Origin of the sequence: Nocardia caishijiensis NBRC 108228 (genome assembly GCF_001612825.1) — a bacterium.
GTDB classification, from domain to species: domain Bacteria; phylum Actinomycetota; class Actinomycetes; order Mycobacteriales; family Mycobacteriaceae; genus Nocardia; species Nocardia caishijiensis.
Genome location: NZ_BDBE01000001.1, coordinates 1 through 55,560, shown reverse-complemented (window position 1 = coordinate 55,560; position 55,560 = coordinate 1). Strand labels below are relative to the sequence as shown.

The 55,560-nt window shown below is 68.6% G+C and carries 59 protein-coding genes and 3 pseudogenes (1 of these 62 only partly in view); 42 read left to right on the top strand and 20 right to left on the bottom strand.

From position 1 onward, the window contains the following. Together NC7_RS00305 and NC7_RS00300 are read left to right on the top strand one after the other, a co-directional pair. Nucleotides 1-468: the end of an MDR family MFS transporter gene (locus tag NC7_RS00305; RefSeq protein ID WP_067977483.1), read on the top strand. The gene continues 1,263 nt to the left of window position 1, outside the view; 468 of the gene's 1,731 nt are visible here — the last part of the coding sequence; the start codon falls outside the window, past its left edge; its stop codon occupies nucleotides 466-468. Between the two features lie 90 nt (nucleotides 469-558). Then, on the top strand, nucleotides 559-789 hold the full coding sequence (locus NC7_RS00300; RefSeq protein ID WP_067977482.1) for a hypothetical protein: 231 nt from the start codon (nucleotides 559-561) through the stop codon (nucleotides 787-789). A gap of 69 nt (nucleotides 790-858) precedes the next feature. Here the strand turns inward: NC7_RS00300 and NC7_RS00295 are convergent, their stop codons facing one another. Next, nucleotides 859-1,347 (bottom strand): inorganic diphosphatase, encoded by a 489-nt coding sequence (locus tag NC7_RS00295; RefSeq protein WP_067977480.1) that lies wholly within the window; start codon nucleotides 1,345-1,347, stop codon nucleotides 859-861. Nucleotides 1,348-1,504: 157 nt separating this feature from the next. Here NC7_RS00295 and dacB point away from each other — a divergent pair, with 157 nt between their 5' ends. From dacB to hpt, 5 genes and pseudogenes are all read left to right on the top strand, one after another. Further along, nucleotides 1,505-2,962 (top strand): D-alanyl-D-alanine carboxypeptidase/D-alanyl-D-alanine endopeptidase, encoded by a 1,458-nt coding sequence (gene dacB, locus NC7_RS00290; RefSeq protein WP_067977477.1) that lies wholly within the window; start codon nucleotides 1,505-1,507, stop codon nucleotides 2,960-2,962. Between the two features lie 12 nt (nucleotides 2,963-2,974). Continuing rightward, a complete protein-coding gene (locus tag NC7_RS00285; RefSeq protein ID WP_067977475.1) occupies nucleotides 2,975-4,033 on the top strand; it encodes an Rv3626c family coenzyme F420 biosynthesis-associated protein in 1,059 nt (352 codons plus the stop codon). Between the two features lie 428 nt (nucleotides 4,034-4,461). After that, nucleotides 4,462-5,184, top strand: a pseudogene (gene tilS / locus NC7_RS29895) (tRNA lysidine(34) synthetase TilS); the annotation flags it as partial. A 126-nt stretch (nucleotides 5,185-5,310) separates the two neighbouring features. Beyond that, entirely contained in the window at nucleotides 5,311-5,685 is a 375-nt protein-coding gene (locus tag NC7_RS29890; protein WP_236573752.1) for a TilS substrate-binding domain-containing protein, read from the top strand. 47 nt (nucleotides 5,686-5,732) lie between these two features. Beyond that, entirely contained in the window at nucleotides 5,733-6,284 is a 552-nt protein-coding gene (gene hpt / locus NC7_RS00275; RefSeq protein ID WP_067495798.1) for a hypoxanthine phosphoribosyltransferase, read from the top strand. Here the strand turns inward: hpt and NC7_RS00270 are convergent. Both NC7_RS00270 and NC7_RS00265 read right to left on the bottom strand, forming a co-directional pair. After that, nucleotides 6,275-8,107 carry a serine/threonine-protein kinase gene (locus NC7_RS00270; protein ID WP_236573744.1) on the bottom strand — a complete coding sequence of 611 codons (1,833 nt, stop codon included), beginning with the start codon at nucleotides 8,105-8,107 and terminating at the stop codon, nucleotides 6,275-6,277. The two genes, hpt and NC7_RS00270, sit on opposite strands and share 10 nt — an antisense overlap. 32 nt (nucleotides 8,108-8,139) lie before the next feature. After that, nucleotides 8,140-10,530 carry a protein kinase domain-containing protein gene (locus NC7_RS00265; RefSeq protein ID WP_084457647.1) on the bottom strand — a complete coding sequence of 797 codons (2,391 nt, stop codon included), beginning with the start codon at nucleotides 10,528-10,530 and terminating at the stop codon, nucleotides 8,140-8,142. A 223-nt stretch (nucleotides 10,531-10,753) separates the two neighbouring features. On the opposite strand from NC7_RS00265, the gene NC7_RS00260 reads away from it, so the two are divergent. Beyond that, entirely contained in the window at nucleotides 10,754-12,103 is a 1,350-nt protein-coding gene (locus NC7_RS00260) for an amidase (RefSeq protein ID WP_067977537.1), read from the top strand. Here NC7_RS00260 and NC7_RS00255 read toward each other — a convergent pair. From NC7_RS00255 to NC7_RS00245, 3 genes are all read right to left on the bottom strand, one after another. Further along, nucleotides 12,100-12,996, bottom strand: a complete 897-nt coding sequence (locus NC7_RS00255) for a LysR family transcriptional regulator (protein ID WP_067977473.1) — start codon at nucleotides 12,994-12,996, stop codon at nucleotides 12,100-12,102. The genes NC7_RS00260 and NC7_RS00255 overlap by 4 nt on opposite strands. 323 nt (nucleotides 12,997-13,319) lie before the next feature. After that, entirely contained in the window at nucleotides 13,320-14,861 is a 1,542-nt protein-coding gene (locus tag NC7_RS00250) for an aldehyde dehydrogenase family protein (RefSeq protein ID WP_236573742.1), read from the bottom strand. Between the two features lie 113 nt (nucleotides 14,862-14,974). Next, complete coding sequence (locus tag NC7_RS00245; protein WP_067977469.1) at nucleotides 14,975-15,247, bottom strand: DUF2277 domain-containing protein; 273 nt, start codon at nucleotides 15,245-15,247, stop codon at nucleotides 14,975-14,977. A gap of 62 nt (nucleotides 15,248-15,309) precedes the next feature. Here NC7_RS00245 and NC7_RS00240 point away from each other — a divergent pair, with 62 nt between their 5' ends. Next, on the top strand, nucleotides 15,310-16,167 hold the full coding sequence (locus NC7_RS00240; RefSeq protein WP_067977468.1) for a DUF1266 domain-containing protein: 858 nt from the start codon (nucleotides 15,310-15,312) through the stop codon (nucleotides 16,165-16,167). A 1-nt stretch (nucleotide 16,168) separates the two neighbouring features. On the opposite strand, the gene NC7_RS00235 is transcribed toward NC7_RS00240, so the two are convergent. Further along, complete coding sequence (locus NC7_RS00235) at nucleotides 16,169-17,149, bottom strand: hypothetical protein (RefSeq protein WP_236573740.1); 981 nt, start codon at nucleotides 17,147-17,149, stop codon at nucleotides 16,169-16,171. A 226-nt stretch (nucleotides 17,150-17,375) separates the two neighbouring features. Here NC7_RS00235 and ftsH point away from each other — a divergent pair, with 226 nt between their 5' ends. The 19 genes from ftsH (at nucleotide 17,376) to NC7_RS00140 (ending at nucleotide 36,425) form a co-directional block, all read left to right on the top strand. Next, nucleotides 17,376-19,751 carry an ATP-dependent zinc metalloprotease FtsH gene (gene ftsH / locus NC7_RS00230; protein ID WP_067977466.1) on the top strand — a complete coding sequence of 792 codons (2,376 nt, stop codon included), beginning with the start codon at nucleotides 17,376-17,378 and terminating at the stop codon, nucleotides 19,749-19,751. 569 nt (nucleotides 19,752-20,320) lie between these two features. Continuing rightward, on the top strand, nucleotides 20,321-20,911 hold the full coding sequence (gene folE, locus NC7_RS00225) for a GTP cyclohydrolase I FolE (RefSeq protein WP_157101777.1): 591 nt from the start codon (nucleotides 20,321-20,323) through the stop codon (nucleotides 20,909-20,911). Then, complete coding sequence (gene folP, locus NC7_RS00220; RefSeq protein WP_067977464.1) at nucleotides 20,908-21,777, top strand: dihydropteroate synthase; 870 nt, start codon at nucleotides 20,908-20,910, stop codon at nucleotides 21,775-21,777. Before folE ends, folP begins: the two co-directional genes overlap by 4 nt. After that, the gene (gene folB / locus NC7_RS00215) at nucleotides 21,774-22,196 is read left to right on the top strand and encodes a dihydroneopterin aldolase (protein ID WP_067977463.1); all 423 of its coding nucleotides are present in this window, start codon (nucleotides 21,774-21,776) and stop codon (nucleotides 22,194-22,196) included. The genes folP and folB overlap by 4 nt, the downstream gene beginning before the upstream one ends. Continuing rightward, nucleotides 22,193-22,726: a 2-amino-4-hydroxy-6-hydroxymethyldihydropteridine diphosphokinase gene (gene folK, locus NC7_RS00210; RefSeq protein ID WP_067977461.1), complete on the top strand. Its 534-nt coding sequence runs from the start codon at nucleotides 22,193-22,195 to the stop codon at nucleotides 22,724-22,726. Before folB ends, folK begins: the two co-directional genes overlap by 4 nt. Beyond that, nucleotides 22,720-23,193, top strand: a complete 474-nt coding sequence (locus NC7_RS00205) for a DUF3180 domain-containing protein (protein WP_067977459.1) — start codon at nucleotides 22,720-22,722, stop codon at nucleotides 23,191-23,193. The genes folK and NC7_RS00205 overlap by 7 nt, the downstream gene beginning before the upstream one ends. A 68-nt stretch (nucleotides 23,194-23,261) precedes the next feature. After that, a complete protein-coding gene (locus tag NC7_RS00200) occupies nucleotides 23,262-24,392 on the top strand; it encodes a DUF6779 domain-containing protein (protein ID WP_067977438.1) in 1,131 nt (376 codons plus the stop codon). Nucleotides 24,393-24,576: 184 nt separating this feature from the next. Further along, the gene (locus NC7_RS00195; RefSeq protein WP_067977437.1) at nucleotides 24,577-25,530 is read left to right on the top strand and encodes a Rossmann-like and DUF2520 domain-containing protein; all 954 of its coding nucleotides are present in this window, start codon (nucleotides 24,577-24,579) and stop codon (nucleotides 25,528-25,530) included. Further along, nucleotides 25,530-26,486 (top strand): pantoate--beta-alanine ligase, encoded by a 957-nt coding sequence (gene panC, locus NC7_RS00190; protein ID WP_067977436.1) that lies wholly within the window; start codon nucleotides 25,530-25,532, stop codon nucleotides 26,484-26,486. The genes NC7_RS00195 and panC overlap by 1 nt, the downstream gene beginning before the upstream one ends. A gap of 14 nt (nucleotides 26,487-26,500) precedes the next feature. Next, nucleotides 26,501-26,920, top strand: a complete 420-nt coding sequence (gene panD / locus NC7_RS00185; RefSeq protein WP_067640553.1) for an aspartate 1-decarboxylase — start codon at nucleotides 26,501-26,503, stop codon at nucleotides 26,918-26,920. 19 nt (nucleotides 26,921-26,939) lie between these two features. Next, on the top strand, nucleotides 26,940-27,722 hold the full coding sequence (locus tag NC7_RS00180) for a type III pantothenate kinase (protein ID WP_067977435.1): 783 nt from the start codon (nucleotides 26,940-26,942) through the stop codon (nucleotides 27,720-27,722). Nucleotides 27,723-27,877: 155 nt separating this feature from the next. Then, nucleotides 27,878-28,474, top strand: a complete 597-nt coding sequence (locus tag NC7_RS00175) for a cysteine dioxygenase (protein ID WP_167352390.1) — start codon at nucleotides 27,878-27,880, stop codon at nucleotides 28,472-28,474. Further along, a complete protein-coding gene (locus NC7_RS00170) occupies nucleotides 28,474-28,905 on the top strand; it encodes a rhodanese-like domain-containing protein (RefSeq protein ID WP_067977434.1) in 432 nt (143 codons plus the stop codon). The genes NC7_RS00175 and NC7_RS00170 overlap by 1 nt, the downstream gene beginning before the upstream one ends. Nucleotides 28,906-29,023: 118 nt before the next feature. Further along, nucleotides 29,024-30,490 carry a lysine--tRNA ligase gene (lysS, locus tag NC7_RS00165; RefSeq protein ID WP_067977530.1) on the top strand — a complete coding sequence of 489 codons (1,467 nt, stop codon included), beginning with the start codon at nucleotides 29,024-29,026 and terminating at the stop codon, nucleotides 30,488-30,490. Nucleotides 30,491-30,605: 115 nt separating this feature from the next. After that, nucleotides 30,606-30,968, top strand: a complete 363-nt coding sequence (locus tag NC7_RS00160; RefSeq protein ID WP_067977433.1) for a histone-like nucleoid-structuring protein Lsr2 — start codon at nucleotides 30,606-30,608, stop codon at nucleotides 30,966-30,968. Nucleotides 30,969-31,290: 322 nt separating this feature from the next. Beyond that, on the top strand, nucleotides 31,291-31,902 hold the full coding sequence (locus NC7_RS00155; protein ID WP_067977429.1) for an FHA domain-containing protein: 612 nt from the start codon (nucleotides 31,291-31,293) through the stop codon (nucleotides 31,900-31,902). A 117-nt stretch (nucleotides 31,903-32,019) separates the two neighbouring features. Then, the gene (locus NC7_RS00150; RefSeq protein ID WP_067977424.1) at nucleotides 32,020-32,577 is read left to right on the top strand and encodes an anthrone oxygenase family protein; all 558 of its coding nucleotides are present in this window, start codon (nucleotides 32,020-32,022) and stop codon (nucleotides 32,575-32,577) included. A 76-nt stretch (nucleotides 32,578-32,653) separates the two neighbouring features. Next, nucleotides 32,654-33,589, top strand: a complete 936-nt coding sequence (locus NC7_RS00145; protein ID WP_067977416.1) for an esterase/lipase family protein — start codon at nucleotides 32,654-32,656, stop codon at nucleotides 33,587-33,589. 268 nt (nucleotides 33,590-33,857) lie between these two features. After that, on the top strand, nucleotides 33,858-36,425 hold the full coding sequence (locus NC7_RS00140) for an ATP-dependent Clp protease ATP-binding subunit (RefSeq protein ID WP_067977529.1): 2,568 nt from the start codon (nucleotides 33,858-33,860) through the stop codon (nucleotides 36,423-36,425). 60 nt (nucleotides 36,426-36,485) lie between these two features. Here NC7_RS00140 and NC7_RS00135 read toward each other — a convergent pair whose 3' ends face one another. Continuing rightward, nucleotides 36,486-36,938, bottom strand: a complete 453-nt coding sequence (locus tag NC7_RS00135; RefSeq protein ID WP_067977414.1) for a DUF1877 family protein — start codon at nucleotides 36,936-36,938, stop codon at nucleotides 36,486-36,488. Nucleotides 36,939-37,014: 76 nt separating this feature from the next. After that, the gene (locus NC7_RS00130) at nucleotides 37,015-37,473 is read right to left on the bottom strand and encodes a DUF1877 family protein (protein WP_067977413.1); all 459 of its coding nucleotides are present in this window, start codon (nucleotides 37,471-37,473) and stop codon (nucleotides 37,015-37,017) included. Between the two features lie 126 nt (nucleotides 37,474-37,599). Between NC7_RS00130 and NC7_RS00125 the strand changes: the two genes are divergently transcribed. Then, nucleotides 37,600-38,247: a vWA domain-containing protein gene (locus NC7_RS00125; protein ID WP_084457642.1), complete on the top strand. Its 648-nt coding sequence runs from the start codon at nucleotides 37,600-37,602 to the stop codon at nucleotides 38,245-38,247. Here the strand turns inward: NC7_RS00125 and NC7_RS00120 are convergent, their stop codons facing one another. From NC7_RS00120 to NC7_RS00105, 3 genes are all read right to left on the bottom strand, one after another. Further along, nucleotides 38,248-38,559, bottom strand: a complete 312-nt coding sequence (locus tag NC7_RS00120; protein WP_067977407.1) for a helix-turn-helix domain-containing protein — start codon at nucleotides 38,557-38,559, stop codon at nucleotides 38,248-38,250. A 318-nt stretch (nucleotides 38,560-38,877) separates the two neighbouring features. Then, the gene (locus tag NC7_RS00110) at nucleotides 38,878-40,131 is read right to left on the bottom strand and encodes a sensor histidine kinase (RefSeq protein WP_067977404.1); all 1,254 of its coding nucleotides are present in this window, start codon (nucleotides 40,129-40,131) and stop codon (nucleotides 38,878-38,880) included. 40 nt (nucleotides 40,132-40,171) lie between these two features. Continuing rightward, complete coding sequence (locus NC7_RS00105; protein WP_084457639.1) at nucleotides 40,172-40,867, bottom strand: TetR/AcrR family transcriptional regulator; 696 nt, start codon at nucleotides 40,865-40,867, stop codon at nucleotides 40,172-40,174. A 103-nt stretch (nucleotides 40,868-40,970) separates the two neighbouring features. Here NC7_RS00105 and NC7_RS00100 point away from each other — a divergent pair, with 103 nt between their 5' ends. Genes NC7_RS00100 through NC7_RS00085 form a run of 4 tightly spaced genes read left to right on the top strand, consistent with a single transcriptional unit; the run spans nucleotide 40,971 to nucleotide 42,934 of the window. After that, nucleotides 40,971-41,624: an FMN-dependent NADH-azoreductase gene (locus NC7_RS00100; RefSeq protein ID WP_067977525.1), complete on the top strand. Its 654-nt coding sequence runs from the start codon at nucleotides 40,971-40,973 to the stop codon at nucleotides 41,622-41,624. After that, the gene (locus NC7_RS00095) at nucleotides 41,621-41,941 is read left to right on the top strand and encodes a DMT family transporter (protein ID WP_067977402.1); all 321 of its coding nucleotides are present in this window, start codon (nucleotides 41,621-41,623) and stop codon (nucleotides 41,939-41,941) included. Before NC7_RS00100 ends, NC7_RS00095 begins: the two co-directional genes overlap by 4 nt. Before the next feature lie 55 nt (nucleotides 41,942-41,996). Continuing rightward, complete coding sequence (locus tag NC7_RS00090; RefSeq protein WP_067977401.1) at nucleotides 41,997-42,443, top strand: SRPBCC family protein; 447 nt, start codon at nucleotides 41,997-41,999, stop codon at nucleotides 42,441-42,443. 53 nt (nucleotides 42,444-42,496) lie between these two features. Beyond that, nucleotides 42,497-42,934, top strand: coding sequence for an OsmC family peroxiredoxin (locus tag NC7_RS00085; RefSeq protein ID WP_067495675.1), 438 nt, complete (start codon nucleotides 42,497-42,499; stop codon nucleotides 42,932-42,934). 4 nt (nucleotides 42,935-42,938) lie between these two features. Here NC7_RS00085 and NC7_RS00080 read toward each other — a convergent pair whose 3' ends face one another. The 4 genes from NC7_RS00080 to NC7_RS00065 all read right to left on the bottom strand — a co-directional run bounded on the left by NC7_RS00080 (nucleotide 42,939) and on the right by NC7_RS00065 (nucleotide 44,921). Further along, nucleotides 42,939-43,391: a hypothetical protein gene (locus NC7_RS00080; RefSeq protein ID WP_067977400.1), complete on the bottom strand. Its 453-nt coding sequence runs from the start codon at nucleotides 43,389-43,391 to the stop codon at nucleotides 42,939-42,941. A gap of 36 nt (nucleotides 43,392-43,427) precedes the next feature. Continuing rightward, nucleotides 43,428-44,198, bottom strand: a complete 771-nt coding sequence (locus tag NC7_RS00075) for a CbtA family protein (RefSeq protein ID WP_067977398.1) — start codon at nucleotides 44,196-44,198, stop codon at nucleotides 43,428-43,430. Next, a complete protein-coding gene (locus NC7_RS00070; RefSeq protein ID WP_067977397.1) occupies nucleotides 44,189-44,389 on the bottom strand; it encodes a CbtB domain-containing protein in 201 nt (66 codons plus the stop codon). Before NC7_RS00070 ends, NC7_RS00075 begins: the two co-directional genes overlap by 10 nt. Before the next feature lie 208 nt (nucleotides 44,390-44,597). Beyond that, a complete protein-coding gene (locus NC7_RS00065; RefSeq protein ID WP_067977396.1) occupies nucleotides 44,598-44,921 on the bottom strand; it encodes an antibiotic biosynthesis monooxygenase family protein in 324 nt (107 codons plus the stop codon). A gap of 32 nt (nucleotides 44,922-44,953) precedes the next feature. Between NC7_RS00065 and NC7_RS00060 the strand changes: the two genes are divergently transcribed. Beyond that, nucleotides 44,954-45,694, top strand: coding sequence for an alpha/beta fold hydrolase (locus NC7_RS00060; protein ID WP_067977394.1), 741 nt, complete (start codon nucleotides 44,954-44,956; stop codon nucleotides 45,692-45,694). A gap of 22 nt (nucleotides 45,695-45,716) precedes the next feature. Here the strand turns inward: NC7_RS00060 and NC7_RS00055 are convergent, their stop codons facing one another. Then, entirely contained in the window at nucleotides 45,717-46,586 is an 870-nt protein-coding gene (locus tag NC7_RS00055; RefSeq protein ID WP_067977393.1) for an iron-sulfur binding domain-containing protein, read from the bottom strand. Between the two features lie 90 nt (nucleotides 46,587-46,676). On the opposite strand from NC7_RS00055, the gene NC7_RS00050 reads away from it, so the two are divergent. After that, nucleotides 46,677-47,300, top strand: coding sequence for a carbonic anhydrase (locus NC7_RS00050; RefSeq protein ID WP_067977523.1), 624 nt, complete (start codon nucleotides 46,677-46,679; stop codon nucleotides 47,298-47,300). 71 nt (nucleotides 47,301-47,371) lie between these two features. Continuing rightward, nucleotides 47,372-48,046, top strand: coding sequence for a hypothetical protein (locus NC7_RS00045; protein ID WP_067977391.1), 675 nt, complete (start codon nucleotides 47,372-47,374; stop codon nucleotides 48,044-48,046). 146 nt (nucleotides 48,047-48,192) lie between these two features. Here the strand turns inward: NC7_RS00045 and radA are convergent, their stop codons facing one another. Further along, nucleotides 48,193-49,593, bottom strand: coding sequence for a DNA repair protein RadA (gene radA / locus NC7_RS00040; protein WP_067977390.1), 1,401 nt, complete (start codon nucleotides 49,591-49,593; stop codon nucleotides 48,193-48,195). Nucleotides 49,594-49,671: 78 nt separating this feature from the next. Then, nucleotides 49,672-50,376 (bottom strand): copper chaperone PCu(A)C domain-containing protein, encoded by a 705-nt coding sequence (locus NC7_RS00035; protein WP_236573738.1) that lies wholly within the window; start codon nucleotides 50,374-50,376, stop codon nucleotides 49,672-49,674. Nucleotides 50,377-50,728: 352 nt separating this feature from the next. Between NC7_RS00035 and carD the strand changes: the two genes are divergently transcribed. The 6 genes and pseudogenes from carD to NC7_RS00005 all read left to right on the top strand — a co-directional run bounded on the left by carD (nucleotide 50,729) and on the right by NC7_RS00005 (nucleotide 55,426). Then, on the top strand, nucleotides 50,729-51,217 hold the full coding sequence (carD, locus tag NC7_RS00030) for an RNA polymerase-binding transcription factor CarD (protein WP_019044685.1): 489 nt from the start codon (nucleotides 50,729-50,731) through the stop codon (nucleotides 51,215-51,217). 1 nt (nucleotide 51,218) lies between these two features. After that, nucleotides 51,219-51,899 (top strand): annotated as a pseudogene (gene ispD / locus NC7_RS00025) (2-C-methyl-D-erythritol 4-phosphate cytidylyltransferase); the annotation flags it as partial. A 167-nt stretch (nucleotides 51,900-52,066) separates the two neighbouring features. Then, a complete protein-coding gene (gene ispF / locus NC7_RS00020) occupies nucleotides 52,067-52,537 on the top strand; it encodes a 2-C-methyl-D-erythritol 2,4-cyclodiphosphate synthase (protein ID WP_067977388.1) in 471 nt (156 codons plus the stop codon). Between the two features lie 105 nt (nucleotides 52,538-52,642). Then, entirely contained in the window at nucleotides 52,643-54,046 is a 1,404-nt protein-coding gene (cysS, locus tag NC7_RS00015) for a cysteine--tRNA ligase (protein WP_067977385.1), read from the top strand. After that, nucleotides 54,046-55,029, top strand: coding sequence for a 23S rRNA (guanosine(2251)-2'-O)-methyltransferase RlmB (rlmB, locus tag NC7_RS00010; protein WP_067977383.1), 984 nt, complete (start codon nucleotides 54,046-54,048; stop codon nucleotides 55,027-55,029). Before cysS ends, rlmB begins: the two co-directional genes overlap by 1 nt. Nucleotides 55,030-55,147: 118 nt before the next feature. After that, nucleotides 55,148-55,426, top strand: a complete 279-nt coding sequence (locus NC7_RS00005; protein ID WP_067977381.1) for a DUF4190 domain-containing protein — start codon at nucleotides 55,148-55,150, stop codon at nucleotides 55,424-55,426. A gap of 1 nt (nucleotide 55,427) precedes the next feature. On the opposite strand, the pseudogene NC7_RS28795 reads toward NC7_RS00005, so the two are convergent. Continuing rightward, nucleotides 55,428-55,560, bottom strand: a pseudogene (locus NC7_RS28795) (IS481 family transposase); the annotation flags it as partial.

Here is a 55,560-nt window from a genome sequence, read left to right as displayed (position 1 = left end):
GGCACCCTGGGTGCCGCGGTGTTCCTGTCGGTCCTGTTCACCCTGCTCACCCCCAACATCACCGACGAACTGCGCCACGCCGCCACCGATCCGGCGTATCAGCAGGCCGTGATCGAAGGAGCGCGCGGCGACAACCCGGCCGATGCCGCCCTGTCGCAGGGGCTGCTCGCCCAGGACACCTCGGCCGCCGGAAAGGTGTTGCAGGACAGCTCGATCATCCAGCAACTCGACCCGGACCTGGCCGAACCGTTCCAGGTCGGCTTCGCCGACTCCATGTCGACGGTGTTCCTGTTCGCCACCGGCGTCGCGCTGCTCGCGCTGCTGCTCGTGCTGTTCTGGAAGGAAGTGCCGCTGCGTATGTCGGGTGGCCTGCAGTCGGCGGGCGACGCGAAGGCCGCCGACGGCATCGGCGCCATGGCCGACACCGCCGCGCAGTCGACGAAGGGTGGGAAAGGTGAAGCGACCTAGGTGGGCCCGAATGGCCACCTAGGGGTGGCTGTTTCGGCGGTCGAACGCCCATAACGTTCCTGATGTCGCAACGAACATCAGGAGAACGACATGCGCATCATGACCACCATCGCCGCCGCACTGCTGGCCCTGGCTACCGTCGCCGGGGTGTCGACGGTCACCGCGGGCACCGCCGCCGCGGCCGCGCCGGAGGGCACGTACTACGGCACCTACTACGAGCTCTACCAGTGCCGCGCCGACGGCGAGTCGTCCTACACCGGCGGCTACTACTGGCAGTGCGTCGAGACCTGGGAGGGCTGGGACCTCTACATCTGGTACTGATCCCCCAGAAACAGAAAAACGGGAAGTCCAAATCCCCTTCGGACTTCCCGTTTTTCGTCGTCTATCGGCTCAGTGGCCGGATTCCTTCAGCCGGGCGAAGGCCTCGTCGATGATCTTGACGGCCTCGGCGCGGTCCAGCCACTCCGAACCCTTCACGAACTTGCCGGGCTCGAGGTCCTTGTAGCGCTCGAAGAAGTGCTTGATCGCGGCCAGCTCGAACTCGGGGACGTCGGTGATGTCCTGGATGTGGTCCCAGCGGGGGTCGCCCGCGGGCACACACAGGATCTTGTCGTCGCCACCGGCCTCGTCGGTCATCCGGTACACCGCGACGGGGCGGGCCTCGACGATGACACCGGGGAACACCGACTCCGGCAGCAGCACCAGCGCGTCCAGCGGATCGCCGTCCTCACCGAGGGTGTTCTCGATGAAGCCGTAGTCGGCCGGGTAGGCCATGGAGGTGTACAGGTACCGGTCGAGCTTCACCCGGCCGCTCTCGTGATCGACCTCGTACTTGTTCCGAGAACCCTTGGGAATCTCGATGGTGACGTCGAACTCCACGCCATCTCCTTGTTCGTTCGAGTGCTTGTGTGCCGAATCGCCAGATCGTTCTGGGGAACCGTTGCGCAACGAGGATAGTGTGGAGTGCCGGAACACCGGTGCGGCAGGCGGCTCAGCGCGGTCGGGCGTCGGGCGGGCTAGAGGAGAAACGACGGTCGTGATCGGTCCAAGCGAACAGAATCCGGGATGGCAGGAGCCGCGACGTCGCCGGTCGGGGTGGATCTGGTTGTCGGCGGTCGTCGTCGCGCTGCTGGTGATCGGTGGCGGTTTCGCCGCGATCGCCCGGCCGTGGACCCCGGAATTCCGGCACGGTGGGCTCACCGTCGCCGACGCGCCGTCGGCCGTCGCGCCGACGATCGCGATCGCCCCGGCCGGATCGAACGCCCCCGCGCCGTCGGCCGAGGGGATCGCGGCGGCCCTCGCGCAGGTGGCGAGCAGCCCGGATCTCGGGGCGTTCGCCGGGCAGGTCACCGACCCGACCAGCGGAACCGTGCTGTGGAGCCAGGAACCGGCCAAGGCGATGATTCCGTCGTCGACGGCGAAGATCATGCTGGTCGCGGCCGCGCTGCTCACCCTGCCCGACGATCAGCGGGTCGCCACCCGGGTCGTCGCCGGGGCGCCGGGGGAACTCGTGCTGGTCGGCGGCGGCGATCCGACGCTCACCACTCGCGCCGACGGCGGCTATTACACCGACGGCCCGCGCATCGCCGACCTCGCCGCGCAGATCAAGGCCGCGGGCAGGCAGGCGAACGCGATCGTCGTCGACACCTCCGCCTACGCCGGGCCGACGATGGCGCCGGGCTGGGATCCGATCGACATCCCCGAGGGCTCGATCACCCCCATCGAACCGGTGATGCTCGACGGCGGACGGTTCGACCCGTCGGCCGACTACTCCCCGCGCACCTCGACCCCAGCACTCGACGTGGGGCGCGCCCTGGCCGCCGAACTCGGCATCGACCCGGCCGCCGTGCGCGTCGGCCAGGCCGCGAGCAACGGCGTCGAGATCGCGAAGGTCGAATCGGCGCCGTTGCGAATTCGGTTGCACGACATGATGATCCACTCCGACAACGTGCTGGCCGAGACCATCGGACGCGAACTGGCGCTCGCCACCGGACGGGAGGCGTCCTTCGCCGGTGCCACCGCCGCGACGGCCGCCGCGCTCACCACCGCCGGATTCGACGTGACCGGCCTGCACCTGGCCGACAACAGCGGCCTGTCCGTCGACGACCGGGTGCCGCCGCGCCTGCTCGACACCATCGTGGCCACCGCGGCCAAGCCGACCGGTGACGCCGCCATCGTGCCCGCCGGTACCCAGGCCAGGCCCGAAAACGATCCGCGCGCAGCGGCTCTGGCGCCCCTGCTCGACGACCTGCCGGTCGCGGGCGGAACCGGGACGCTCGCCCCCCGCTTCGTCACCCAGAACAGGCAGGGCGCGGGGTGGGTGCGGGCCAAGACCGGAACTCTGAGCGTGGCGAGCGCGTTGGTGGGGTATGTGCTCGACCGGGACGGGCGGGTACTGACCTTCGCGCTCATGTCCAACGACCGGCTGCCGGAGGTCAGCAGACCCGCGCTCGACGCGGTGGCGGGTGCCCTGCGCAACTGTGGATGTTCCTGAGAGCGGGTGGCGATGAGCGAGGACAAGACCGGGCGCAAGAACCCCGGATTCAATGCGGTCGTCGACTGGCGGCTGGCCGCGAGAACCGGGGCGCTGCTCGCGCCACCGGGACCGCGTACCTCGCGCGACAACGCCGAACAGGTCGTCGCCGAACTGGCGTCGGCCTCGATCCTCGCCGAGATGCCGGTGCGCGAGGTGAGCGGCCTGCTCGACGACCGTCCGGTGCCCGAGGCGCGGATCGTCGACCGGCCCGGCTGGATCGCCGCGGCCGCCGACTCGATGTCGGTGCTCACCGGGACCGACGCGGGCAAGGGACCGTTCGCCGGGAAACCGGCGGGTGTGCAGGCCGGGACCATGCTGGCGTTCCTGTCCACCGCGATCCTCGGCCAATACGACCCGTTCACCGGTGAAGACGGCACATTGCTGCTGGTCGCGCCCAATATTCTCGGCGTCGAACGTGCCCTCGGCGTGGACGCCGGCGATTTCCGGCTGTGGGTGTGCCTGCACGAGGTGACCCATCGGGTGCAGTTCTCCTCGGCGCCCTGGCTGGCCGGGTACATGCGGACCAATGTCGACATCCTCAGCGAGGTCGGCGAGGAACCGATGAGTCAGATGCTCACCCGGCTCGTCGGTGAGGTGCGCGCCCGCCGCAGTGGACAGCTCGCCGACGACCCCAACAGCAAGGGCGTCGTCGGCCTGCTGCGCGCGGCCCAGGCCCCACCCCAGCGCGAGGCGCTCGACCGGCTGCTCATGCTCGGCACGCTGCTCGAAGGGCACGCCGACCACGTGATGGACGCCGTCGGCCCCACGGTGGTGCCGAGCGTGGCACACATTCGGGCGGCGTTCGACCGGCGCAGGCAGAAGCCGTCGAACCCGATCCAGCGGGTGCTGCGGGCGCTGCTCGGCGTGGACGCCAAGGTGGCGCAGTACGTGCGGGGCAAGAAGTTCGTCGACGCGGTGGTCGAGCGGGTCGGCGTCACGGAGTTCAACACGATCTGGACGAACGCGGACACACTGCCTCGCTTGGACGAGATCGATTCTCCACAACGGTGGATAGACAGGGTGCTGTAGTGATTCGTCGCGGAGACGTCGTCGATGATGGCCGCGCCCGTGATGACGCATCCTGGCCCGTTGACGGTGCGCTCGCGCCCGACTGAATCCTCCTGGCGATGTTCCGTTCGAGTCGGCGGGCAGGAGCGCCCGAGACCGCTGGATCCTTATGGCGGTGACGCCGGTCGAGTCGGCGTGCCTGTGCGTTCGCGACTGATGGGCCTTCTGGCCTTGATGCTGTTCGAGTCGGGTGCGTTTGCGCCTGCCGTGGTTGAGTCTGCCTGTCCGGATGATGCCGTGCGCGTCGTCGGTTCGGTGTCCGCATAGCCGGGCTCGTGGTCGTCGGCGGTCGAGGTGTCGGTATCAGCGTCTGCCGAGGCTGGGTAGCCTGCCGGTATGAGTTACGCGGCCGGTATCGGCACCGCGTCGTGTCGTCGGGATGGTCGATGATGGCGCCGAAACTGCCGGCGACTCCGGCTGTGCTTGCGGTGCGGCGTGCGGTGCGGGAGTGGGTTGTCGCTCGGGGCGGGCGGGGACCGGTCGTTGTCGGATTGTCCGGCGGGGCCGATTCGCTCGCGTTGGTGGCGGCCGCGGTGGTCGAGTGCGGGGCGGTGACCGCTGTCGTCGTGGATCACCGGTTGCAGGACGGGTCGGGTGCGGTTGCCCGGCGCGCGGTCGAGCAGGCGCTCGCGTTGGGGTGTGTGGACGCGCGGGTGGTCGCGGTGGAGGTGGGGCGTGCGGGTGGGGTCGAGGCGGCGGCTCGGGCGGCTCGGTACGCGGCGCTGGAATCGGTGCGCGACGGGCGGCCGGTGCTGCTCGGGCATACCCTCGACGATCAGGCCGAGACCGTGTTGCTCGGGTTGGCGCGGGGGTCGGGTGGGCGGTCGATTCAGGGGATGGCGGCGTGGAACGAGCCGTGGGGGCGGCCGTTGCTCGGGGTGCGGCGGGCACAGACCGAACAGCTGTGCGCAGATCTGGGGATCGAGCCGTGGCGCGATCCGCACAACGACGACCCGGCCTACACGCGGGTGCGGGTGCGCAACGAGGTGCTGCCGTTGCTCGAGGATGTGCTCGGCGGTGGTGTCGCACAGGCGTTGGCCCGCACCGCCGACCAGTTGCGCGCTGACGGTGCCGTCCTCGACGACCTGGCAGATGAACTCTTGCGTGCTGCCCGGCTGCCCGTCCACCGACCCGATGAGACCTCGACCGGCCCGGGCGGAAACGCGCGGTCGACGGTCGTACCCCGGCCCGAGTCACCCGCGCGGGCAGCCACCGGCTGCGGACCAGGGCTCGGGGCGGTGCCGGAGCCGTCCGCGTTGGCCGAATCCGGCGGCGGGACCGATCGGCCGGTGCCGACGGCGGGACCGGAGTCGACGGTGGATATCGAGTCGGGCAGTGGCCCCGACGACAGCGATCGACTCGCCCTGTCGATCGAGATCCTGACCACTGCTCCGGCGCCCCTGCGACGACGGGCCGTTCGCGCCTGGCTCGCCGAACAGGGCGTCAGCGGGCTGATGAACGCCCACTTACAGGCGATCGACGAGCTGGTGAGCAACTGGCGCGGGCAGGGGCCGGTGGCGATCGGGGGCGGGAGCAGGGCCCACCGGTTGGTCGTGCTGCGCGAACATGGCACGCTGACCGTGCGCGCCCAGCCGCGTTTCGATGCCACATAATGGATCGGTCGAGCCGGGACCGACACCACGAAGGGATACCCACTTCCGTGTACGGAGACGACATCGCGTCGGTGCTGATCACCGAAGACGAGATCAAGGCAAAGATCGAAGAGCTCGCCGAACTCGTCGCCAAGCGATACCCGCCGGATTCCCCCGAGGGCGACCTGCTGCTGATCTGCGTCCTCAAGGGCGCGATCTTCTTCGTGACCGACTTCGCCAGGGCCCTGCCCATCCCCACCCAGCTCGAATTCATGGCCGTGTCGTCCTACGGGTCGTCCACCTCGTCCTCGGGCGTCGTGCGCATCATGAAGGACCTGGACAAGGACATTGCGGGCCGCAACGTGCTCATCGTCGAGGACATCATCGACTCGGGCCTGACCCTGTCGTGGCTCAAGCGCAACCTGGCCACCCGCAACCCGGCCTCGCTGGAAGTGGTGACCCTGCTGCGCAAGCCCGACGCCTTACGCACCCCGGTCGACGTGGCCCACGTCGGCTTCGACATCCCCAACGAGTTCGTGGTCGGCTACGGCCTCGACTACGCCGAGCGCTACCGCGACCTGCCCTACATCGGCACCCTGAACCCCGCCGTCTACTCCTGAGCCGAGCCGACGCGCAGCAGCGCGCGGATATCGGTCTCGATCACCCGGAACACCAGCAGCGCCCCGACGAAACCGAGCACCCCGCCCGCGCACACCGTGCGCAGCGGGGTGAGCGTCGCGAGTAGGTCGTCGACGGGGAGGAAGGTCGCGCACGCGATGGTGAGCAGCGGAATCGATGCGGCCACGACGAGATAGTGGTGGCAGCGGGTGCGTAGTCGGGACAGGGCCGCGTGGTCGGCGCGTAGATCTCCGTCGTGGTGCAGCAGCAGCGGATACACGCACCGCACCAGGTAGAGGGTGATGAGGAAGAACGGGTAGGTCATCGCGACGGCGGCGCAGATGCAAGCGACCAGCAGTAGATGCACCGCCGTTCGGATCGGCGGGTCGTCGACCAGGTTCAAGGTGATCGCCAGACCGGCGTTGCCCGCGATCCACAGGGCGATCGCCATGGCGACCGCCCAGTCCGCGAAGCGTAGACAGTCCCGGCGGGTGCGCTCGAGCAGTGCCGGGTCGCATTCGTGGCCCGCGCGCAAACGGGCGGGCACGGTGAGCAACCGCTTACCCAGAACGAGCAGAGTGATGGTGCCCGCGCTGAAGCAGACCGCGTTGACACCGATCGCATAGGCCCGCCGGATGGGCGCGATGGACGGATCGAGCCCATGGAGGAGGGCGGCGTTGAGCTCGCGGTTGTAGTAGGAGGCCAGCAGGTTCGGGACCAGGATCGCCAGCGCCAGCAAGGGAAAAAGATACGGCCGCAGGCGGTTTCGCCAACTGCGGGCCGGAGGGTCCACGAGCTCGCGGGCGTGGGGGTCGAGGCAGAGTTCGAATTGCGCGGCCAACACGTCGCCGTCGGACCAGCGGTCCTCGCGCTCGGCGGCCAGGCAGGTCAGCAGAATCCGGCGCAACGCGGGCGGGCAGTCGGTGGGCACCCGACCGGCGACTTCGCTGCGGCGGCGGGCGAGCAGGGCCGCCGGGTCGTCGCTCACATCGTCGAAAGGCTTTGTCCCCGTGAGCAGTTCCCAGAGCAAGACGCCGAGGGAGAAGATGTCGGCACGCGTATCGAGGTCGGCGGGATCTCGCCCGAAGTAGCATGCTTCGAGCTGCTCGGGCGACATGTACGCCGGGGAGCCGCCGAAGTAGGACGCGGCGGACACCTCGGTGGCCGAGGGGTTGAAACTGATGTTGAAATCGGCCAGCTTGGGCACTCCCTCCGCACTGAGCAGCACGTTGGCCGGTTTCACATCGCGATGCAGCACGCCACGCGCGGCCGCGTAACTCAGCGCGGTCGCGAGTCTGCTGCCCAGCCACGCGACCGTCTCGGGCCAGGTCAGCGCGGCGATCTCGCCGCGCACCGCCGAGTCGGCCGGGCGGATCTCGCCCTTCTCCTCCATGGCCGCGTCGACAGCGTCGAGCAACAGGGCGCTGGTGCGTTCGGCGGGTGGGGTGGCCCGCACCCAGCGCAGGACACCGAGCAGGGTGCCGCCGGGCAGGAACTGCATGTACAGCAGGCGCAGCGGGGTCGTGCCGGGCAGGACCTGCTGATCGAAGACGCGCACGATGTAGTCGTGGTCGAGCTGGGCGAGGGTCTGCGGCTCGGTGCCGCTGTCGGCGGAGATCTTCACCGCGACCAATCGCTGCATCGACCGTTGTCTGGCCAGGAACACCCGCGCGAACGCGCCCGCGCCCAATTCGGTGAGGAGTTCGAAATCGCCGAGCCGGGTGCCCACCTCGATCCGGTCGAGCGCTCGGCAATCGGCCGGGTGCATGGTCGCGGTGTGGACGGGCGAGGGCCGGGTCGCCTCCGCGGTGCGGGTGGAGCTCACGGCCGGAGATACGTACGTGGGTACACGATGGTTCAGCTGACGACCCGTTCCAGCGCGCGCAGATCGGCCTCGAGCGCGCGGAACAGCAGGTACGACCCGATGAAGGCGATGATGCCGCCCACGCACAACACTCGGACCGCCACGATCACCGAGGGGATGTCGGCGGGCGGCAGGAAGGTCAGCCCGGCCACCGCGAGCAGCGGCACCGAGGCGGCCACCGCCAGATACCAGGTGCAGCGGCGGCTCAACCCGCGTAGCCAGGCGCTGTCGTCGGCGCTGATCTCACCGTGGCGCAGGAACACCGGGTAGAGGCAGCGGATCAGGTAGAACGTGACGAGGAAGAACGGGTAGGCCACCGCGATAGCCCCGCAGACCAGCAGCGATGCGAGGAAGTGCACCACCGCCCGCCCGGGCACATCGCCGGTGGCCAGTTGCAGCGCGATGGGGAAGGTGACCCCGGCCAGCGCCCACAGCGAGAAGGCGACGACCACCGCTCGGTCGCCGAACCGTACGGTGTCGTGTCTGGCCCGGCGCAGGGTGGCCGGGTCGTAGCGTCTGCCTTTGCGCAATCCGCCGGGCACCCCGAGCACGAACCGGGCCAGATAGATCAGCAGCGCCGCACCCGCCGGGAAGAACACCAGGTTCACCCCGGCCGTGATGACGATGAACGTCTGCTGTGCCGTTTCGCCGAGGCGGCTCACCACCAGGGTCTGGTTGTGCTGGATGTTGTACCAGGAGGCGAGCGCGTTGGGGATGCCGATGGCCAGCACGAGAACCAGCAGGGGCCAGCGACGCAACCGCATCCGCCAGCTGTTCGGCGGCGGATCGACCAGGTCGCGGGCGCGTTCGTCGAGGCACAGGTCGAATTGTTTGGCCAGCGTCGCGCCGTCGGCCCAGCGGCCCGCGCGATCGGGGGCGAGACAGGTGAGCAGGACGCGCCGCAGCGCCGCCGGGCAGTTCGGCGGCACCCGTTCCATCGCGGCGGGGTCGACGCCGCAGGTGCGTCGCTCGAGCATGGCCTCGAGCGTGGTCTCGTCGCCGCTGCCCTCGGCCTCGGCGGTGGAGTCGTCGAACGGCTTCGCCCCGGTGAGCAGCTCCCACAGCACCACCCCGAGGGAGTAGATGTCGGCGCGGGTGTCCAGGTCGGCGGCGCTGCGGCCGCGCCCCGGATGACACGCCTCCAACTGCTCCGGCGACATGTACGACAGCGACCCGCCGAAGTAGGCCACCGGACTCGTGCCCTCGACCGACCGGCTGAAACTGATGTTGAAGTCGGCGAGCTTGGGCACGCCCTCGGCGGTGAGCAGCACGTTCGCCGGTTTCACGTCGCGGTGCAGCACACCGTGCGCGGCCGCGTACTCCAGCGCCTCGGCCAGCCTGCGCCCCAACCAGGCCACGGTCTCGGGCCAGCTCAGCGCCGCGATCTCGGCGCGCACACTGGAATCGGTCGGGCGGATCTCGCCCTTCTCCTCCATGGCCGCGTCGACCGCCTCGAGCAGCAGTTTGCCGCTGCGCTCGGCGGGCGGGGTGGCCCGCACCCAGCGCAACAGACCGAGCAGCGTGCCGCCGGGCAGGAACTGCATGTACAGCAGCCGCAACCGGCGCCTGCCCGACGAGGCCGAATCCGCGTCGAGCAGCTGCTGGTCGAACACGCGGACGATGTAGTCGTGATCGAGCTGCGCGAGCGTCTGCGGTTCCGTCCCGCGATCGGCCGAGATCTTCACCGCGACCAGTCGCTGCATCGACCGCTGTCTGGCCAGGAACACCCGCGCGAACGCACCCGTGCCCAACCCGGTGAGCAGTTCGAAGTCGCCGATCCGCTGACCGATCTCGATCCGGTCCAGCGCGACGTTCGCACCCGGCACCGTATCGGCCGCGGTGGCGGCCGAGGTCGCTGTCGCGGTGAGGTCGAAGTTCGGCATCTTGGTACTACGGGTCTGCTCGGGTGGATGGTTCACCGTGGCATCGAGGTCGACGGCGCGGTGGGTGCTCTGATCCAGGTCGTCGGCATTGAGCAGGGCACGCAGGCTCGGCGCCTGGTGTGGGTATTCGCGCAGGCAGTCACGCGGGTCGACGCGCTCACCGCTGTGTCTGCGGATGACGAACTCCTCGAACACCAGCCCGGCGGGCAGCGCCTCGGGGTCGAGCTCGGGAAACTCCGCGCAGTACTCGGTGAGCCGTTTGCGCGCGATGGTGTCGGCGGCGTGATGCAACCACCGATGACGCAGATCCACCCGGATCAACTCGTGCAACGCGTGCCTGCGCAGGGTGCGCGCATCGGGGAGGAACTCGGCGATCGCGGGTGGTTCCCCGTCGACGGATCCCCACGCGGCGACGAACGCCTCGACCATGTCGGCGCGCACGTTCGTATACCGACCGGTACTCGCGTCGGGTTGTTCACCGCTTGCGGTGCTATCACTCATCAGTCGACCTAAGGTTCGCGCGGATCGGTACGAAATTCCTTCCGCCACACCCGACGTCATCGTGCCCCGAGCCGTACCCGAAATGATAACTTGCGCCTGGAGAGCTGATCACCCGATTTTCGACGACGACGCGACGGGGGCGAATCCGGCCATGCACGATGACCTCACAGCGGTAGCATGGGAGTCCGTCGACGACGACGGCGTGACGGACGCTGAGGTGGCGATGAACTCCTCCCACCGACCCGCCGACGACTTCCCGATCGGCGGCCCGGCCGCAGCACTGGCCGCGCGGGTGCGAGCGGGCACGATCACGCCCGTCGACGTGGTGACCGACGCGCTCACCCGCATCTCCTCGGAGAACCACAAGATCAACGCCTTCACCGTGGTCCGCGCCGAGCGGGCGCGCGCGGAGGCACTCGAACTCACCGCCCGACCCGACCTCGACGAGTTGCCGCTGGCGGGGGTCCCGGTCGCCGTGAAGCAGAACATCGCCGTGGCGGGGGAGCCGACCACGGCCGGTTCGGCCGCGACCGCCGCCGAGGCGGAACCGGCCGATCATCCGGTGGTCGCGCGGTTGCGGGCGGCGGGCGCGATCGTCGTCGGACTCACCGCGATGCCCGAGCTCGGCCTGTGGGCCACCACCGACGCCGACGGACACGTCACCCGCAACCCGCGCGATGTCGGTCGTACCGCGGGCGGTTCCTCCGGCGGTGCGGCCGCGGCCGTGGCGGCGGGACTGGTGCCCATCGCGCACGGCAACGACGGACTCGGCTCGATCCGGGTGCCCGCCGCCGCGTGCGGAGTGTTCGGGATCAAACCCGGTCGCGATGTGGTTCCGGCGGGTATCGGGGCCGACTCCTGGTCTGGAATGGCCGAGAACGGCATCCTCGCGACCACCGTCTCCGACGCCGCCCTCGCCCTCTCGGTGCTGGCCGACCGCTGTGATCTGGCCGATCTACGGCCGCCGCAGCGACTACGTATCGGGCTGGCCGTGGCTCCGCCGTCGCGGCTGGTCCGGGTCGATCGGCACTGGACGGCGGCGGCGCGCACCGCGGGTGCGCGCGCGGCAGCGGCCGGGCACCTCGTGGAGCCCGTCGAACTGCCCTACGGCGACGCGGCACTGGCGATGCTGCTGCGCTGGCCGACCGTGGGCGCGGCCGATGCCGAACGGCTGGCCGACCCCGACCGGCTGCAACCACGAACCCGCAAGCACCTGGCACTCGGGCGGCTGATCCGTCGCCTGCGCCTGGTCCGGCCGAGCCAGGCCGACCGGGCCGAAGCCAGGCTGCTCGACTTCTTCGAGAACTTCGACGTGGTGATCACCCCGACGCTGGCCGCCCCGCCGCCCAAGGCGCGGCAGTGGAGCCGCCGCGGCTGGGCCGCCAATGTCGTGTCGTCGGTGCGCTACGCACCGTTCACCGGCGTGTGGAATCTCGTCGGCTGGCCCGCCGCGTCGCTGCCGATGGGCATCCATCCCGAGGCGCACACCCCGCTCGCCGCGCAGTTGGCGGGCCCACCCGGCACCGAGGCGACCCTGCTCGGCCTGGCCGCCCAACTCGAACGAACGAATTAGACCGCGATCGGTTGCGGCGCCTGCACGGGCTCGGAGAAACCACCGTCGACAGCGCGACCGGCGAATTCCAGGATCGTCGGACGGGTGTCGTCGGCGCGCCAGGCCACGGCCAGCTCGCACGGCGAGAGACCGGCCACCGGACGCGCGGTGAGGCCGGGCCAGCGGTACATCGGCACATTGTTCTCGGCCAGCAGGCACACACCGAGGCCGAGGCTCACGGCCTCTAACTTGTCCTCGGGGGTGGCGGCTTCGGCGCCGATCTTGGCCGTCCGGCCGCCGCGCGCGTCGTTGCCGAGCCAGAAATCGCGCACCGCACCGGCTTCGGTCGGTAGCGCGATGAACGGTTCGTCGAGCAGATCGGCGAAGTCGATGGTCTCGTGCTCGGCCAGCGCGTGGTTGTCGGGCAGCAGCACCCAGCGCGGTTCGGTGCGCAGCACCTGCCACCGGTAGCGGTTGGGGTCGGGCAGCGGCAGCCACACCAGGGCCAGGTCGGCCTGGCGGCCCGCGAGGCCGCTCGACGGGTCGTTCCACGACGCCGCGTGCAGCGCGAGACGATGTCCGCTGGCGCTTTCCAGATCGTTGAGCAGGCCGCGACCGAGCGCGGACTGGATGCCGACGCGCAGCACCTCGCCTGCTTCCTGGAGGGACACGTTGGTCACCTCCCACAGCTCGAGGATCTTGCGGGCACCTTCGAGCAGTTCCTTACCGGCGACGGTGAGGGCGACGCTGCGCTGATTGCGGTCGAACAGGACCACGTCGAGCTGGCGTTCGAGCTGGCGGATCTGGCGGGAAAGCGTCGGCTGGGCGATGTGCAGCCGCTGAGCGGCGTTGGTGAAATGCAGTTCCTCAGCGACGGCGACGAAATACCGCAGATCGCGCAAATGCGGGTCCATAGCACCTTGCTATCAGAATCGGTCGGGAAAATCTAGCCAAAACGGGCAGAGAAGTTCGCGAAAGGGGGGCAAAACAGTCACCAGGTCGGTAACTCACAGCATATGGCCTGGCATGGTGCAGTGCACCACCGAGCTCGCGTGGATTTCTCGCGAGCTCGGTGTGAGCGGCCTCATTGCCACAGTTGGGCTCTTGACCAGCACAAATGCGTCGCTCTTCACGGCCGGAACGGTGTCGCGCGCGCCGCCGCGAGGCACGGAGGCGGCCCGCTGACCACGCATAACCGTCATCTTTGTGACATTGATCACCAAAAGGTTTGGCGGGCCTACCTGCCACCCTTCAGTCGCCACACCTTCGGCAGGTCCACTCGCCGCAGCCCACGCGCACCGGCCAACCGCATCGCCGCGACCGCGACGACGACTTTGTTCATGTCGTACGGGAACCAGAACAGCTCCTTGGACATGGTCGGCAGCTTCGGTGCCGTGATCGCCTGCGCCCGGCAGTACTTCCGGATCCCGGCCGCGCCACCCCAGCGCGCGCCGACACCTGACTGCCCCCAGCCGCCCATCGGCATGGCGAAATTGAACAGGTTGGCGAACACGTCGTTGATGTTCACCGCGCCCGCGTTCAGCCGCCGCGCCACCCGTTCGCCCCGGGCCTTGTCGCCCGTCCACACCGACGCCGACAGGCCGTAGATCGAATCGTTGGCCAGGCGGACCGCCTCGTCCTCGTCGGCCACCTTCATCACCGGAAGGGTGGGACCGAAGGTCTCCTCGGCGACACACGACATCGAATGGTCCACGTCGACCAGCACGGTCGGCTCGAAGAAGGTGCCGACACCAGTGGGTTTGCCACCGGTGGTCACCCGGGCGCCCGCCGCGACGGCCTCGTTCACATGGCGTTCCACGATCCGCAACTGGTTCTCGTTGGCCAGCGCGCCGACATCGTTGCGTGATTCGCGGTCGTCGGCGCCCTGGCGCAGGGCCGCGACCGCCGCGGTGAGCTTCTCGACGAACTCGTCGTAGACCGGTGCCTCGACATACACGCGTTCCACCGAGATGCACACCTGACCGGCGTTGAACATGCCGCCGAAGGCGATGCCGTGCGCCGCGCGGTCCAGGTCGGCGTCGGCCAGCACGATCGCGGGGTCCTTGCCGCCGAGCTCGAGGCTGTAGGGGACCAACCGGTCGACGCAGGCCTGCGCGATCTTGCGGCCGGTCGCGGTGGACCCGGTGAACTGGATGTAGTCGGCGTTGTCGACCACGGCCGCGCCGGTCGCGCCCGCGCCGGTCACCACCTTGAACACCGGCGGCGCGCCGATCTCGGCCCAGCCGCGCGCGAGTTCGACCGCCGACAGCGGCGTCACCTCCGACGGCTTGAGGATCACGGCGGCACCGGCGGCCAGCGCGGGGAACACGTCGATCGCGGGCATCGCGAGCGGGAAGTTCCACGGGGTGATCACGCCGACCACCTGGTAGGGCCGATAGGTGACCGTCAGCGCCTTCACCCGGGCCAGCGGGCTGTGCGGCGACGGGTGGTCGTCGCCGAGGAATTTGGCGGCCCGGCGCGCGTAATAACCGGCGAGGTCGACGGCGAAGGCCGGGTCGATGAGCGCGTCGACGCGCGGTTTGGCCGTCTCGGACTGCAGCACATCGGCCAGGTGTTCGGTGTTGTCGATCAGCCAGTCCTGCAGCTTCAGCAGCCACTGCTTGCGCCCGTTCGGCCCGATGGCCTCCCATTCGGGCTGGTAGAGGCGCAGTTCGCGGACAGCGGCCGCGACCTCGTCCGGACCGGTGACGGGCACCGTTCCCACGGATTCGCCCGTTGCCGGGTTGCGGACGTCGATGACCTGGTCGATACGTGTCACGGTTGTGCTCCCCACTGCGTTGTGTGAATCACAACCAGCCTGGCACGGTCCGGCCCGTCCGTCACGGGTTATCGGCGCACCGGTGCCCCGGTGCGCGCGAGTCGTCCTGGGGTCTAGCCGGTTTCCTGCACCTCGGCATCGCGTGCCGCGATCCGGCGCAGCGGTGGTTCCGTCGGTGGCGGCACCCGGCGGTCGGGGAGTTCGGCGAGCAGGGTGGTCGTGGCCGCGGCGATGGCGGCGACGGCCTTGTCGACCGCGGGTTTGGTTGTGCTGCTCAGCCCGGAGATGCCGCCGACTTTGCGCACATACTGCAAGGCGGCAGCGTAGATCTCCTGCTCGGTGGCGGCAGGCTCCAGACCACGCAAGACGGTGATATTTCTACACATGACAGAACAATAGACCTGTGGGGCACATCACTGCAGGACAAGAAGACACTAGACTCGGCCGCATGCCTGCTCGGGGAGTACCAGCGCTGACCACCTTTCCCTACCCGGAACTCGACAAGCGCGAGGAAGACCACTGGTCGGGGGCGGGCGTGAGCGACGACGAGCTGCGCGCCCTGGCACTGGGTGCCTTCTATTCCACCCGCTGGGACGCCTTCCACGACGCCATGGTGCTCGGCCCCGAACGCGAGCATCCCCTCGGCGACCGTCGCGAACTCGCCATCGACACGCTCACCGGCGCGTGGGGAATCACCGACGGCAACGAGGCACGCGCCTCGATGGAACAGCTCCTCGAAGGCATGCACGCGCCGCTGTACGCGCTGGTCAATCCGCTGGTGATGGCCTCGGTCAATGCCAGCGAACGCGACCGTTTCGGCGAACGCGCCGATCGGCACCGCGCCTTCCTGCGGCAGGTCGGTTCGTTCCGGGGGATGGACAACCCGGAGGCGCTGGTCCGCGACTACGACATCTGGGCCCAGGCCATCAAGATCGGTTTCACCGAGCACCTGGCCCGCCCGCTGCCCAACGACATCCACGCTTGGGACCTGGCGCGCGTGGTCGCGGTGGCGCGGATGGCGTTCACCGCCGGGTATCTCGAGGCCGACGTGGCATGGGAGTACGTCATGCGCGCGTTGCCGCCCGCCCAGCGGCGCTACCGCAACTGGCGTCAGTTCGGCGACGCCTATCTAGCGGGCTGGACATACTGGCAGGCCACCGAGGACCTCGCCGAACTCAAGAACGGCGGCGTCGACCGGCGGATGGAACTGCTGCGGCTGTGGACCCGCCCGACCAGCCCGTGGCGCCGTATCGAACTCAACGAGTCCGAACCGAAGCCCGAGCCGCCCGCCGAAGAGCCGAGCTGACCTACAGGCTCCGTAAAATCCCTCGGCCGTAGCGCTGGAACTGGGTGTCGTCGACCATGCCGAGCGAATGCCGTTCCACCAGCAGTTCCCATTCGCTGTAGAGCTGGGTGACACCGGGATCGGCGGGCCCGGGTGCCCCGTCGGCCGCCTGCCTGCGCACGGCGAAGTTCACCGCGCAGGTGACCCGTTCGATGTCGGCACGGTCGACCCCCGCGAAATGCAGAGTGCGGTTGCCGTCGCTGACATCCATCCCCGAACCGCCGTGCCTGGTGTCGATCTCGCCCGGCGCCGTATGCCCCTCGACGGTCCTGGCACCGAGAATCGCCGGCACCGGCAGCTCGTGGGCGCGACGGTCGCCGCCGATGCCGACGAACAACAGCCGGTCGGTCGTCGCGGCGAGCAGCCCGGCGCCCGAACCCGCGGGCGGCGAGGCGATGGCGATCGCGGTCTCGAGCACGTATTCGTCGGAGGTGACGTAGCGGTGCAGCGCGTTGATCGCCGAGCGGGCGTCCTTGCGCGGCGCCATCCGGCGCACCGCGCGGTCCACATCGGCGCGGACCGGCCCGGACTTGCCCCATTCGGGCGCGGGCGGAGTGAGATCGGGCGCGGCGATATCGATGCGCTTGGTGGCCATGATCTGGTCGTTGATCCGGTCGACGATGCCGAGCGCGGTCGGCACGTCGTGCTCGGCGATCAGCACCGGGAGCGGCGTGCGGTCGGCGGGCACACCGGTGAGCACGGCGGTGGGATACCGCAGGTAGATCTCGATCACCACCGCGTCGTCGGCGCGGCGGTTGAGCCGGACTTTGAGCAGGTCGGCGATGGGAACGTCGAGTACCCGTTCGCCGTCGGTACCCGGCCGCAGGACGGTGAGCCGCCCCTGGCCGTGGCGCAGAATCGCTGTGGGTGTTCGTAGCTCGACGATGACCGTACCCCCTGCGCTGTAGTTGTGTCCTCGCCCACGATAAGACGGGCATGACATGATTGTGGCCACTTGCAACAACCCGGACGGGGTACTCGGGAACCTCTCCCGTTCCCCGGCCGTTTACCAGTGCAGCTGCACCAGCAGCCGAACTGCGCGATGTATCGACTAGACCGTACGCGGTAACGTGGCATGTCCGCATCCGAATCCCGCCGATCTCGACAGCTTCGCTAGGCACACCCCGGAGAAATAACCGGAAAGGACTGGGCCGTCCGGCCGACGCTCTATGAACCGCAAGACAGTGTTTCGCACCTTGGCGATCATCTCGGGCATCATGCTCATGATCTGGCTGTTCAGCTATCTCGGCGATGACACGCGCGGCTGGGAGAGTGTCGACACCTCCGTGGCGCTCAGTCAGCTGGAGAACAAGGACAACGTCAAGAACGTCCAGATCGACGACAAGGAGCAGCAGCTCCGCGTCGAACTGAACAACGGCAACGACGCGACCAACAACAACGCCAAGATCGTCGCCAAGTACCCCGGCGGTGGTGAGACCTCCGCCAAGATCCTCGACGCGGTGCAGAAGTCGGGCGCGCCCTACGACACGGTCGTCAAGCAGGAGAGCTGGCTGTCGCAGCTGCTGCTGTTCATCGTGCCGATGGTGCTGTTGGTCGGCCTGTTCATCTTCGTGATGTCGCGCATGCAGGGCGGTGGGCGCGGCGGCATGATGGGCTTCGGTAAGTCCAAGGCCAAGCTGCTGTCCAAGGACATGCCCAAGACCACGTTCAAGGACGTGGCCGGTGCCGACGAGGCCGTCGAAGAGCTGTACGAGATCAAGGACTTCCTGCAGAATCCGGCCCGCTACCAGGCGCTCGGCGCGAAGATCCCGAAGGGCGTGCTGCTCTACGGCCCGCCCGGAACCGGTAAGACGCTGCTGGCGCGCGCGGTCGCCGGTGAGGCCGGGGTGCCGTTCTTCACCATCTCCGGTTCGGACTTCGTGGAAATGTTCGTCGGTGTCGGCGCCTCGCGTGTGCGCGACCTGTTCGAGCAGGCCAAGCAGAACAGCCCCTGCATCATCTTCGTCGACGAGATCGACGCGGTCGGCCGCCAGCGCGGCGCGGGCCTCGGCGGCGGTCACGACGAGCGCGAGCAGACCCTCAACCAGCTGCTGGTCGAGATGGACGGCTTCGGCGACCGGTCCAACATCATCCTGATCGCGGCGACCAACCGTCCCGACATCCTCGATCCCGCGCTGCTTCGCCCCGGTCGTTTCGACCGGCAGATCCCGGTCGGCAACCCCGACCTGGCCGGTCGCCGGGCGATCCTGCGGGTGCATTCGGCGGGCAAGCCGATCGCGCAGGACGCCGACCTCGAGGGCCTGGCCAAGCGGACCGTCGGCATGTCGGGCGCCGATCTGGCCAACGTCATCAACGAGGCCGCGCTGCTCACCGCCCGCGAGAACGGGTCGGTCATCACCGGCGAATCGCTCGAGGAGTCGGTCGACCGCGTGATCGGTGGTCCGCGTCGCAAGAGCCGCATCATCAGCGAGCACGAGAAGAAGATCACCGCCTACCACGAGGGTGGGCACACCCTCGCCGCGTGGGCGATGCCCGATATCGAGCCCGTCTACAAGGTCACCATTCTGGCGCGCGGCCGCACCGGCGGTCACGCGATGACCGTGCCCGAGGACGACAAGGGCCTGATGACCCGCTCGGAGATGATCTCCCGGCTGGTGTTCGCGATGGGTGGTCGCGCGGCCGAGGAACTGGTGTTCCACGAGCCGACCACGGGCGCGTCGTCGGATATCGACCAGGCGACCAAGATCGCGCGCGGCATGGTCACCGAGTACGGCATGAGCGCCCGGCTCGGCGCGGTGCGCTACGGCCAGGAGCAGGGTGACCCGTTCCTCGGCCGTTCGATGGGCACCCAGGCCGACTACTCGCACGAGGTGGCCCGCGAGATCGACGAGGAGGTGCGCAATCTCATCGAGGCCGCGCACACCGAGGCCTGGTCGATCCTGAGCGAATACCGCGAGCAGCTCGACGCGCTGGCCACGGCCCTGCTGGAACGCGAGACCCTGCACCGCAAGGATCTCGAGGAGGTCCTCGCCGGAGTCGAGAAGCGTCCGAGGATCACCGCGTTCAACGACTTCGGTGACCGTCTGCCGTCCGACAAGCCGCCGGTGAAGACCCCGGGTGAGCTGGCCCTCGAGCGCGGCGAGCCGTGGCCCCCGGTACAGCCCGCCCCGGTTCCGGTGCCCAACGGTGCCCCGCCGCGCGAGCAGGCCAACGGCCACCCGGGCCAACAGCCCTACGGTCAGCCCGCCCCGCCCGCCGCCGGATACCCGCTGCCCAACGCGCCCACCCAGGCGTTCCCGCGACCGACGGGCACGCACGGTTCACGTCCCGACTACGGCGCCCCGGCCGGTTGGTCGGCCCCCGGCTGGCCCCCGCGCGAGGAACAGCAGCAGCAGCCGCAGGGCCAGGGTGGTTGGTCACAGCCGCCCCAGCAGCAGGCCCCCCAGCAGCCGCCGCAGCACCAGCCGCGCCACGGCAGCGAGTTCCAACCGTGGGGTGAACAGCCGACCGCACCGCCGCAGCAGCCGCCCACCCGCGATGCCGAGCCGGACAACAACGAATGGAACGGTCCGAACGGCCGCTGACAGCCGTATCGTGCCCGCTCGATCGGCCCGCCTGCAATAGGCGGGCCGATCGGGCGCACGGGGCTTGGTGATCGGAGCGCGTGTCCGGTTGTACAGCCTCGCCATTCGAGCGCGAGGCGATCGGCTCGGGTGTGCAGTGCCGTGTCTGATGTGTGTCGCCGGTCGAGGCGTTCCGGCGATGCGTGCCGCTACCGGCAGGCGGGCGGCGCAGCGCATGAGGCCACTGACGCGGGGATGGCCGCGGCAGTCGTGATGTCTGCGCCTGGTGCGATGGGCACCACCCAGGGTGGTGGTACCGAGATACGGACCACGACACCGGGCCGAACTGCCGCCGTCGACCTCGCGCCAACTACGCTGGGATGTTCGAGCCGGATCGCTTCGGCTCTGGTTGCCGTCCGAGTCGGGACGTTCCGGCTCTGGTGACCGCCGTTGCCGGATCGACCCGGCAGCGTTTACCGGATGGACCCGGAGGTGTGGAGAAGTTGTCGGCCAATAAGAAAGTCGCTGAGGCCGTGAACGGTTCGGGGCCCGACCCGGCCGGAGAGCTCGGGGAGACGAGCCCGGCTCAGCTGACGGCGCTGGCGACGGGCCGCGTGTTCGACCAGCAGCGCGCCGAGAACGCCGTGCGCGAACTGCTCCTCGCGGTCGGTGAGGACCCCGACCGGCCCGGGCTCGTCGACACCCCGGCCCGCGTGGCCCGCGCCTACCGCGAGATGTTCGCCGGGCTCTACACCGAGCCGGACGAGGTACTCGCCACCACCTTCGACGAGGGCCACCAGGAGCTCGTCCTCGTGCGCGACATCCCGATGTTCTCCACCTGTGAGCATCACCTGGTGTCGTTCCACGGCGTAGCCCACGTCGGCTACATTCCCGGCACGCACGGTCGCGTGACCGGCCTGTCGAAGCTGGCCCGCGTCGTCGACCTCTACGCCAAGCGCCCGCAGGTGCAGGAGCGCCTCACCAGCCAGATCGCCGACGCGGTCATGCGCAGGCTCGACCCGCGCGGCGCGATCGTCGTGGTGGAGGCCGAGCATCTGTGCATGGCCATGCGCGGTATCCGCAAGCCGGGTGCGAGCACAACCACTTCGGCGGTGCGCGGCCTGTTGCAGACCAATGCCGCCTCGCGAGCCGAGGCGCTGGACCTGATCCTGCGCAAATGAGCCAACCCCTCGTGACCGCGCGGGACGGCCGCTCGTGTGTGGTCATGGGCGTGGTGAACGTGACCGCCGATTCCTTCTCCGACGGCGGGCGTTATCTCGATCCCGAACTCGCGATCGCGCACGGTGTCGCCCTGTTCGAGGCGGGTGCCGACATCGTCGATGTGGGTGGTGAGTCCACCAGGCCCGGCGCCGACCGCGTCGACCCGGCGACCGAGGCCGCGCGGGTCGCGCCGGTGATCCGAGGGCTGGTCGCGGCGGGCGTGCCGACCAGTGTCGACACCATGCGCGCCGAGGTGGCCGAGGCGGCGCTGGCCGCCGGTGCCGCCGTCGTCAACGACGTGTCCGGTGGCCGCGCCGACCCGGACATGGTCGGTGTGGTCGCCGACGCGGGCGTGCCGTGGATCCTGATGCACTGGCGTGCAGGTGCCGACTACCGCCACACGGGACCCGCCGACCACTACGACGACGTGGTTGCCGAGGTGCGGGCCGAACTGCGCGCCCAGGTCGACCTCGCCGTCGCCGCCGGTATCGCCGCCGACCGGCTGATCCTCGATCCCGGCCTCGGCTTCGCCAAGAACGCCGACCACAACTGGGCCCTGCTCGGTGCCCTGCCGGAGCTGGTCGCCGACGGCCTGCCCATCCTGATCGGCGCGTCCCGCAAGCGTTTCCTCGGCGCCCTGCTCGCCGACGATTCCGGGCCACGCCCGCCCGACGGTCGCGAGGTCGCCACGGCGACCGTGTCGGCGCTGGCCGCGACGCACGGCGCCTGGGGCGTCCGCGTCCACGACGTGCGCGCCTCGCTGGACGCCATCATTGTTGTCGACGCGTGGCAGCGTGCCACCGCCGCCCGAGGAGCCGCCCGATGAACTCACCGCTGCTGCCCCCGCCCGCCGACCGGCCCGCGTCCTCGCGCATCGAATTGCGCGGGCTCACCGTGTTCGGCAGGCACGGCGTGTTCGATTTCGAGCGTCGCGACGGCCAGGAATTCGTCGTGGACCTCACCGTGTGGGTCGATTTCGCGGCCGCGGCCGCCTCCGACGATCTCGCCGACACCGTCGACTACGGCGGGCTCGCCGAACGTGCCGCGCGCATCGTCGCCGGTCCGCCGCGCGATCTCATCGAAACCGTCGTCTCCGAGATCGCCGACGACGTGATGACCGACCCGCGCATCGAGGCCGTCGAGGCGGTGCTGCACAAGCCCTCGGCCCCGATCCCGCACACCTTCACCGACGTTCGGGTGGTCGCCACCCGCTACCGCACCTCGGTGCCGGAGCCGCGCCGATGACCCGTGTGGTGCTCTCGATCGGTGCCAACCTCGGTGACCGGCTCGCCCACCTGCGCGGCGTCCTCGACGCGCTGGGGGAGCGCACCCGTGCGGTCTCGCCGGTGTACACCACCGCGCCGTGGGGCGGCGTCGATCAGGACGACTACCTGAATGCCGTTGTGGTGGCGGAGGACCCGACCTTCGACGGCTACGACTGGCTGCGTTTCGGGCAGCGTCTCGAACAGGCCGCCGGGCGGGTGCGCGCGGTGCGGTGGGGCGCGAGAACCCTCGACGTCGACATCGTGCAGTGCGTCGACGGTGGCGAAGCCGTTGTGCGCGACACCGATCCGACGCTGATCCTGCCGCACCCCGAGGCGTACCACCGCGCGTTCGTGCTGGTTCCGTGGCACGACGTGGAGCCGGACGCCCGGTTGCGCGTCGACGGCGCCGAGGTGCCCATCGGCGAGCTGCTCCACGCCGTCGACCCCGCCGAACGCGCGGGCGTGGTCCGCACCGACCTGGTCCTCGGCGAAAGCGCTCGCCCGTGCTGAAACCGACCCGGCTGCTCGACCTGGCCCTGAACGTCGTGCTGGCCGCGGCCGTCGCCTGGACCGCGACCCGCTTCGCCTATTCGACCTTCCCCTCGATCTCGGTGGCCGCGGGCGCGTCGTTGCTTCCGGTGGCCGCGATCGAGGCGGCGCTCGGGTTCGTCATCAAGAACAAGATCGCCGAGGAGCGCATCGGCGACGGGTCGGGTGAGCTGCATCCGATCAACGTGGCCAGGGCCGCCGCGTTGGCCAAGGCGTCGTTGCAGGTGGGTTCGCTGGCGGCCGGTGTGTGGCTCGGTTTCCTGCTGTGGGTCTTCCCACAGCGCGGCACGGTGACGGCGGCCGCGGCCGATTCGCCGGGGGCGGTGGTCGGTCTGCTGGCCGGTTCCGCCCTGGTTGCTGCGGCTTTGTGGCTCGAGCACTGCTGCCGCGCGCCGGACGAACCACCGGACGAACCGGCAACCACCTAGCAACTTGCGAATGGAATCACCGTCGTTGTCGGTGTGCCGACCAGCCGTTTCCGGCTACCCTGGCCACCATGGTTTCACCCTCCCGTAGCACCACGCCCCGTCGACGGCGGGACGACGCGGGAAAGCTCTTCATCGGCGCCCTTCTTCTCCTCGGCCTGACAGCCAGTGTTTTCCTCGTCTTCAGTGACAATGTGCAATTCGTCCGGATCGGCCTGGTAGCGGCGCTGTGGGCGGCCGTGATCGGCGCCCTCGCGGCCACGCGCTACCGCAAGGACGCGGCCGTCGACAAGGCGAAGGCGCGCGATCTGCAGACGGTGTACGAGTTGCAGCTCGAACGGGAGATCAACGCCCGTCGCGAATACGAGATGGGTGTCGAGGCGCGCGTGCGCGCCGAAGTCGGCGCCGACGCGTCGGAGATCGCGGCTCTGCGCGCGGAGCTCTCGCTGCTGCGCCAGAACCTCCAGGTGCTGTTCGAAGGCGCCCTGCCTGACGACCAGCCAGCCCTGCAGGCCGACGCGGTCCGCATCGACGCCCTGCCCAGCGGCGGCACCGCCTACAGCGATTTCGACGCCTTCGACGACGCCGAGCCCGAGATCGACGATAGCCACGAGGCTGCCGCCGCCGCCTGGTTCGGCCCCTGGCAGCAACCCCCCAGCGCCCTGAAACCGGTCTTCATGCAGCCGGTCTCGGCGAATTTCGCCGACCCCTACGACGACCCGGTCACCGCCGAGACCTCGGCCGTGCAGCTGGACGAATACGCCGAGTCCCAGCAGCCGACCGCCGAGCCCGAACCGGCGAAGTCGTCGACCAAGACCCCGCCGCCCCGGCTGTCGGCCCCGCACACCCGCAAGGTCGACAACGACGGCCGCCCCCTCGACCCCGAGCCCTCGGCCCCCACATCGTCGAACGGCGCCGACCCGTCGGCTACCCCGGCACCCACCGCCACCGACCCCTCGGCTACCCCGGCACCCCCCGGTTCGCTCACTCCCGAGCCCGCGGCCGAACAGCCCGCGGCCGAACAGCCCGCTGTTGTCACCACCGACTCCGGCTTCGAAGCCCCCCCGAACTCCGGCCCAACCCCGGCCGCCCCCACCGTCGGCACAAGCTCCCGCCGCCGCCGTCGCGCCGAATCGGAAGGCACCCGCCTCTCGGTGGCCGACATCATGGCCAACCTCCAGTCGGAATCCACCCGCACGTAACCCCGCAGCGCCAGCCGGGCTCGGGTGGGGCGGTTGCCGCGCAGGCCGCCGCTTCTCGGGCAGGCGGAACCGCCGTGTGCCAGATCACCCACCGGGGCCGTGGCGGCGCTGGCGTAGGGCCCGTTATTCTCGACGCGTACGTCTGGTACCCGCGCAGCGGGACTGGAACGCAATCGAGAGGACAATGTTGACCTCGAGAAGTGTCGATTCTGATGGCGCGAACTCAGGTGTCGATCCAGCGCCCGCACGGCTGACGGTAGGAATCGTCTCGGCGGGACGGGTGGGTTCGGCGCTCGGTGTGGCGCTAGAGCGAGCCGGGCATGTGGTGTTCGGTGTCGCCGCGATCTCCGATGCCTCCGTGCACCGGGCGCGTACCCGGCTGCCCGATTCGCAGATCCTGCCGGTCGAGCAGGTGGCGCGACGCAGTGAGTTGTTGCTGCTCGCGGTGCCCGATGCCGAGCTGGCGGGGTTGGTTCGCGGGCTGGCATCGGCGGGTGTGGTCCGGCCCGGCACCATCGTCGCGCACACCTCCGGCGCGAACGGTGTCGGTGTGCTCGCCCCGCTCACCGACCAGGGCGTGTTGGGTCTGGCGATCCATCCGGCGATGACCTTCACCGGTCACGACGAGGACATCGCCCGCCTCGCCAATGCCTGTTTCGGCATCACCGCCGCCGACGAGGTCGGTTACGCCATCGCCCAGGCGCTGGTGATCGAGATGGGCGGCGAGCCGGTGCGGATCGAGGAAGACCAGCGCACCCTGTATCACGCCGCCCTCGCGCACGGCGCCAATCACCTGGTCACCCTCATCGTCGACGCGGTGGCGGCGCTGCGCGAAGCGATGTCGGGCCCGGGTCTGCTCGGCCAGCCGGTGGTCGACGGTCAACCGGGCGGCCTGCCCGAACGCCTCATCGGCCCGCTGGTCTCCGCCGCGCTCGACAACGTGCTGCGCCGTGGCCAGGCCGCGCTCACCGGACCGGTGGCCCGGGGCGACGTGGACGCGGTCGCCGCACACCTGAACGCCGTCGAGTCGTTCGACGAGCGCCTGGCCGCGTCGTATCGCGCCATGTCGTTGCGCACGGCCGAACTCGCCAGGACCGATCCCGCTCTGCTCGAGCTGCTCGCCGAGAAAGGCAACTGATGGAACCCCGAGAAGTGCATCACCACCAGGGCGGCGCGCGGGCGACCGGCGCGTACAAGCCCGGCGCGCTCACCGTGCACCACAGCCCCGAGGTGCTGTCGACGGTGGCCAAGGCGTTGCGCGGCGCGGGCCGCAGCATCGGTTTCGTGCCGACGATGGGCGCCCTGCACGAGGGTCACCTGCAGTTGGTGCGCCAGGCCCGGCTCACCAATCAGATCGTGATCGTGTCGATCTTCGTCAACCCGTTGCAGTTCGGCGCGGGTGAGGATCTCGACGCCTACCCGCGCACCCTCGACGCCGATCTCGCACTGCTCGCGGCCGAGGGCGTCGACCTGGTGTTCGCGCCGTCGGCCAACGAGATGTACCCCGACGGTCCGCGCACCACCGTGCAGCCGGGCCCGCTCGGCGCCGAGCTCGAAGGCGGCAGCAGGCCGACGCATTTCGCGGGCATGCTCACCGTCGTCGCGAAGCTGCTGCAGCTCACCAACGCCTCGGAGGCGTACTTCGGGGAGAAGGACTACCAGCAGCTCACGCTGATCCGTCAGATGGTTCGCGACCTGAACTTCGACGTGAAGATCGTCGCCTACCCGACGGTCCGCGAACCCGACGGTCTGGCCCTGTCCTCGCGCAACCGCTATCTCGATGCGGCGCAACGGGAATCGGCGCTCGCCCTGTCGGCCGCACTGGCCGCGGGCAGGCACGCCGCGGGCCTCGGCCCCGAGGGCGTCCTCGCCGCCGCGCGCGCCGTCCTCGACTCGGCCGACGGTCTAGAGGTCGACTACCTCGAACTGCGCGACTCCACCCTCGGCCCCGCCCCGGAAGCGGGCAACGCGCGCCTGCTCGTCGCGGCCAAGGTCGGCGGCACTCGCCTGATCGACAACGCACCCCTTGTCCTCGGCGCCCAGCTCGACGGGCACCCCGACGCGAACTCCCTGCCTGCCCCGCAGGCGCACTGAGAAAGGCGAAGCCGATGCTGCGCACCATGATGACCTCGAAGATCCACCGTGCCACCGTGACCCACGCCGACCTGCACTATGTGGGCTCGGTGACCGTCGACCAGGATCTGCTCGACGCCGCGGGCCTGCTCGAGGGCGAGCAGGTGTGCATCGTCGACATCGACAACGGCGCCCGCCTCGAGACCTACGTGATCGCGGGCGAACGCGGGTCGGGTGTGATCGGGATCAACGGCGCCGCAGCACATCTCGTGCACCCCGGCGACCTGGTCATCCTCATCGCCTACGGCCAGCTCGACGAGGCCGAGCTGCGCGAGTACGCGCCGAAGGTGGTCTTCGTCGACGACCGCAACCGGCCCGTCGAGCTCGGCGCGGACCCCGCGCACGCGCCCGAGGGTTCCGGGCTCACCTCGCCGCGTTCCCTGTCGATCGCCTGAGCGCGGCGGGGGGTCGGACATGCTGCTGACGATCGACGTCCGCAACACCGCCATCGAACTCGGCCTGTTCTCCGGCAGCGGCGAGCACGCGCAACTGGTGCGGCACTGGCGTATCCACACGAATCCGCTGCTCACCGCCGACGAGTTCGCGATGCAGGTGCGCGGACTGGTCGGTGCCGAGCTCGACCAGGTGGTGGGCGTCTCGGCGCTGTCGACGGTGCCGCCGGTGCTGCGCGAACTGCGCGTGATGCTCGCCCGCTACTGGGCGCACGTGCCGCATGTCGTCGTGGAACCCGGTGTGCGGACCGGCATTCCGTTGTTGGTCGACAATCCCAAGGAGGTCGGCGCCGACCGCATCGTCAATTGTCTCGCCGCGTTCCGCCGCTTCGGTGGTCCGGCGATCGTCGTCGATTTCGGCACCGCGACCTGTGTCGACCTGGTGTCGGCCAAGGGTGAGTTCCTCGGCGGTGTGATCGCGCCGGGCGTCGAGGTGTCCACCGAGGCGCTGGTGGAGCGCAGCGCGCTGCGCCGGGTGGAACTGGCCAGGCCGCGTTCGGTGCTCGGCAAGAACACGATGGAGTGCATCCAGTCCGGTGCCGTCTTCGGTTTCGCGGGCCTGGTCGACGGCCTGATCGACCGCATCCGCGACGAATTCGACGCGTTCGCCGGCACCGATGTCACCGTGGTCGCCACCGGGACGGGCGCGCCGCTGATCGTGCCGGAATCGGAGACGATCGACCAGCACGAACCGCACCTCACCCTCACCGGCCTGCGGCACGTCTACGAGCGCAACAAGAAGTGATCCAGGTCATGACCGAGCGCCGCGCGCTGCCTGCTAAGCTCGCAGTCGTGTCCTTCCGTGTGAGCACCCAGGAGTGTTGTCGAGGCTGACCTGCCTCGACCGTTCGAGGCTGACGTTTTCCCCTCGACCGATTCTCACCTCCTGGAGATGCGCTCATGCGTTCTTCTGTTCTTTCCCTGTCGTCGGCCCGCGACGAATACTCCGCGACCCCGCCGCTGGATCGCGCGATCGCCCCGGCCCTGCCCACGCGCCTGCGCCCCGCCGACCTGCTGCGTCTCACCGACGAGGGCGCCGAAGACGTCCTGGCCGGTCGCTACGACCACCTGCTGCCCGCCGACGGGCGCTGGCCGGTCGACGAGCGCTGGGCCACCCGCCTGATCGCCGACGACGAGGTCGATGTCTGGCTGATCAGCTGGACCCCCGGTAAATCCACCGAGTTGCACGACCACGCCGGTTCGCTCGGCGCGCTCACCGTGCTCAGTGGCGCGCTGTCCGAATTCCGCTGGAACGGCACCGACTTGCGCAGGCGCACGCTCGCGGCGGGCGATCAGGCGTCGTTTCCGATCGGCTGGGTGCACGATGTCGTTCGCGCGCCCGCGGCCGCCGAATCGGTCGGTCCGCTCGACCCCACGTTGAGTGTGCACGCCTATTCGCCGCCGTTGACCGCCATGTCGTATTACGAGGTGACCGGTCACGGCACCCTGCGACGCACCAAAACCGTCCTCACCGACCAGCCCGAAGGTGATCTGTGATGAGTCGTTCGTCGATCGATCAGATGCTCGACAACGCACGCGCGAAGCTGCGCAGGCTGTATGTGTACGACGTGCCAGCCGCGCTGGCGCGAGGCGCCATTCTGGTCGACATCCGCCCGGCCGCGCAGCGCGTTCGGGAGGGCTCGTTGCCGGGCGCGCTGGTGATCGAGCGCAATGTCCTGGAATGGCGGCTCGACCCCACGTCCTCGGCCCGTTTGTCACTGGCTGCGGACCACGATGTGGAATGGGTCATTTTCTGCTCGGAGGGCTATACCTCCAGTTTGGCCGCGGCCTCGCTGCAGGAACTCGGATTGCACCGCGCGACCGATCTGATCGGCGGCTATCAGGCGCTGAAGTCGGCGGGCATGCTCACCGTCGGCGTCGGGGTGCCGCATTTCGCCCGCGAAGTGGAGTCGCTGGCGTCGTTGTAACGGGCGGCGCACTGGTCCTTTCCGGTGCACGCTACTGTTATCGAACGTGAGCACCCCTAACTCCGCCGAGACCGGCCGCGCCGTCAGTTCCGCCGTGGACAGCGATGTCCCCGAGCAGATGCGGATTCGCCGGGACAAGCGTGAACGGCTGCTCGCCGACGGTGGTGACGCCTATCCGGTGGTCGTGCCGCGCACCCACACCCTGGCCGAAATCCGTTCCGCCTACCCGGATCTCGAACCCGATACCCAGACCGGTCGGCAGGTCGGTGTCGCGGGCCGCGTCATTTTCGTCCGCAATACCGGCAAGCTGTGCTTCGCCACGCTGCAGGAGGGCGACGGAACGAAACTGCAGGCGATGATCAGTCTCAACGGTGTCGGCGCCGACGCGCTCGCCGCCTGGAAGGCCGATGTCGACCTCGGCGATTTCGTGTTCGTGCACGGTGAGGTCATCTCCTCGCGTACGGGCGAATTGAGCGTGATGGCCGATTCGTGGTCGATGGCGGCCAAGTCGCTGCGCCCACTGCCGGTGGCGCACAAGGAAATGAACGAGGAGTCGCGCGTCCGCCAGCGCTACGTCGACCTGATCGTGCGCCCCGAGGCCAGGGAAATGGCCCGTACCCGCGTGAATGTGGTCCGTGCGCTGCGCACCGCGCTCGAGCGCCGCGGTTTCCTCGAGGTCGAGACCCCGATGCTGCAGACCATCCACGGCGGCGCCGCCGCGCGCCCGTTCGTCACCCGGTCCAACGCCCTCGACATGGACCTGTTCCTGCGCATCGCGCCGGAACTGTTCCTCAAGCGCTGCGTGGTCGGCGGCCTGGAGAAGGTCTTCGAGATCAACCGGAACTTCCGCAACGAAGGCGCCGACTCCACCCATTCGCCCGAGTTCGCGATGCTGGAAACCTACGAGGCCTACGGCACCTACGACGACTCGGCGACGATGATCCGGGAATTGGTCCAGGAAGTCGCGCAAGAGGCATTCGGCACCCTCGTGGTGACTCTTGCCGATGGCACTGAATATGATCTGAGTGGCGAGTGGACGACGGTCGAGATGTATCCCTCGCTGTCGGAGTCGATCGGTGTCGAGGTCACTCCGGAAACCACTGTCGAGGAATTGCTGGCACTTGCCGAACGGGTCGGACTGGAAATTCCGGCGGGCAAGGGCTACGGCCACGGGAAACTGGTCGAAGAACTCTGGGAACACGTGTATGGCGACAAGCTCTACGCGCCGACTTTCGTTCGCGACTTCCCTGTGGAGACCTCACCGCTCACCCGTCAGCATCGCAGCAAGGCCGGTGTTACGGAGAAGTGGGACCTCTATGTTCGCGGTTTCGAGTTGGCCACGGGCTATTCGGAGTTGGTCGATCCCGTGATCCAACGCGAACGGTTCGTCGACCAGGCGCGGCTCGGCGCGGCGGGCGATGACGAGGCGATGGTGCTCGACGAAGACTTCCTCACCGCGATGGAACACGGCATGCCGCCGACCACCGGAACCGGTATGGGAATCGATCGCTTGTTGATGGCACTCACGGGTTTGGGAATCCGGGAAACGATCCTGTTCCCCATTGTGCGTCCGAGTAGTCGCTGACCTGTGAATTCGCGGGGCGAAGGCCTCGTGTTGGAAAATTCTCAATTCGGGGTATTCTTGCCTCGGGTATTCGGCCTGGAGGCAGGCTTGACGATTTCGAGAGGACGTTCATCTCATGGCAAAGAAGGTCACCGTTAGCCTGATCGACGATGTCGACGGTGAGTCCATCGCGGACGAAACCATCGAGTTCGCTCTCGATGGGGTGTCGTACGAGATCGATCTGTCGGAGGCAAATGCGGCGCGTCTGCGCGAAGGCCTGGACGAGTGGGTTGCCAACGCGCGTCGCGTGAGTGGCCGTCGTCGGACCAAGGCTGCCGGTGCACCGGCGCCGCAGGGCAAGAGCCGCGTTTCCATGGACCGCGAGCAGAGCGCCGCAATTCGTGAATGGGCCCGTCGTAAGGGCCACAAGGTCTCCGCGCGCGGCCGCATCTCCGCCGACATCACCGAGGCCTACAACAAAGAGGTCGGCAAGGGCTGAGTTGTTGGAGCGCTGGCGCGCTCGAGTTCGCGGCCCCGCCGGTCCCGACGATCAGGCACCGTGGCTTGCTCCTTCGTCGCCTACGCCACGGCGCCTGATCGTCGGGACGGCCGCGAACCGCCGCTTCGCGGCGTCCCCTCCCTAAGGGTCGGGGAGTGGGGGCTGGGAGTGCGGGTCGGGGGACCGCTTCGGGCCTTCTCCGGGGGGCTGGGTAGTGGTTCGGGGACCGCTTCGGGCCCTCCTGTAATGGGGGTGGGGAAGCTGTCTGGAAAGATAGACTGATGGTTGTGCGCAGGGTGTTTCGAGTCTCGGGAGATGTTGGGTGAGCTCCTTTCTTCGGTTCACCGACAACACTGGGCGTCAGCACGAATTGGCGCTGGATCCCGAGCAGCAGCGGATCACCATCGGGCGTAATGTCCAGGCCGATCTGGTGCTCGGCTGGGACGCCGAGGTCTCGCGGTTGCACGCGGCTGTGGAGCACCTCGGTGCGCACTGGACCATCGTCGACGACGGGCTGTCGCGCAATGGGACGTTCGTCAACGGGGAGCGGTTGGTCGGCAGGCGCCGCCTCAGTCCGGGCGACCGCATTCGCGTCGGCACCACGCTGGTGCATTTCTTCGATTTCGGTGGTGTCGTCGACGACGCCACGCATACTGCCTCCGGTTCCATACCGACCATGCGTTCGCTGACCGAAACCCAGCGCGCGGTGCTGATCGCCCTGTGCCGTCCGTACAAGCACGGCACGGGCTTCGCGACGCCCGCGTCGAACCAGCAGATCGCCGAGGAACTGTTCCTGTCGATCGACGCGATCAAAACCCATCTGCGTGCCCTTTTCGCGAAGTTCGGGGTGGAGAATCTGCCGCAGAACCAGAAGCGCACGCGGCTCGCCGCCCTCGCCATGCAGAGTGGGATGATCTCCGACCACGAGTTGTGAGTGCGACGCTCGCTTACGGCGGCGAGCGCCTGAACCATGTCGGCGGCGGCTCGGACGCGGTTGACTGATTCCTGTCACCGGAGTGCGACTCCGGATTCGAGTCAGGAGTTGATTCCCATGTCGGCCGTTCGTTTGTCCTCTCTGGTTCTCGCGATGCTCAGCACCGGCCTCGTCGCGGGCGTGTTCTACGCCTACGCGATCTCGGTGATGCCCGCCCTGGCGCGCACGGGAGACCGCACGCTGATCGAGGTCATGCAGAAGATCAACGTGGTGATCATCAACCCGTGGTTCATGTTCGGCTTCCTCGGGACGGTCGGCTTCACCGCGCTCGCGGCCGCGCTGCACCTGGGTGGCGACCACCGCACCGCCCTGATCTGGATCGGTATCGCGCTGGTGCTCAACGTGATCGCGTTCGCGGTCACCGCCGGGCAGAACGTGCCACTCAACGACGCCCTGGCCGCGGCGGGCGACCCGGCGACGCTGGCCGACACCGCCTCGGTGCGCGCCGAGTTCGAGACGGCGTGGGTGCGCTGGAACATCGTGCGCGCGGTACTGCACACGGCGGCGTTCCTGGTGCTGTGCGGTGCGCTGTTCGTCGCGGGCGTGCAGCAGGGCAAGTCGAACGCCGCGGTTCCGTTCGCGGGACAGACCATTTCGCACGCGCTGGTGCGCTGAATCGCGCCGTAGTGCCACGCGAAAGCTGGAGCGTGTTCCATGATGACTGGAACACGTTCTAGTAAGGGGTGGTTCCATGCGAAGTAAGTCGATGCTCGTTCTGGCCGTCGCGATGCTGCTTGGCCTGGTTGGGGCAGGCGGTGCGGCCGCCGAGCCCTACCCGGTCGACTACAACTTCTTCGCCGGTATCGCGCCCGAGCTGACGAATCCTGGCGGCGCGCTGCCCGGCGCGAACGACCCGAATTGCGTTCCCACGCCGGAGCATCCGAATCCGGTCGTGCTGTTGCACGGCACCGGCGGTGGGGCACAGACGAATTGGGGCGTGTACGCCCCGCTGCTGGCCAATGAGGACTATTGCGTGTTCACCCTCACCTACGGCGCCTACGCGCTGCCCTGGCCCGTCTCGGCCATCGGCGGGATGCGTCCGATCGAGCAGAGCGCGGCGGAGGTGTCGGCCTTCGTCGACGATGTTCTCGCACGCACCGGCGCCGAGCGGGTCGACCTGATCGCCCATTCTCAGGGCAACATCGTCGGCAACTACTACCTGAAACGGCTCGGCGGCGGTGACAGGGTGGCCCGGCTGGTCGGGATCGCGCCGCCCTGGCTCGGCACCAACGCGTTCGGCGCGGGCGATATCGCCCACTTCAGCCGGGCACTAGGGGCGGGGCCGGTCTTCGACGCCGCCACCGGCTCGCTGTGCCAGGCCTGCGCGCAGATGTTCACCGGTTCGCCGTTCATGACCGCGCTCAACGCCGACGGCGTGTACGACCCGCGCGTCACCTACACCAATATCGTCACGGTCCTCGACGAGCTCGTCGTTCCCTACACCTCGGGGCTGGCCCCCGGCCCGAACGCCACCTCCGTGGTCGTGCAGGACGGGTGCGCGCAGGACTACTCCGAGCACATGGCCATCGCGGGCAGCCCGCGCGCCGCCGCGTACGTGCTCAACGCCCTCGATCCGGCCGGTCAGGCGCCGGTCCCGTGCGAGTTCGTGCCCCCGTTCACCGGCTGAGCCGGGATTTCGCTGTAGGCAAAACTGGAACGGAAACGAATGCCGCGACGTGCGCGTTGTGAGTGAATGACCAAGTTGTCACCGGTCCCCAATAGGGTGGAGCGGCGACGGCGGAATCCTCTGCCAACTAGAGTGGATGGCGGGGGCCGCAACCCCCGGGCTTCATGGCAGGCTGACGGCGACAGTTGTCGCCTCCGGCGCCCAAGGTTGTACCGAGCACACAGCGGCGTCTGTTGCCAGAATGTCGGAGCAGGAGAGTGAGGGAGCGATGTTCGAGAGGTTCACCGACCGCGCGAGGCGTGTCGTTGTCCTGGCCCAAGAAGAGGCCCGGATGCTCAACCACAACTACATCGGCACCGAGCACATCCTGCTTGGGTTGATCCACGAGGGCGAGGGCGTGGCGGCGAAGTCGCTGGAGTCCCTTGGCATCTCGCTGGAGGGTGTGCGCAGCCAGGTCGAGGAGATCATCGGGCAGGGCCAGCAGGCGCCGTCCGGTCACATCCCCTTCACCCCGCGTGCGAAAAAGGTGCTGGAACTGAGTCTGCGCGAGGCGCTGCAGCTCGGTCACAACTACATCGGCACCGAGCACATCCTGCTCGGCCTCATCCGCGAGGGTGAGGGCGTCGCCGCCCAGGTGCTCGTGAAGCTGGGCGCCGATCTCAATCGGGTCCGTCAGCAGGTCATCCAGCTGCTGTCCGGGTACCAGGGCAAGGAGCCCGTCGAGGGCACCGGCTCGCGCGGTGAGGCGGGCACGCCGTCCACTTCGCTGGTGCTCGACCAGTTCGGTCGCAACCTCACGCAGGCGGCGCTGGAAGGCAAGCTCGACCCCGTCATCGGCCGCTCGAAGGAAATCGAGCGCGTCATGCAGGTGCTGAGCCGCCGCACCAAGAACAACCCGGTGCTGATCGGTGAGCCCGGCGTCGGTAAGACCGCCGTGGTCGAGGGCCTGGCGCAGGCCATCGTCAACGGCGAGGTCCCCGAGACCCTCAAGGACAAGCAGCTCTACACCCTCGACCTGGGTTCCCTGGTCGCGGGCAGCCGCTACCGCGGTGACTTCGAAGAGCGCCTGAAGAAGGTGCTCAAGGAGATCAACACCCGCGGCGACATCATCCTGTTCATCGACGAGCTGCACACGCTCGTCGGCGCGGGTGCTGCCGAAGGCGCCATCGACGCTGCCTCGATCCTGAAGCCGAAGCTGGCCCGTGGCGAGCTGCAGACCATCGGTGCGACCACCCTCGACGAGTACCGCAAGTACATCGAGAAGGACGCCGCCCTGGAACGCCGCTTCCAGCCGGTGCAGGTCGGCGAGCCGACCGTCGAGCACACCATCAACATCCTCAAGGGTCTGCGCGACCGCTACGAGGCGCACCACCGGGTGTCCATCACCGACGGTGCCCTGGTCGCCGCCGCGACGCTGGCCGACCGCTACATCAACGACCGGTTCCTGCCGGACAAGGCGATCGACCTCATCGACGAGGCGGGCGCGCGCATGCGTATCCGCCGGATGACCGCGCCGCCGGACCTGCGCGAGTTCGACGACAAGATCGCCGACGCCCGCCGCGAGAAGGAAAGCGCGATCGACGCGCAGGACTTCGAGAAGGCCGCGCGCCTGCGCGACAAGGAGAAGCAGCTCGTCGCCAAGCGCGCCGAGCGGGAGAAGCAGTGGCGTTCGGGTGACCTGGACGTAGTTGCCGAGGTCGACGACGAGCAGATCGCGGAGGTGCTGGCCAACTGGACCGGTATCCCCGTCTTCAAGCTCACCGAGGAGGAGACCACCCGTCTGCTCCGTATGGAGGACGAGCTGCACAAGCGGATCATCGGCCAGGAAGACGCCGTCAAGGCCGTCTCCAAGGCGATCCGCCGCACGCGCGCCGGTCTGAAGGATCCGAAGCGTCCCTCCGGCTCGTTCATCTTCGCCGGTCCGTCCGGTGTCGGTAAGACCGAGCTGTCCAAGGCGCTGGCGAACTTCCTGTTCGGTGACGACGACGCGCTCATCCAGATCGACATGGGCGAGTTCCACGACCGCTTCACCGCGTCTCGCCTGTTCGGTGCCCCTCCGGGGTACGTGGGCTACGAAGAGGGCGGCCAGCTCACCGAGAAGGTGCGCCGCAAGCCGTTCTCCGTTGTCCTGTTCGACGAGATCGAGAAGGCGCACCAGGAGATCTACAACACCCTCCTGCAGGTGCTCGAGGACGGCCGTCTCACCGACGGTCAGGGTCGTACGGTCGACTTCAAGAACACCGTGCTGATCTTCACCTCGAACCTCGGTACGTCCGACATCTCCAAGGCCGTCGGCCTGGGCTTCACCCAGTCCAACGCCGAGGGGTCGAACTACGAGCGGATGAAGCTCAAGGTCAATGACGAGCTGAAGAAGCACTTCCGCCCCGAGTTCCTCAACCGCATCGACGACGTGATCGTCTTCCACCAGCTCACCAGCGAGCAGATCGTGCAGATGGTGGACCTGATGATCGGCCGCGTCGCCAAGCAGCTGAAGAACAAGGACATGGGCATCGAGCTGACCGAGCAGGCCAAGGCCCTGCTGGCCAAGCGCGGTTTCGACCCGGTCCTCGGTGCGCGGCCGCTGCGTCGCACGATCCAGCGCGAGATCGAGGACCAGCTGTCGGAGAAGATCCTCTTCGGCGAGATCGGCGCGGGCCAGACCATCACGGTCGACGTCGAGAACTGGAACGGCGAGGGCCAGGGCGAGGACGCCAAGTTCACCTTCGAGGGCAAGACGAAGCTGACCAAGGCGCCCAAGGGCGACGACAAGCCCGAGGTCGTCCTCACCGGTGCGGCCGAGGGAACCACCCCCGACGCCGCCGCCTCCGGCGAGTAACCGGCTGAACGAAAAAGCCCGCCTCCTGCGAACCGGAGGCGGGCTTTTTCCTGCCCGGTATCAGCCGAAGTGCTGGATCAAGGCGGACTCGTGATGGGCGGCATGCTGAAATACGGCGACCAGGTTGCGGTGATACTCCCGGAGGTAACCGAGGCCGTCGTTGCTGGGAAGCCCCCACATATTGGGATATACCCGCGCCGCCACCATGGCCGCCGGGTCATAGTGGTCGGCCAGCGTGGCGAACGGCGTATTCGTGAGCAGTTCCGCGGTGTGTGACACCTGCTCAGCTGTCCACCCGTTGTACTCGCCGACCGGCAATGGCACGGCTGTGAAGAACAGGTCGACACCGGTGCGCGCGGCCTCCAGCAGGTAATTCAGGCCGCCCCATGCCTTGTCGAGATAGCCGCTCGGATCGCCCGCGGGCGGCTCGTACGCGGCGAGGAACTCCTCCATGATGTCGCGGTGTCGCATCGCCGCTTCCAGTTCGGTCGCGCTCACTCTCATGAACGACATAATTGCCCCCACGTCAACTCCCTTGTCTCTCGGTAACTTTCGTCAGAACACAGTGGTGACCACCCACGCCCGGCGGTTATTGGAACAGCACGACGGCTTGTGAATCGCGCTCGGCGGCGAAGACGAAGAATTCGCGCAGCGCGTCGTAGTTCTCGCGGAGGAAATCACGGCAGAAATCGGTGTCCCAGATCGCGGGATAAATGTCGTCGTCGTCCATGGCGGCCGGGTCGAAATGTTTCTCCAGGACGCTGTAGGGCGTCGCGGTGAGGATGCGGGCGGCCGCGGCGATCTCGGCGGCCGACCAGATCCGCGTGGCGCCGTCGCCAGCCCAGGGGTCGAGATCGCCGAACAGGTCCAGGTCGATGTTCGCGGCCTCGAGCAGGTAGCGCAGGCCGTCCCAGGCTTTGTCGATGTCGCCGTTGGGTTCGCCGGTGTGGTCGAGCCTATCGATCAGGTCGAGCGCGGCCTCGGCATCGGCGGTGATGCGGGCGGCGTCGGCGTCGGAAATTCGGTGGAATGCGAGAACTGGGCCCATGGGAAGCGAAGGTAGGAATGCGAACTTGGAGATACCTTTCGGCTCGCTTTTCGTGGTCTCCCGCAGGTGAATTCGCGGCGTACGGTGGATCGGGCCAGTCCACACGACACGGGGGTGTTCACGCACATGACTGATTCCGATCGCACGCTCATCGCTGTTCTGCTCGACCGTTCCGGTTCGATGCAGACGATCAAGGCCGACACCGAAGGTGGGTTGGCCGCGTATTTCGAGCAGCAGCGGGAGGTGCCCAAACGCATCGAGGTGACGTTGGCGCAGTTCGACACCACCTACGAGGTGGTCTATTCGAATGTGCCGCTGGACCAGGTGCCCGCGCCGAACCTGCTGCCCCGAGGTGGGACCGCGCTGTACGACGCCGTCGGCAAGCTCGTCACCAGCGTCGGCGAGGAACTCGCCGCCCGCCCCGAGCACGAACGTCCCGGCACGGTGATCGTGGTCGTCCTCACCGACGGCCACGAGAACTCCAGCCGCGAATGGACCCACGCGGCGGTGCGCTCGCTCATCACCCAGCAGCAGGACGTCTACAACTGGACCTTCGTCTTCCTCGGCGCCAACATGGACGCCGTCGGAGTAGGCTCCGCCCTCGGCTTCGACCCCGGCTCCTCCATCACGTACGCCCCCGTTGCGGGCGGCGTCCGAGGCGCCTTCGACGCCCTCTCCGCCTACTCCGCCCGAGCCCAGGCCGCCCCGGCTGGCATGGCCCGCCGCGCCAACTTCTCCGACGCCGAACGCCGCCGAGCAGGCGAGAACACCTGACTAAGCCGCATCGACCTTCTCGAATCGAGCGACGAACCGCACTTCGAGCGCATGTGCCAGCCGTTCGAGCATGCCTATCGTCGGTGTTCCACCACCGGATTCCAAGCGCGAGACTTCAGGCTGCCGCAGTCCGGCACGTTCAGCGAGCTGCGTCTGCGTCAGTCCGAGCTCGAGGCGCCGTTCTCGGATGGATTCGGCCAACTGGATCGCCAGGATCGCCTCCGCCCGGCCGGCCTGGTACTCACGTGCGTCGTAGTCTGGACCGGTCATTCGCTCGCGGCGCAGATCGTCCATCGAAGGGTGTTCGGTCATTCGGGTTACCTCCTGTCGAAATCTGTGTGGGCACAGCCGTGCTCCGATTCGCACACCTTGCGCAAGGCTTTGGCTCGTGCGACCTCATCGGTCTCCCGCATACGAGTCTTACGGAAAACGGTCAGCAGCACGATGCGACGGCCCGGTGCGAGCCAGTAGGTGATACGCATTTCTCGCGGATGGAGGTGGAATCGGAGCTAACGGATGCCTCCGCCGAGGTTGCGCGACCACGGTTCACCCAGCGTGGTTGCCCGTTCCGCGAGCATGCCCACATACACATCTACCTGGGCGAACTTTCCCGGATCGGCACGTGGTTGCTCATGCCTCGGCCCCCGCCGTGGCGCCGTTGGCGGCTACCTCGGCGCCCGCGGGTCGGGCGGGAAGCCGGGCGGCCACTCGGAAACCGCCGGACGGGCGGGGTCCGGCGGTGAGGGCTCCGCCGAGGGCGTGGGCCCGTTCGCGCATGCCGATGATGCCGTTGCCGCCCAGGCCGGTACGGGTGGCGGTGCCGGTGGGGCGGGTGTTGTCGACGGTGATGTCGACCGTGTCGGTGGTGTAGCGCAGGGTGACCGTGGCCGTCGAACCGGGCGCGTGGCGCGTCACATTGGTCAGCGATTCCTGGATGATGCGCGCCGCGGCGACGTCGATCACGCTCGGCAGCTTCTTCGGGGTGCCGATGATCCTGGTGTCGACGGGCAGCCCGGTCGCTCTTGTGCGCCGCAACAGGGTGTCGAGGTCGTCGAGGGTGGGGGCGGGGGCGCGCGGGGCGGGCGCCGGAACCGGTTCGGGTGCAGGGGTTTCCGGCTGTTCGGGTGCGGCGGGCGCGCCGCTGCGGATGGCGTGCAGCAGTGTGTGGACCTCGGTCAGCGCTTCTTTGGAGGTGGTTTTGATGGTGGCCAAGGCGGCGGCGGCCTGCTGCGGTTTGCGGTCGAACAGCTCCAGCGCCACCGACGACTGCGCATTGATGAGCGAAAGACTGTGTGCCAGAACGTCGTGCAGTTCGCGGGCGATGGCGAGCCGCTCTTCGGCGGCGGCCCGTGCCTGCTGTGCCTGTTCCTCGCGTTGCACCGCCTCGGCACGCTGCGCCCGCGCGAGCACCACCGCGCGCCGCTGCCGGATGCCCTCGGCGATGCCGACCAGGACACCCAGCCAGGCGAGCAGGCCGAATACCTGCCACCCGTCGACCTCGCGACCGAGCAGGGTGGGGAGCGGCCACACCATCATCAGATAGCCGACGACCACCGAAGGGTAAGTGCGCCAGCGTGAGCCGTGCACCGCGGCGGTGAGGAAGGCGATGACGAGGGAAAGCAAGATCGGTCCGTACCCGTAGTCGCGCAGCACGTAGGACACGGCGGCGAGCAGCGCGACCGCGAGTACCGGTTCGGGAAGCAACCGCCGGAAGCCGAGCGCGATCGGCCCGGCCACCAGCAGCAGATAGGCGAAGGCGTCGAGCGAGCGCACCCCGGTCTGCTGCGCGTTCGCCCCCGAACTGCCCGCCAGCTGCACTATCGCGACAACCACCGCCAGCGCCCAGTCCCGCACGGCCGCGTCACGCTCCCACTTCGCTCCCACCCACGCAACCCTATTGCGTCGACCCGACAGAAGCGTCGGCCTACGCACGTATTTTTCCCACACCCCCGTCGCGTGGCCGCTGGAGGGATGTGGTGCCCGCCCGCTCGCTGCCCGCCACGATCACCTGGTCACCAGCAGGTTGTGCGGTCCCGAGCAGCCGGTGGGCGAGCACCGACAGACCAGCGGTGATCTGATCGGGGGTCAACCCACGCTCGCGCTGCTGGAGGTAGACCTCGGCCGCCACGGGCGCCAGGACCGTATCGATCAGCGAATCCGGCTGGGGGACACCGGCATCGACCAGCAGTGCGCGCACGTGCAGCGACCAGAAGCCGTAGGCGCCGGTGGCGAAGCGGGCGCCGCCGGTTTCGGCGCCGAGCACCAGATGCGCGTGCGCGCTGAGCAATTCGACCATCGCGGCGTAGAAGGCGGCGAGTCGCTCGGTGGGGGGCGCGCCGGGCCCGAGCGGGGGGTCGCCGCGCAGGAGTTGCTCCTGGATGGCGCGTTCGTGTTCGTCGAGCAGGGCGACGGCGATGGCGTTGCGGTCGGGATAGCGCCGGTACAGGGTGCCCCGGCCGACGCCCGCGGCCTTGGCGATGTCGTCCATGGTGACGGTGCGCGGGTCGCGGGTGGCGAAGAGGTCGGCCGCCGCGGCGAGCACCTTGGCGCGGTTGCGTGCCGCGTCGGTGCGTTCGGGAGGTGGCGCCGTGCCGGTGAGCAGGTCGGATCGAGGCTCCATGGGCTCGACTCTAGCCGAGAAACCAATATGTGGACAAGGTGTCCACTTGTGCTCTATCGTCGAATCAAGCGGACATAACGTCCGGTTAGTGAAAGGTTCGACCATGACCCACCTGCTGCACCTCGACGCCAGCGCCAGGACCGGTTCCCTCAGCCGCAAGCTCGGCGCGGAATTCGTGCGGGCCTGGCGCGCAGCGGCCCCCGAGGGCGACTACACCTACCGCGACCTCGCCACCGACCCCGCACCATTCATCGACGAGGGCTGGACCCAGCTGTGCGACGCCGTCCTCGCGGCGGGCAGCACCGACCTCGATCGCCTGCCCGACCTGGCCGTCACCCCCGCCGCCTCGGCCGCCTGGCGCATCGTCGAACCGCTGCTGGCGCAATTGCTGGCCGCCGACGTGATCCTGATCGGCACCCCGATGTACAACTACTCGATCCCCGCCACGCTCAAGGCCTGGCTCGATCAGGTGACGTTCCCTCGGATGTCGCTGGGGCACAGGCGGTTCGTCGTCGTGTCCGCCCGGGGCGGCGCCTATTCGCCCGGCGCCCCGAAAGCCGCGTTCGACTATCAGGAGCGCTACCTGCGCGACTTCTTCGCTGGTCACTACGCCGTCACCGACACCGTTGTCGTCAACGCCGAACTCGCCAACGCGGTGTCGGATCCGAACCTCGCCCACCTGCGTGCCGAACACGCGGCCTCGCTCGACGCCGCTCTCGCCGAGGTACGCCTGCTCGCAAAGGATTACGTGCGATGAACTGGGTCCTGCTCGGCGTGGCCGGGCTCGTCGAAATCATCTGGTCGCAGACCATCAAACCCACCGAGAACTTCACCAAGCTCGGGCCGACCCTGCTGTGCGTCGCGCTCGGCTCGCTCGCGGTCTACCTGCTCTCGCGTGCCATGCAGACGCTCCCGGTCGGCACGGCGTACGCGGTGTTCACCGGAATCGGCGCGCTCGGGGCGATCGGGCTCGGTGTGCTCGTGCACAAGGACCCGCTCAGCGCGGGTCGGGTGTTCGCGCTGGCCCTGATCCTCGGCGGCATCGTGCTCGCGCGTGTCACCAACCCCGAGTGACGCTGTGGCACACCCGATGCGGGCTCGGTGGGCGTTCGACCGGTAAGGTCGGCTGATGGACCAGCCAGTTCGCCCCCCGGACCTGTCCACTCGGCCCCACGAGCTCACCGTCGAGCGAGTCATGAAGGCCCAGCCGAGCCTGCTGTACGCGGCTTGGACCCAGGGCCTCGACCTGTGGCTGGCCGTCCCCGGCTCGGTGCTGATGCGGCCCGCCGTGCACGAGCCCCTCTATTTCGACACCGGCTCGGCCGAGAAACGCAACCCGCACTACGGCCGCATCCTCACCCTCGAGCCGAACCGCCGCATCGAGTTCACCTGGGTCACCGCCGCGACCGAGGGGGTGGAAACCGTCGTCGCCGCCGAATTCCTGAAGCAGCCACGCGGCATCCGGTTGCGGCTGCGGCACTCCGGTTTCCCCACCGCCGCCATCCGCGACCTGCATCAGCAGGTCTGGCCGGACAAGCTCGAACGCCTCGACGAAGTGACGAGTATCCCGGTCTGAGCTCACGTAGGTTCGGTATCGCACACACACCTGACTGATGCGAAAGGAACGTAATGGCGACTCGTAGCGCACGCACACTCTGGGCAGGCGGGCTGCAGGACGGCTCCGGGCAGGTCGAGCTGGTCAGCTCCGGGGTCGGCAAGTACGACGTGACCTTCCCCCGGCGCGCGGCCGACAACGCCGAGGGCACCAGCCCCGAAGAGTTGATCGCGGCAGCGCATTCGTCGTGTTACTCGATGGCGCTCTCGGCCGAGATCGCCAATGTCGGCGGCACCCCGGAAAGTCTCGATGTCACCGCCGACGTGACGCTCGGCCCGGACCCGGCGGGCGGTTTCCGGATCAGCAAGATCAAGCTCACCGTCCGTGCCGTCGCCTCGGGCATCGACGCCGAGGGCTTCTACACCGCGGCGACCGCGGCCAAGAACGGCTGCCCGGTGAGCAAGGCGCTCGCCGGTGTCGCCGAGGTGGAACTCGACGCCGAACTGATCTGAGCACTCACCGCTGGGTGAACCAGCGGTGTGCGGCCGGGGTGTACATCGCCGCAATCGCGATCACCACCGCGAGGATGTGCACCGCCCGGCAGGCCACCAGGACGGCCGAGTCGGTCGGGAGCCCACCGAACAGGGCACCGAAGTCGTCGGTCGACAGCACCACCGCGAGTGGTTCGATGACGAGCGAGACCAGCCCGATCACGCCGATGCCGACCGTGAGCAGGGCCCGCGCCACGCGGCTGCCGTCGGCCATGCGCATCGCCACCCCGAGCACCACCAGGTAGATGGCCAACCGGGGCAGCAGACCTGTTGCGGTGGCGCCGAACTCGGTACCACCGCGCACGGCGCGCAGCAGCCCCTCGGCGACCCCGGCGGCGAGCGCGGTGACCAGCCCGGCGAAGGCCACGCGCACCGCGCCGGGACGGACGGCGGAAACAGAGAAGGCAGTGTCGGTCATGACGGCGACACTGCCTTCTCGTCGTACTCGCGAGGATCACCCCGAGGTAGCGACCTCGCGTGCTACCGGAGTGCTACGCGCGGTCGACCATTCGGTAAGCGCCGCGAACGCCAGTCCCAGAGCCGCCCAGAGCGTGGCGGTTTCGGCGAGTGACGCCACCCGGAACTGCCACAGCAGCGTCGCGGGGAAGTCGTCGGACACTTCGTTCACACCCGGCAGCAGCACATAGCCGACCGCCGTGACCAGTGCGAACGCCGCTACCGCCGCAATCAGCCGGAACGAGCTGAGCTGTCCGGCCAGCGCACGGTAGGCCGCGATCGCCGCCGCGACGGCGAGCAGGCCGAGCACGACTACGGCCACCCACAGCCAGGTGCGCTGATCGATGGTCGCCGGGTCGCCGACGGCCGGTGGATTCGCCGGGTACTTGAAGAACGGCACCGCGACGATCGCCACCCACCCGAAACCCGCTGCGGCCAAGCACAATCGGGGACCAGGCAGGGTGGTGAACCGACGGCCCACGTTCAGCACGGCGGCGAGGATCGCACCGAAGGCCATCCCGGCGAGCGCCAGCGCGAGGAACTGGCCTGCCTGCTGCCCCGACCGGCTGACCAGCGGTTCTTCCTCGTGTGAGTGCTCCTCGACAGTTCCGTGCGAATGTCCGCCGGATCCGGCTTCCTCGATGGCGATCGCCGCATCGATGTGCGGTTCGCCGATGAAGAAGCCGACCGTCGCCGCGAGCAGACCGGCGATCAGACCCGCCAGCAGACCACGTAACAGCAGGGTTTTGAGTGATCCGGTCAGTGGCACGGGACACCGAGCAGGTGACGTCCGTCGTGCATCAGCTCGTGCAGGAACATCCCGCTACGCGAGACGGCACCCTGGTCGAAACCGACCAGGTACAGCGTGAGCAGTGCAAGCAGAACGACACCGGCCGTGACGAGCACGGTCGCCAGGGTGTCGAGGCCGGTAGAGCGGCTGGGTGAATGCGCGATGGCCATTCGGGTCCTCCTCCGGGATGCGCGTCCCGCGATCGAAGCGATGGGCGAGGGTGCCGATGTCTGGCTGTCCGCACCGGAATCCGGTACGGAACACAGTGGCGCGACCGCTCCGGAATCTCACCGGATTACCGCGCACCCTCGCGTGTTACTCCCGAACTGTGACAGGCGCCCTCGGCGCGCGTCAACACATCCAGCGGAAACGCCCGGATCAGGCCTTCGCGGGCACGTCGAGCACGACCTCGAATTCGAGCAGCGACGCACCGGTCGACACCGGCTTGGGCCGTTCGCCGTCGCCACCGTGACCGGCGTGCGCCGCGCGGGCCGGGCCGTCCCGCCACGCTGCGAACGACTCCTCCGAATCCCACTGCGTCACAACGAAGTACCGGTTGTCACCGGCCACCGGGCGCAGCAACTGGAAGCCGAGGAAACCGGGGGAGTTCTCCACGGCGTGGGCACGCGCGGCGAACCGCTTCTCCAGTTCGGGGCCAGCGCCCTCGGGAATCTCGATCGCATTGATCTTCACAACAGCCATGACCCGACTGTATACGGGGCAGAATCGGGGACGTGTTGTACGACGAAGGCGGGACCGGACAGCCGATTCTGCTGCTGCACGGGCTGATGGGAAGCGCACGGACCTGGTCGGATCAGGTGCCGTGGCTGCGCGAGTTCGGGCAGGTGTACACCTTCGATGCCGCAGGTCACGGCCGTGTTCCGCCTGCGGAGCTCACCACCGAGGCGTTCGTCGCCGACCTCGCCGAGCACACGGCGGCGATCACCGAACCGATGATCGTGATCGGGCATTCGATGGGTGCGCTGCACGGGTGGGTGTTCGCGGCGACCCATCCCGAGCGGGTGCGGGGGATCGTCGTCGAGGACATCGCCCCGGATTTCACCGGCCGCACCGCCGCGCACTGGGCCGAACTCATCCACTCCTGGCCGCAACCCTTCCCGGACGAACAAGCCGTCCTCGACTATTTCGGTCCGGTCGCCGGTCGCTACTTCCTGCGCGCGTTCGACAACGACGACGGCTACCGGCTACACGGGGAGGTCGACACCTTCCGCGCGATCTCCGAGGAATGGGGAACCCGCGACTTCTGGGACGAGTGGAAGTCGCTGAGCGTTCCCGCGCTGCTCATCGAAGGCGAACACACCATCACCCCGCCGGGTCAGATGCGAACCATGGCCGAGGTACATCCGGACGCGGAGTACGTGCGAGTCCTCGGCGCGGGCCACCTCATCCACGACGAACGGCCCGAGGAATACCGCGCGCACGTCGAGGGGTTCCTCGCGCGGTTGCGGGCGTGAGACGGCTTCGCGTCTCCCAGCGTCAGGCGCCTTCGCCTGCCAGCGCGAACAAGCCGTCTTCGGTCTGCTCGATCAGCCCGTCGACCAGCAGCGAATCCAGCGCACGGGCCCGCTGTCCCGGGTCGCGGGTCCAGGCCAGATCCAGGCGCACCCGTTCGACCGGGCCCGACGCCTCACGCAGCACGTCGAGCAGCCTGCCGCGTGCCTGCCGATCGGTGCCCTCGTACTTCTGCACCTTGCGGACGACCTCGGCGGCGGGTCTGCCCGCGTCGACCCAGGCGCAACGCGGCAGCGGACACCGGGCGCAGTCCGGGTTGCGGGCCGTGCAGACCAGCGCACCCAGTTCCATCAGCGCCGCCGAGAACTTCGCGGCCCTCGGTACCGAGGTCGGCAGCAGGGCCTCGGTTTCGGCGAGATCGCGCGAGGACGGGTTACCCGGTTCCCGACCGTGCACCGCTCGCGCGACCACACGGCGAACATTGGTATCCACCACGGGAACTCGCTGCCCGTAGGCGAAACACGCCACCGCGCGTGCGGTGTAGGCGCCGATTCCCGGCAGGCTCAGCAGCACGTCGACATCGGTCGGAACCACGTCGCCGTGCTCGGTCGCGAGCACCCGGGCGCATTCGTGCAACCGCAGCGCGCGGCGCGGGTAGCCGAGCTTGCCCCACGCGCGCAACACCTCGGCCTGTGACGACGCCGCCATCGCCGAGGGCACCGGCCAGCGCGCCACCCATTCGCGCCAGATCGGCTCCACCCGGGCCACCGGGGTCTGCTGCAGCATGATCTCGCTCATCAGGATGTGCCAGGCGGTCGCCTCCGGCCGCCGCCACGGCAGATCACGCGCCTGCTCGGTGAACCAATCCAGCAGGACCTCGGCGTCGATACTCACTGTTTCCGTTCCGTCTCTGCCAGGCCGACTTTGCCGAGGCGTAACAGCGCAGACTCGCTGGTAACCACGAGCGTGTGCACAATGGTCGGTATGCCTGGTTCCAATCCGATAAGCGCCTGGAAGTCGCTGCGCGAGGGCAACGAGCGCTTCGTCAACGACACTCTGCTGCATCCTAGCCAGGGGGCGGCCGACCGAGCCAAGCTCGTGAACGGACAGCGACCGCACGCCATCCTGTTCGGCTGCGGCGATTCGCGAGTGGCCGCAGAACTGATCTTCGACCAGGGTCTCGGCGACATGTTCGTGGTGCGCACCGCGGGCCACGTCGTCGACTCCTCGGTGCTCGGCTCGATCGAATACGGCGTCGAGGTGCTCAATGTGCCGCTGATCGTCGTGCTCGGCCACGACAGCTGCGGCGCGGTGAAGGCCACCATCGACGCGCTCGACGGCGGCGCCGTCCCCGGCGGCTTCATCCGCAGCGTGGTCGAGAAGGTGACCCCCTCGATCCTGCTCGGCCGCCGCGAAGGGCTCACGACGGTCGACGAGCTGGAGGCCCGGCACGTGGTGGAGACCAGCAAGCTGCTCATGCAGCGCTCGATGATCATCTCCCAGCGTGTCGCCACTGGTCAGTGCGCGATCGCGAGCGTCACCTACCAGCTGTCGGACGGTCGCGCGCACCTGCGCCGGGTGGTCGGCAACATCGGCGAGACGGTCTGAATCGGGCGGTAAGCGCCCGACACGCCGAGGTCATCGAGCGCGCCCCCGCGCGCTGCGCTTACCTTTGAAGCGTGCTGGAACCGAATGGACCGCTGCCACCGGAGATCTACTGGCGTCGTCGCGCGCTCGCCATCGGCGTCATCATCGTCGCGCTCGCGATCGTGGTCTGGCTGGTCACGATGGTGGCGCGGGGTGGTGATTCGTCCGGTTCGTCGGCGGGCGCGTCCTCGACGACGGTCGCGAGCACATCCCCGACCAGCAGCTCGAGCAGTGCCGCGGCGTCGAGCACGTCGGTGACCAGTACGTCGGCGGCGCCGTCGTCGACGGCCTCGGCGACCCCGGAGCCCGCGGCCCAGCCGTGCGGCGATCAGTCGCTGGCGCTGAAGGTGACGGTCAACCAGCCGACCTACCGGGTGGGCGACCAGCCGGGCTTCGGCACCGTCATCACCAATATCTCCACGGCCGCCTGCTCGCGCGATCTCGGCGCGGGCCCGCAGTTCCTCGTCTACACCCTCGACGGTCAACGCAGGCTGTGGGCGAGCAACGACTGCACCCCGGACGGGCCACCGGAGATGAAGACCCTGAAGGCGGGCGAGCAGCTGTCCTACAAGGGCACCTGGTTCGGCACCACCTCGCAGCCGCAATGCGCGGGAGAGCGGCTGCCCGTTCCGGCGGGGGCGTACATGGTCGTCGCACAACTCGGTGCCATCCGCAGCGCCGCCGAACCGTTCAATCTGGCCGACTGAAATCCGTCCGACCGGGCATTATGCGGATGCGCTGTAAATCACATGTCCAAGACGGCTGATTTGCAGAATTCGCAGGATCGGCAACCGTGTCAATGGATGTTGCCGCCGAAATGCCGAATTCGACCGGAAAGCGCCGTTTGCCGGAGTTATTCCACGGCCACCGGTTCGCGGGGTGCCCGGGATTTGCGGAGTTCGGCCAGCCGCAGCGCCGAACGCAGATCCCCCACCTCGTAGATCCGCATCGAACCGAGCTTCGACTTCTCCGAACCAGGGGGTACCAGGGCGGTGGTGAAGCCCAATCGCTCGGCCTCGGCCAGGCGCCGGGTGAGTCCGGTGATCTTGCGGACCTCGCCCGCGAGGCCGACCTCACCGAGGATCACCCAGCCCGCGGGCAGCGCGATATCGGCCTCGGCGCTGGCGATGGCGAGGGCGATGGCCAGATCGGCAGTCGGCTCGACCAGGCGCATGCCGCCGACGGTCGCCGCGTACACATCGTGCTTGCCGAGGAACACCCGGCCACGGCTCTGCAGCACGGCCAACACCATGGCGACGCGGTTGTAGTCCAGGCCGCTCACCGCACGTCGTGGCTGGGGGATCTCGGTCTTCACCGTGAGACCCTGCACCTCGGCGACCAGCGGGCGTTTGCCGTCCATCGCGACCGTCACCGCGGTGCCTGGCACCGCGTCGGTGCGATGGTGCAGGAACAGCCCCGACGGATCGTCGACGCAGGCGATGCCGTCTTCGTGCAGTTCGAAACAACCCACTTCGTCGGCACTGCCGAAACGGTTCTTGATGCCGCGCACCATGCGTAGCGAGGAGTTCTTGTCGCCCTCGAACTGCAGCACCACATCCACGAGATGCTCGAGCGTGCGCGGACCTGCCACATTGCCGTCCTTGGTGACATGCCCGACCAGCAGCACCGCGATCCCGCTCGCCTTGGCCAGCGAGGTGAGCGCCGCCGTCACCGCGCGCACCTGGGTGACACCGCCGATCACGCCGTCGACCTCGGGGGCGAGCATCGTCTGGACCGAGTCGACGACCAGCAGCGTCGGGCGCACCTGTTCCACGTGCCCGAGCACGATCGACAGGTCCGATTCGGCGGCCAGATACACCCGGTCGTGCACGGCACCGGTCCGGTCGGCCCGTAGCCGCACCTGCCCCGCCGACTCCTCCGCCGTCACGTACAGCGCGGTCTCGCTGCGTTGGGCCGCCCACCGGAACGCGACCTCGAGCAGCAGCGTCGACTTGCCGACGCCCGGCTCTCCCGACAGCAGCACCACCGACCCCGGCACGACCCCACCACCGAGCACCCGATCGAGCTCGCTCACCCCCGTCGACCTGGCCTGGGTGATCTTGGCGTCGATCTGTGTCAGTGGCGCCGCGGCCGTGCTCGGCAGCATGGCCTTGCGCCCCGGTGCCGTGGTCGCGGCCGAGACCGCGACTTCGTTCACGGTGCCCCACGCGCCACAATCAGGACACTTGCCAACCCATTTCGACACCTCGTGCGAACACGCGGTGCATCGGAAGACAGCTTTGGTCTTGGCCACACGCGCACCCTACGGACCGGGTCCGACAACAAAGAAAGCCGCCGCGAAAGTTCGCGACGGCTTGCTCTGGCGCTGGTCTCAGTGACCGCCGCCCGCGCCCTCGGGCGCCGGGCCGGACTTGTCGTTCTCGACACGCTCGGAGGTGGCGGCGTCGACCGGAACGTTCACCTGCACGGTGCCCGCGTCCTTGAAGTTGAAGGTGACCGTGTAGGTCAGGCCGGGGGTGATGTTCTCCGCGAGACCGGTGATCTCGATGCTGGCGGGCACGGCGGCGGCATTGCTCGCGCTGGAGTCGCCGCCACCGGGCGCCGGGGTCGGCGCCACGCTGGTGCTGGTCGGGGCGGCCGTGGTGGTGCCGTGGTGGTCGTCGCCCTCGGCCGCGGCGGTGACGCTCGCCGGGCCGACGAGCACGGTCTCCTGCGGCTTCAGCTCGAACTTGCCACCGGCCGGGCCGGTGATCTTGATCGGGCCGAGGTCGGTGCTCACGCTGGTGAGCTCGTCGGTGACGGTCTCGCTGCCGTTGATGATCGACAGGGCGAGGACGGCCTTGCCGCCCTTCTGGTGCTCCGAGGTCGCCTCGGGGTACACGATGTGCACGTTGCGCAGGGAGATCTCGCCGACATCGGCGTGGTTGCCGTTGATGGCGGCGGCCTGCGACGAGGTCTGGGTGTGCTGGCCGGCACTGCAGCCGCTCAGGGCGATGCCCGCGGCGGCGGCGAGGGCGGCAACCGTCGCCATGCGACGTCGCGCCGACGGGGCGGTCACAGCTTTCAGGGCAGTCACGGTTTGTCCTCCATGTCGACCGGGCTCACTCCGTTCCACACGGGGACCGGAGGGTAGTAACTAGGCAGCGTAGTAGTTCGCTTCGCGCGCGTGGCGTCGGGGCTCGCGACGCGCGGGGGCGGAAGTAACAGTTCGGTGTCCCGGACCCGGTTGCCGGGGCGATGCCGGGCGCCTCGATGGGGAATACCGGTCGTTGTGCTGGTGGTTAACCTGTTCTGGCGCAACACAATGCACAACAATTCTTGATTGTCAACCCCTTGGATGTCCTCGTTGTGGCCCTGACCTGCACAGTTGATCGCGCCGTTACCGAGTCGCATGTTAAACTGTGAACATCGAAAGGGGCACGGGACACATGATTTTTAAGGTCGGAGACACCGTCGTTTACCCCCACCACGGAGCGGCGCTGATCGAAGCAATCGAGACCCGCACCATCAAGGGTGTGCAGAAAGAGTATCTGGTCCTGAAGGTCGCGCAAGGCGACCTGACCGTTCGCGTTCCCGCGGAAAACGCCGAATACGTCGGCGTGCGCGACGTCGTCGGCCAGGAGGGTCTCGACCGCGTCTTCCAGGTGCTACGCGCGCCGCACACGGAGGAGCCGACCAACTGGTCCCGCCGTTACAAGGCCAACCTCGAGAAGCTCGCCTCCGGCGATGTGAACAAGGTGGCCGAGGTCGTGCGCGACCTGTGGCGTCGTGAGCAGGACCGCGGCCTGTCCGCCGGTGAGAAGCGGATGCTGGCCAAGGCGCGTCAGATCCTCGTCGGTGAGCTCGCGCTCGCCGAGGGCACCGACGACGGCAAGGCCGAATCGCTGCTCGACGAGGTCCTCGCCGCGGCCTCGTAGTGTGCGACCTGTCGTAGCACTGGTTCCTGCCGCCGGTCGTGGCGTGCGCCTGGGTGAATCCACCCCGAAGGCGTTCGTCCCGGTCGGCGGTACACCTATGGTCCGGCTCGCCGTTGACGGGCTGATCGCGTCCGGTGCGGTGCACCTGGTCGTCGTGGTCGTGCCCGCCGAACTGGTCGACGCCGCGTCCGCTCTGCTGTCCTCCACGTCGCTGACCGGCGATTCGATGCCCCCTGTGCCGGTGCGGGTCGTCGTCGGCGGCGCGGAACGCACCGATTCGGTGCGCGCGGGCATCGCGGCCGCGCCCGACGCCGGGTACTACCTCGTGCACGACGCGGCCCGCGCGCTCACCCCGCCCACGTTGATCGCGCGCGTGGCCGCCGAACTACAGGCGGGCAGACCCGCCGTCGTACCCGCCCTGCCCGTCGTCGACACCGTGAAATCGGTCGACGCCGCGGGTGCGGTCACCGGCACCCCCGACCGCGCCCTCCTGCGCGCCATCCAAACCCCCCAGGGCTTCGACGCCGACCTCCTGCGCCGCGCCTACGCCACCGACCTCGCCGCCACCGACGACGCGGGCCTGGTCGAACGTCTCGGCGCCACCGTGCACACAGTCGCGGGCGACCCACTGGCATTCAAGATCACCACGCCACTCGACCTGACCCTCGCCGAAGCCGTTCTCGCCCGCCGACGCGATGCCCCGGCCGACGCAACCGCCTCGCTCGAGTCGGCGGGGACGCCCGAGGCCGCGTCCGCAGACACGACAACACAGCTCGCGACCGCCGATTCCCTGCCCGGCGGCGACTCCGCGCAGCTCAGTCGCTCTGCCGACCGGAGCGAGGTCGCGAAATGAGAGTCGGCATCGGCAGCGACGTGCATCCCATCGAACCCGGTCGTCCCTGCTGGATGGCTGGATTGCTGTTCCCGGACGCCGACGGCTGCGCGGGCCACTCCGACGGTGACGTGGCAGTGCACGCCCTGTGCGACGCACTGCTCTCCGCCGCCGGTCTGGGCGACGTGGGCGCCGTCTTCGGCGTCGGCCGCCCCGAATGGGCCGGAGTGACCGGCGCCGCCATGCTCACCGAAGTCCGCAGACTCCTCACCGGCGACGGCTACTCCGTCGTCAATGCCGCCGTGCAGGTCATCGGCAATCGCCCCAAGATCGGCCCGCGCCGCGCCGAAGCGCAAAAAGTACTCGGCGAATTACTCGACGCGCCGGTGTCGGTGTCCGGTACCACCACCGACGGGCTCGGCTTGACCGGGCGCGGTGAAGGTGTCGCCGCCATCGCGACCTGTCTGCTGGAGTGTTCGCAGCCCTGACGGGCCTTCCCCACCCGGCCGCCCTGTCGTCGCCGCCCGTATTACGGCGAGCCACGAACCGGCCGGTCAACCTCACTCTCATCCCACCGACTAGGATCGAATGCCGTGACCTTGCGCCTTTTTGACACCGACACGCGGACCATGCGGGAATTCATCCCGCTGGTCCCCGGCCGTGCCTCGGTGTATCTGTGTGGTGCCACCGTGCAGGGTCAGCCCCATATCGGGCATGTGCGCAGCGGCGTCGCGTTCGACGTGCTGCGCCGGTGGCTGCTCGCGCACGACTACGACGTGCGATTCATCCGCAATGTCACCGATATCGACGACAAGATCCTGAACAAGGCCGCCGAGGCGGGCAGGCCGTGGTGGGAATGGGCCGCCACGCACGAGCGCGCGTTCGATTCCGCCTACGAAACCCTCGGTGTACTTGCCCCGTCGGCCGAACCGCGCGCCACCGGGCACATCACGCAGATGGTCACCCTGATGGAACGGCTGATCGAACGCGGCCACGCCTACGCCGCCGACGGCGACGTGTATTTCGACGTGGTGAGCTGGCCCGAATACGGTGAGCTCTCCGGCCACAAACTCGACGACGTACACCAGGGCGAAACCCCGACCAGAGGCAAACGCGACCCCCGCGATTTCACCCTGTGGAAAGGCGCCAAGCCGGGCGAGCCGAGTTGGCCGTCGCCGTGGGGCCCCGGCCGTCCCGGCTGGCATCTGGAATGCTCCGCGATGGCCGAGTTCTATCTCGGTGCCGAATTCGATATCCATTGCGGTGGAATGGATCTGATCTTCCCGCACCACGAGAACGAGATCGCCCAGTCGAAGGCGGCAGGCGACGGTTTCGCGCGTTACTGGCTGCACAACGGCTGGGTGACGATGGGTGGGGAGAAAATGTCGAAATCGCTCGGCAATGTTCTCTCGGTGCCGAATGTGCTCACCCGAGTGCGCCCGGTGGAATTGCGTTTCTATCTCGGCAGCGCGCATTACCGTTCGATGCTCGAATACTCCGACAAGGCGCTCGACGACGCGGTCGCTTCCTATCAGCGCATCGAAGCGTTCGTACGGCGCGTGCACGATCGGGTGGGCGCGGTGCCGGTCGGAAAATGGACCGACGCCTTCGCCGCCGCGCTGGACGACGATCTGGCGATTCCCAAGGCACTGGCCGAGATCCACCATGTGGTCCACGAAGGCAATCGCGCCATGGAGGCGGGCGCGCTCGACACCGCGGCCGAACTGGCCGGGCAGGTGCGGGCGATGCTCGGCATTCTCGGCGTCGACCCGTTCGACGAACACTGGTACACCCCCGCCGACAATTCGGCGGCGCTCGACGCGCTCGACGTGCTGGTCCGTACGGAGCTGGATCGCCGGGCGAGCGCGCGGGCCGACAAGAACTGGGCAGAAGCCGATGCCGCACGGGATCGGCTCATCGCGGCGGGTATCGAAGTCACCGATACCCCGCAGGGGCCGGAATGGTCGCTGGGCGCAGCTAGCGGAAAGGCGAACTGATGGCAGGCAATTCACAGCGACGCGGAGCGATCAGGAAGGGCGGCACCAAGAAGGGTGCCGTCGTCGGTTCCGGTGGCAAGCGCCGCCGCGGCCTCGAAGGGCGCGGCGCCACCCCGCCCGCGGTCGAACGCACCAAGCATCCCGCCGCCAAGCGGGCCGCCGCCGCGGCCAAAGCCAAAGCGGCACAGAGCCGTCCGACCGGCAAGTCCGGTGTGCCGCGGGCCGGACGTAAATCCGACGACGGTCCCGAGCTCGTGCTCGGCCGCAACCCCGTGCTCGAGTGCCTGCGCGCCGACGTCCCCGCGACCGCGCTCTACGTGGCGGTCGGCACCGAGAACGACGAACGGCTCACCGAGAGCGTGCAGCGCGCCGCCGACCTCGGCATCTCCATCCTCGAGGTGCCACGCACCGACCTGGACCGATTGAGCGCCAACGGCTTGCACCAGGGCGTCGCCCTGCAGGTGCCGCCGTACCGGTACGCCCACCCCGAAGACCTGATGGACCGGGTGAAGTCGACCGCCGAGCCCGCGCTGCTCGTCGCGTTGGACAACATCACCGACCCGCGCAACCTCGGGGCGGTCATCCGCTCGGTCGCCGCGTTCGGTGGGCAGGGTGTGGTGATCCCGCAGCGGCGCAGCGCGGCTGTCACCGCGGTGGCGTGGCGGACGAGTGCGGGAGCGGCGGCGCGTCTGCCGGTCGCCCGGGCGACCAATCTGACCCGCACGCTGAAGGACTGGGCGGCGCAGGGTATCCAGATCGTCGGGCTCGATGCTGGTGGCGATACGACGCTCGACGATTTCGACGGCAGTGCGCCGACGGTTGTCGTCGTGGGGTCGGAGGGCAAGGGGTTGTCGCGACTGGTCCGCGAGACCTGTGACTCGATCCTGAGTATCCCGATGGCGGGCCCGGTCGAGTCGCTGAACGCTTCGGTGGCTGCTGGTGTGGTGCTGGCTGATATCGCTCGACAGCGTCGACTGGGCTGAGGTGTTGTCGGAGCCGAGCGCACCGCGTCCGGCTCTTTTGGCTCACGCCAGCGCTGCGAACACCGAACTTGTGGTTCGCTGACGCCGAATCGTGGTCGCACACCGTAGAATTCGGGGGGTGGCGATCCCCAATCAACCGATCGGCCCGACGGTCGAGCATCCGCAGGCGAACATGATCCTCGTGCTCGGGCTGCTCAGCCCGTTCTGCTGCGGGATCTTCGGTCCGGTCGCGTGGACGCTCGGGAAGCGGGCGCTCAACGAGATCGACGCGTCCTACGGTGGGCTCAGTGGCCGTCATCAGGTGCTGATCGGGTACATCGCCGGAATCTTCGGCACGATTCTGATGATCTGCTTCGCCCTGCTGTACCTGGCCGGTTCCTGCAACGGGAACTTCTGAGCTAGTTGTACTGCCCAGGCAGGTTGGTCAATCGGGTGACGGGGGCCTTCCTGCCGATAGCAGTGTGTTGCCGGTGGTGATTGTAGGTGTGCAACCAGGCCGGTAGAGCGGCTCGCCGGGCTTGTTCTGACCGG

Bases quoted from the DNA above. Each gene is read 5' to 3' on its own strand.
- NC7_RS00175 (WP_167352390.1), top strand. From the start codon at position 27,878: ATGCGTTCTTCTGTTCTTTCCCTGTCGTCGGCCCGCGACGAATACTCC.
- folK (WP_067977461.1), top strand. From the start codon at position 22,193: ATGACCCGTGTGGTGCTCTCGATCGGTGCCAACCTCGGTGACCGGCTC.
- NC7_RS00265 (WP_084457647.1), bottom strand. From the start codon at position 10,530: ATGAGTGATAGCACCGCAAGCGGTGAACAACCCGACGCGAGTACCGGT.
- NC7_RS00050 (WP_067977523.1), top strand. From the start codon at position 46,677: ATGCCTGGTTCCAATCCGATAAGCGCCTGGAAGTCGCTGCGCGAGGGC.
- NC7_RS00095 (WP_067977402.1), top strand. From the start codon at position 41,621: ATGAACTGGGTCCTGCTCGGCGTGGCCGGGCTCGTCGAAATCATCTGG.
- panC (WP_067977436.1), top strand. From the start codon at position 25,530: ATGGAACCCCGAGAAGTGCATCACCACCAGGGCGGCGCGCGGGCGACC.
- NC7_RS00150 (WP_067977424.1), top strand. From the start codon at position 32,020: ATGTCGGCCGTTCGTTTGTCCTCTCTGGTTCTCGCGATGCTCAGCACC.
- ispF (WP_067977388.1), top strand. From the start codon at position 52,067: ATGAGAGTCGGCATCGGCAGCGACGTGCATCCCATCGAACCCGGTCGT.
- NC7_RS00120 (WP_067977407.1), bottom strand. From the start codon at position 38,559: ATGACCGAACACCCTTCGATGGACGATCTGCGCCGCGAGCGAATGACC.
- NC7_RS00105 (WP_084457639.1), bottom strand. From the start codon at position 40,867: ATGGAGCCTCGATCCGACCTGCTCACCGGCACGGCGCCACCTCCCGAA.
- NC7_RS00255 (WP_067977473.1), bottom strand. From the start codon at position 12,996: ATGGACCCGCATTTGCGCGATCTGCGGTATTTCGTCGCCGTCGCTGAG.
- NC7_RS00065 (WP_067977396.1), bottom strand. From the start codon at position 44,921: ATGGCTGTTGTGAAGATCAATGCGATCGAGATTCCCGAGGGCGCTGGC.
- NC7_RS00145 (WP_067977416.1), top strand. From the start codon at position 32,654: ATGCGAAGTAAGTCGATGCTCGTTCTGGCCGTCGCGATGCTGCTTGGC.
- folP (WP_067977464.1), top strand. From the start codon at position 20,908: ATGAGCCAACCCCTCGTGACCGCGCGGGACGGCCGCTCGTGTGTGGTC.
- lysS (WP_067977530.1), top strand. From the start codon at position 29,024: ATGCGGATTCGCCGGGACAAGCGTGAACGGCTGCTCGCCGACGGTGGT.
- NC7_RS00245 (WP_067977469.1), bottom strand. From the start codon at position 15,247: ATGTGTAGAAATATCACCGTCTTGCGTGGTCTGGAGCCTGCCGCCACC.
- NC7_RS00195 (WP_067977437.1), top strand. From the start codon at position 24,577: ATGTTGACCTCGAGAAGTGTCGATTCTGATGGCGCGAACTCAGGTGTC.
- NC7_RS00170 (WP_067977434.1), top strand. From the start codon at position 28,474: ATGAGTCGTTCGTCGATCGATCAGATGCTCGACAACGCACGCGCGAAG.
- NC7_RS00140 (WP_067977529.1), top strand. From the start codon at position 33,858: ATGTTCGAGAGGTTCACCGACCGCGCGAGGCGTGTCGTTGTCCTGGCC.
- NC7_RS00130 (WP_067977413.1), bottom strand. From the start codon at position 37,473: ATGGGCCCAGTTCTCGCATTCCACCGAATTTCCGACGCCGACGCCGCC.
- NC7_RS00200 (WP_067977438.1), top strand. From the start codon at position 23,262: ATGGTTTCACCCTCCCGTAGCACCACGCCCCGTCGACGGCGGGACGAC.
- carD (WP_019044685.1), top strand. From the start codon at position 50,729: ATGATTTTTAAGGTCGGAGACACCGTCGTTTACCCCCACCACGGAGCG.
- NC7_RS00235 (WP_236573740.1), bottom strand. From the start codon at position 17,149: ATGTCATGCCCGTCTTATCGTGGGCGAGGACACAACTACAGCGCAGGG.
- NC7_RS00180 (WP_067977435.1), top strand. From the start codon at position 26,940: ATGCTGCTGACGATCGACGTCCGCAACACCGCCATCGAACTCGGCCTG.
- rlmB (WP_067977383.1), top strand. From the start codon at position 54,046: ATGGCAGGCAATTCACAGCGACGCGGAGCGATCAGGAAGGGCGGCACC.
- NC7_RS00300 (WP_067977482.1), top strand. From the start codon at position 559: ATGCGCATCATGACCACCATCGCCGCCGCACTGCTGGCCCTGGCTACC.
- NC7_RS00100 (WP_067977525.1), top strand. From the start codon at position 40,971: ATGACCCACCTGCTGCACCTCGACGCCAGCGCCAGGACCGGTTCCCTC.
- panD (WP_067640553.1), top strand. From the start codon at position 26,501: ATGCTGCGCACCATGATGACCTCGAAGATCCACCGTGCCACCGTGACC.
- NC7_RS00125 (WP_084457642.1), top strand. From the start codon at position 37,600: ATGACTGATTCCGATCGCACGCTCATCGCTGTTCTGCTCGACCGTTCC.
- NC7_RS00240 (WP_067977468.1), top strand. From the start codon at position 15,310: ATGCCTGCTCGGGGAGTACCAGCGCTGACCACCTTTCCCTACCCGGAA.
- folB (WP_067977463.1), top strand. From the start codon at position 21,774: ATGAACTCACCGCTGCTGCCCCCGCCCGCCGACCGGCCCGCGTCCTCG.
- NC7_RS00090 (WP_067977401.1), top strand. From the start codon at position 41,997: ATGGACCAGCCAGTTCGCCCCCCGGACCTGTCCACTCGGCCCCACGAG.
- NC7_RS00080 (WP_067977400.1), bottom strand. From the start codon at position 43,391: ATGACCGACACTGCCTTCTCTGTTTCCGCCGTCCGTCCCGGCGCGGTG.
- NC7_RS00085 (WP_067495675.1), top strand. From the start codon at position 42,497: ATGGCGACTCGTAGCGCACGCACACTCTGGGCAGGCGGGCTGCAGGAC.
- NC7_RS00160 (WP_067977433.1), top strand. From the start codon at position 30,606: ATGGCAAAGAAGGTCACCGTTAGCCTGATCGACGATGTCGACGGTGAG.
- NC7_RS00135 (WP_067977414.1), bottom strand. From the start codon at position 36,938: ATGTCGTTCATGAGAGTGAGCGCGACCGAACTGGAAGCGGCGATGCGA.
- NC7_RS00285 (WP_067977475.1), top strand. From the start codon at position 2,975: ATGAGCGAGGACAAGACCGGGCGCAAGAACCCCGGATTCAATGCGGTC.
- ftsH (WP_067977466.1), top strand. From the start codon at position 17,376: ATGAACCGCAAGACAGTGTTTCGCACCTTGGCGATCATCTCGGGCATC.
- NC7_RS00260 (WP_067977537.1), top strand. From the start codon at position 10,754: ATGAACTCCTCCCACCGACCCGCCGACGACTTCCCGATCGGCGGCCCG.
- NC7_RS00070 (WP_067977397.1), bottom strand. From the start codon at position 44,389: ATGGCCATCGCGCATTCACCCAGCCGCTCTACCGGCCTCGACACCCTG.